The organism is Lentzea cavernae (assembly GCF_014653695.1).
GTDB lineage: Bacteria > Actinomycetota > Actinomycetes > Mycobacteriales > Pseudonocardiaceae > Lentzea > Lentzea cavernae.
This window is the reverse complement of the sequence record NZ_BNAR01000011.1, coordinates 225,492-282,249: the sequence shown is the minus strand read 5'-3', so window position 1 is coordinate 282,249 and position 56,758 is coordinate 225,492. Positions and strand designations below refer to the sequence as shown.

Sequence of the window (56,758 nt, the reverse complement as noted above, 5' to 3'; positions counted from 1 at the left end):
CTACCAGACTTACACCTTCGGCCACAAAGGCCAGGTCTACGACGGCTGGGAGACCCGCCGCCGTCGTGAGGCCGGTGTCGACCAGGCCGTGATCAGGCTCGGCATGCCCGGTGTCGTGCGCGGGATCGTCGTCGACACGGCGTTCTTCAAGGGCAACTACCCGCCGTTCTGCTGGGTCGAGGGCGCGCAGGTCGACGGCTACCCGTCCGCCGGCGAGATCACCGAGTGGTTCCCGCTGGTCGAACGCACCGCGTTGAAGGGCGACGAGAAGCACTTCTTCGACGTGAAGGAGGGGCGCCGCGTCACGCACGTACGCCTCACCATCGATCCGGACGGCGGTGTGGCGAGGCTGCGCGTGCACGGCGAACCGCTCGCCGATCCGCGCCTGCTCGTCGGCGGTGTCGACCTGGCCGCGCTGGAGAACGGCGCCGTCGTCACCGGCTGCAGCAACATGTTCTACAGCTCGCCCAACAACCTCATCGCTCCTGGTCAGGCCACGCTCATGGGCGAGGGCTGGGAGACGGCGCGCCGGCGCGACGACGGCAACGACTGGGTGTCGCTGAGGCTCGCCGCCCCCGGAGTCGTCCGGCTCGTGGAGCTCGACACCAGCCACTTCAAGGGCAACGCACCGGGATGGGCATCGGTCAGGGGCTGCGACGAGCGCACGGACCCGGACACGTGGTTCGACCTCCTGCCGCGCACCCGGCTGCAGCCCGACACGAGGCACCGGTTCGTCGTGGACGCGACCGAGGCGACGGCCGTGCGGCTCGACATCTACCCGGACGGCGGAATGGCACGCCTCCGCATCCTCGGCACCCCTACGAGTGACGGCCTAGCACACCTTCAGGCCATGTGGAACAAAACGACTAACTGACTGTGGTTGTACGACCACAGTCTGATTCGCTCCCCTACCTCAGTTGGTTGTCCACGTCACACGATCGGTGGAAGCGTTCCTCCCGCAAGTTCGGGGATCTAGGGAGGAGTTCCATGCAACCGATGGTGCGCGTCTTCGGTGCCGCGCTCGCGAGTTCTGCATTGGTACTAGGTGCGAGTCAGGTCGCGATCGCGGCTCCGGAAGGGCAGCCGGAGTACAAGGTGGGCGCGGTCGACTGGAAGCCGTGTGAAGAGGTGCCGACGGTCGAGTGCGGCTTCCTCGAACTGCCGGTCGACTACGCGAAGCCGAGAGGCGAGAAGTTCCAGCTGGCCGTGTCGCGCCGCAAGGCGAACGACCCGTCGCAGCGCATCGGCGCGATGGTGATCAACCCCGGCGGACCGGGCGGGTCGGGTGTCGACTTCTCGTTCGGCGCCGACGGCTACTTCAGCAAGGAGATCGTCGACAAGTTCGACATCATCGGGTTCGACCCGCGCGGTGTCGCGCGCAGCGCGCCGATCAAGTGCTCGGCGGAGCTGCTGCAGAAGCAGCCGTCGGTCCACCCGAAGAGCAAGGCCGAGTTCGACGCCCTGGTCACGTACAACAAGGCGCTGCGCGAGGACTGCCGCAAGCAGTCCGGCGCGATCTTCGACAACGCCTCGACCGCGGAGGTGGCGCAGGACATCGACGCCATCCGCCGCGCCCTGGGCGAGAAGAAGATCAACTATTACGGCATCTCGTACGGCACCATCATGGGTCAGCACTACGCGGAGCGCTTCGGCAAGAACATCCGCGCCATGATCATCGACTCCAACATGGACCACAGCCTCGGCACCAAGCAGTTCCTCGACTCCGAGGCGCGCACGGCCGAGGACTCGTTCGACGAGTGGATCAAGTGGAACGACCGCTCGGCCTCGTCGCCGTTCCACGGCCAGGACCTCCGCAAGATCTGGAAGGACCTGCTGGCCAAGGCGGAACGCGGTGAGGTGCCCGCTCCCTGGGACCCGGCCGTCAAGCTGACGCCGGAGGACCTCGGTGGCGGTGTGACCAGCATGGCCTACGGGCCGAACTGGAAGGGCTTCGCCGACCAGATCAAGCAGATCATCGACGGCCTGCAGGCCCCGAAGTCGGCGTTCTCGGCCTTCGCGGCCGAGGAGACGTTCGACAACCCGTTCCCCGGCATCTTCTGCAACGACTACAACCTGCGCGTGAGCTCGTGGGGCGAGTACCAGTCGCTGGTGAAGTCGGAGTACCGGATCGCGCCGAACACCCGCGGCTCCTCGCTCGGCCACGGCGCCATGATGGGCTGCGTCGGGTTCCCGAAGGCCACGAACCCGCAGCGCACGCTGAAGATCAAGAACTCGCCGAAGATCCTGCTCACCAACGCCAAGCACGACCCGGCGACGGCCTACGAGTGGGCGGTCAACGCACACCGCCAGTCCCGTGACACCACCGTCTTCGTGACCTACGAAGGCTGGGGCCACGGCGTCTACGACCGCAGCGAGTGCACGCTGAAGATCAACAACGAGTACCTGGTCTCGCTGAAGCTGCCTCGCAACGGCACGTCCTGCGCCGCTGTCGAGCCGGTGGAGCAGGCCTCGGTCCAGTCGGCGAGGCCGCGGGTCCCGGCGGGCCCGTTCTCGCTCCGCTGACGCAGGTCACCATCTATACCCCCGGTGTATACGCCGGGGGTATAGTGCTGCCCCATGGCTGGCCTGTGGTGGCCTCGCGGGAAGGGTGCGTGGGCGCGGTTCGCGTTCACGGCCTTCGGTGTGGCCGTTGGTGTCACTGTGTTGATGCTCTGCCTCACGGCCCAAAGCGCGCTGCAGGGCCGTTCTGATCGTTCGGCGTGGCAGTACACCCGCGCGGACACGCCCGGTACCGGCTCCGTGCGGTGGCTGGCCGTCACCGACCACTTCCACGGCGAGCAGGTGCTGCGGATCCACGTCGTCGCCGGGCCTGACTCGCCCTCGCCGGGCTTCCCGCTGCCCCGGGCCGGCGAAGTCGTCGCCTCGCCGGCGATGCAGCGGTTGTTCGCGTCCACTCCGGACGATCAGCTCGACGACCGCTTTCCGGGTGAGGTCACCGGGACGATCCCGGTGGACCTGCTGTCGCACCCCGAGCAGCTCATCGCCGTCGTGGGCGGCGAGGTGCCCGGAATGTTCACGGCGGCCGGCATCGCCACCTCGCCCGACCACGCGTTCTTCGCGTTCGCCCGGATCATCGTCGGGATCGCGGCGCTGGTGCTGCTCGTTCCCGTCGCGGTGTTCGTCGTGATGGCGAGCAGGATCGCCGCGGCCCAGCGGGAGCGGCGCCTGGCCGCGTTGAGGTTGGTGGGCGCCACCCGGTCGCAGACGGCGGCGATCGCGGCGGTGGAGTCCGGGATCGCGGCTCTGGCGGGGACGTTCGCGGGCTGGCTCGCCTACGAGGGGCTGCGCCGCGTGCTCGCTTCTTCGGTCACCTACGAAGGCTTTCCGTTCCACGCCGCCGACGTGCGGGCGCCGCTGGCCGCGCTGGTCCTCGTGCCGCTGCTCGCCGTTCTCGTCTCCGTGTTCCCGTTGCGCCGCAACGCCTCCAAGCTGCCCACCGCAGTGCGCGCGTTGCCTCTGGCGGTGGGGATCGGCGGGTTGTTCCTGGTCACGTACACCTCGGCGGCCGGTTTCGACGAGCTGGCCGCGCTGTTCGTGATCTCGACCGTGGTGGGCGCCCTCGTCGTTGGCCCGTGGGTGTGCTTGCAGGTCGGACGGCTGCTGGCGAGGGCTCGCAGCGCCACGACCGCACTGGCGGCACGGCGGATCGAGCACGACCCGAAAGCGTCGTTCCGGGCGGCGAGCGCCCTGGTGTTCGCGGCCTTCGCGGCGACGTACCTGAGCGGCCTGGTCAGCGCGTACGGCGACCTGCCCGGCACCGGCATCCCGCCCGGCGTGGTGACCGTGTTCGACGGCCGCGACCGCGAGATCGTCAGCGACGGCACGATGGCGGACGAGGAACGCATCCGCACGCGCGAGGCGATCGCCTCGCCGAACGCCATCATCAACACCCGCCGCGAGTTCGTGCTGCGCGAGCGGCGGCTGTGGGACGACGTCGAGTCCGCCGTCCACTTCGCCGTCACGATCGTCGTGGTGGTCGCGGGATGCGGCGTGGCGGCGGGCGCGGCCGGCGGAGTGCTCGAACGGCGGCGCTCGTTCGCGCTGCTGAGGGCGAGCGGCACGACGCTCGGTCAGTTGCGGCGGGTCGTGGTGCTGGAGACGGGCGTGCCGCTGGTGGCGATGACCGGGCTCGGCGTGGCGCTGGGCGTGCTCACGCTGGTCGCGACGAAGGGACCGCTGCCGACGCCGGGGTTCGCCGCCGTCGTGGCGTCCGGGCTGGCCGTGGCGTTGCTGGTCGCCGCGACCCCGCTGGCCGTGCTGGAGCGGGCCTCGGGAATCGACGCCATCCGCCCCGGAACGTCCGCGTGATCACCGCATCGGTGGACGGCGCCGGCTACTTCCCGTGACCGTTCCGAGGCCGTGAGGTGCCCGAATCGGTCCCGTGAACGCCGCGAAACGCGGACGTAACAACGTTCACCCCACAGTTCACCTCCGCGAAACGTTCCACGCGGCCCGGTGAAACAGGACATCTCGATGCTCCCTGCAACCGACGTGCAGTGGAGGTCGAAGTGGATACAGGGGACACCGCCTGGGTGCTCACCAGCGCCGCATTGGTGCTGCTGATGACGCCGGGCCTCGCCTTCTTCTACGGGGGCATGGTCCGTTCGAAGAGCGTGCTCAACATGATGATGATGAGCCTGGGCGCCATGGCCGTGGTCGGTGTCCTGTGGGTGCTGTTCGGGTACTCGATGGCATTCGGCGGGGACGTCGGCGGAGGCCTGCTCGGTAAGCCGTTCGAGTTCTTCGGCCTCGACGGGCTGCTGGCCGCCGACTCGTTGTTCGGCAAGATCCCGAGCACGGTGTTCGTGGCGTTCCAGGCGATGTTCGCGATCATCACGGTCGCGCTGATCTCCGGCGCCATCGCCGACCGCGCCCGTTTCGGCCCGTGGCTGCTGTTCGCGGGTCTCTGGGCCACGATCGTCTACTTCCCGGTCGCGCACTGGGTGTTCGACTTCGACGGCAAGGACGAGGCCGGCAACGTCATCGACCCCGGCGGCTGGATCGCCAACAAGCTCCTCGCGATCGACTTCGCGGGCGGCACGGCGGTGCACATCAACGCCGGTGCGGCGGGTCTCGCCCTCGCGATCGTCCTCGGCAAGCGCGTCGGCTGGCCCAAGGAGCCCATGAAGCCGCACAGCCTGCCGCTGGTCGTGCTCGGCGCCGGTCTGCTGTGGTTCGGCTGGTTCGGGTTCAACGCCGGTTCCGCCCTGGGCGCCAACGGCACCGCGGGCGTCACGTTCGTCAACACCATCGTCGCCACCTGCGCCGCGATGCTCGGCTGGCTGCTGACCGAGCGCATCCGCGACGGCAAGGCCACCACGCTCGGCGCCGCGTCGGGCGTCATCGCCGGTCTGGTCGCCATCACGCCCGCCTGTTCGGCCGTCACGCCGATCGGCGCCATCGCGATCGGCGCGATCACCGGTGTCCTGTGCGCCCTGGCCGTGTCGCTCAAGTACCGCTTCGGCTTCGACGACTCGCTCGACGTCGTCGGCGTGCACCTCGTCGGTGGTCTGTCCGGCACGATCCTGATCGGCTTCTTCGCCAGCGAGGCCGCTCCGGCCAAGATCAACGGCCTGTTCTACGGCGGCGGCTTCGACCAGCTGTGGCGCCAGGCGGTCGGCGCGTTCGCGGTGCTCGGCTACTCGTTCGTGCTGAGCCTCGCCCTCGGTTACCTGGTGAAGTTCACCGTCGGCTTCCGCGCCACGGAAGAGGCCGAGGTCGCGAGCATCGACGAGTCCGAGCACGCTGAGCGCGCCTACGAGTACGGCAGCCTCACCAGTGCGCGGGGCACCGGCAAGCCGAGCGTGGCCGCGGGCGCGACCGCGGTCCTCGAGGGGAGCAACAAGAAATGAAGCTGGTCACCGCGATCATCAAGCCGTTCACGCTCGACGACGTGAAGAGCTCCCTGGAACAGCTCGGGGTGCTGGGCATGACCGTCAGCGAGGTGCAGGGCTACGGCCGCCAGAAGGGCCACACCGAGGTCTACCGCGGCGCCGAGTACTCGGTGGACTTCGTGCCCAAGATCAAGATCGAGGTCGTCATCGACGACACCGCCGTCGACAAGGTGCTGGAAGCGGTCGTCGAGGCCGCCCGCACCGGCAAGATCGGCGACGGGAAGGTCTGGGTCACTCCGGTCGAGACGGTCGTGCGCGTGCGCACGGGCGAACGCGGATCGGATGCGCTTTAACCAATAGGAGACGGCCCGTGGAGAACAACGAAACGGCCGTCGTCACGGCTGACGACCTGGTGCGAGCACGCGAAAGGCTGCTCGTGCCAGGTCGTCGTCGCTTGGCCGCCGAACCGCTGCGCGAGGCACTCGTGGACCTGCACGAGTTCTGGCTCACCAAACACGCGGGGGGAGCGGGGGTATCCGGACCGGGTATCGCGCTCGTGGCGGTCGGCGGGCTGGGGCGGCGCGAGCTCGTGCCCTACTCAGACCTCGACCTGGTCCTCGTCCACAACGGCGTCAAGAACGTCGACGAGATCGCAGAAAAGCTCTGGTACCCCCTGTGGAACTCCGGCATCGGGCTCGACCACTCCGTCCGCACGGTCGGGGAGGCGCTCCGGGTCGCCGCCGGTGACCTGCGAACGGCGCTGGGACTGCTGGACGTCCGGCACGTCGCCGGCGACGTGGAGGTCACGCAGAAGCTCGCGGACGGCGCACGGCAGGCGTGGCGCGGCAACGTCCGCAACCGGCTCGACGAGATCGCCGAGTCGTCGCAGAAGCGCTGGGCCCGCAGCGGCGAGATCGCCCACCGCGTCGAACCCGACCTGAAGCACGGCCGCGGCGGACTGCGGGACCTCACGATCCTGGACGCGCTGTCGCTCGCGCAACTGGTGGACCGGCCCTCCGCCGACGTCGGTGAGGCGCGCCGGCTGCTGCTGGACGTGCGCACCGAACTCCGCCGCGTGGCGAGGAAACCCCGGGACGTGCTGCGGGCGCAGGACGGTGACGAGGTGGCCTCCGCGCTGGGGCTGGCCGACCGCTTCGCTTTGGCCCGTTCACTTTCCTCCGCCGCACGGACGGTCGTCTACGCGTTCGACGTGGCCATGCGGGCCGCTCGTGCCGCAGCTCCGAAACGCGGCCTCGGCGCGTTCCTGAGGGGACAGCCGCCGCGCAGGCCGTTGGACGAAGGCGTTGTGCTGCACGGGTCTGAGGTCTCGCTCGCCCGTGACGCGATCCCCAGCCGTGATCCGGCGTTGTTGTTGCGTGTCGCGACGGCGGCGGCACGCAGCAAGCACCCGATCGCGACCGGAACGTTGTCCAGGCTCGCGGACTCGGCGCCGGAGCTGCGCCAGCCGTGGCCGCGCGAGGCCCGCGAGGAGCTGCTGGCGTTGCTGGGCAGCGGAAGCGGGCTCGTGGACGTCGTGGAAGCGTTGGACCGCACGGACTTGTGGGGACGGCTGTTCCCGGAGTGGGGCGCGGTGCGCGATCTGCCGCCGCGCGACGCCGCGCACATGTGGACGGTGGACCGGCATCTGGTGCAGACGGTCGCGCACGCGGCCCGGCTCGCGACCACGGTGTCGCGACCGGACCTGTTGCTGCTGGGCGCGTTGATCCACGACATCGGCAAGGGCCGGCAGCAGGACCACTCCGAGGTGGGCGCCGCGCTCGCGACCCAGATCGGCGAACGGATCGGCTTGTGGCCGCAGGACGTCGAGACGCTGTCCGCGATGGTGCGCCACCACCTCCTGCTGCCGCACACCGCGACCCGGCGCGACGTCGAGGACGAGGCGACCGTGCACCGCGTGGTGGAGACGCTCGGCGGTGACGCGGTCCTGCTGGAACTGCTGCACGCGCTGGCGGAGTCGGACTCCATCGCGACCGGGCCTGGTGTGTGGACGGACTGGAAGGCCGCGCTGATGGCCGACCTGGTCGCCCGCTGCCGCACCGCGATGGCGGGGGAGGCGTTGCCCAAGCCCGAACCGCTCGACCCCGTTCACGTGGCGATGGCGGAACGCGTTGCGGCGTCGGGAAAACCGGACGTGCTGCTGGAGAAGCAGGACCACGTGGCGGTCGTGACCGTGATCGCGCCGGACCGTCCCGGCCTGCTGTCCAAGGCAGCCGGGGTGCTCGCGCTGAACTCGCTGGAGGTCCACGCGGCGACGTTGCGCTCGCACGGTGGCGCGACCGTGGACGCGTTCACGGTCTCGCCGCGGTTCGGCTCGCTGCCGGACGCCTCCCTGCTGCGCGAACAGCTGTCCAGGACGATCGAGGGCTCGTTGCCGCTGGCCGACAAGCTCGCCGCCAAGGAACGCGACTACGGCGGCCCGCCGATCGACCCGCCGCCCGCGCGCGTGCTCTGGTTCGACGACGAGGCGACCGGCGCGGTGGTGCTCGAACTGCGCGCCGCAGACCGGATCGGACTGCTGCACCGCGTGGCCGGAGCGTTGGAGCAGTGCGGTGCCGACGTGCAGTGGGCGCGCGTGTCCACGTTGGGCGCGACGGTCGTCGACTCGTTCAGCATCGCGTGCGCCGACCTCGACCGGCGCCGGATCGAACGGGCGGTGCTGGACGCGGCCAGGTAGAGGTTGAGTAGCACTACGCACAACCTCTCCGGGTGCTCACGCTCCTGCGCGCCTCCGGGAACCGGCAGTCTTCGTGGTGTCCGGAAAGCGTCCTCGAGGGGTGGACCGCTTCCCGGACGGGCAGAAGCGGTGGTGCGAGGTGACGGTGCCGGGGGAGGTTCCGCGCACCCGCACCACCGCCGATTCCTCCTCGCGTGACAACGAGACAGGTTCCTGGACAACCTCCACCGGGCCTGGGCAAGGTCGAGTTCTCGTTGTTCTGACTGGGGAGGAAGAACGTTGAGAACCGCAGTGGTGGCCGCCGTCGTCGCGGCCCTGATCATTCCCGCCACCGCCCAGGCGGCTCCGCTCGCCGTCGAGGACCTCGGCACGTTGCCGGGTGATCTCAGGAGCACCGCCGTCGACGTCAACGACTCCGGCTCGGTCGCCGGTGTCTCCTACGGCACGGGCACCTCGCAGCGCGCCGTGCGGTGGGACCGGTTCGAGGCCATCAGGCAACTCCCGGACCTCGGGTTCGGCTCCGCCGCGACGGCGATCAACCGCGACTACGTCGTCGCCGGATACGCCGTGACCGCCGCCAACCAGACGCAGGCGGTGAAGTGGACGTTCTCCGGTCAGCTGGTGCAGTTGGCGGTGCCGGGCGCGACCAGCTCCGTCGCCTACGACGTCAACGACTCCGGCACGGTCGCCGGCGCCGCCACCATCAACGGCGTGAGCCAGGCCGTGCTGTGGACCTCGTGGGGTGAGGCCACCGTCCTGGGCGCGGGCAGCGCGCAGCACGTGACCGCCGGCGGCACCGTCGTCGGGACGAGCGGCAACGACGTGGTCCGGTGGAACCCGTCGGGCGTGCGGACCGTGCTGGACGCGGGAACGCTCCTCGGCGCCAACGAGCTCGGCGAGGCGACCGGCACCGTCGGCGGCAACGGCGTGCTGTGGCTGCGCAACGGCAAGACGCAGCTGGGCGCCGGCGCGCGCCCGTTCGACATCAGCGACAACGGGTCCGCAGTCGGCGAAATCTCCTCGCAGGCCACCCGGTGGGACGTCTTCACCGGCGGCGTGGAGGCGCTGGCGCCCGCGCCGTCGAGCGCGAACGAGGTCAACAACTCCGGCGTCGTCGCGGGCACCGTCGGCACCGGGGCCGCCAAGTGGGACCAGAGCGGCACGCGGACGTCGTTGCCGTCGCTGTCCGGTGCCGCACGTCACTCCGTGACCGGTCTGAGCGAGGTCGGGCAGGTCATCGGCGTCGCGAGCTTCGCCAACGGCACCTACCGCGCGGTCGTGTGGCGCTGAACCCCGTGCATTCCGGCCGAAATCGGACCAAACTGAACGAGAAGGATGGTCAAGACGTCTTCTAGGACATGACCGCCGTGTTGAACACGCAAATCGCCACCGTCCGAGTGCGGCCGCGCTCGCTCGTCGTCCTCGCCGGAATCCCCGGCGCGGGCAAGACGACGCTGCTCACGCGTCTGGACGCGGACGAACCGGTCATCGTCCTCGACTCCGACCAGGTGCGCTCGTGGCTCGAACCGCGAGTGCCGCTCCCGTACAAGTACTGGCGCGTGTTCGTGCACCTCACGCACCGGATGCGCGTCTTCTGGGCAGCGCTGTTCAGCCGCGGCCTGCTGGTCGTCCACGAGCCGTCCACCAGGCCCGGCACGCGCTTCATGCTGGTGCTCGCCGGCCTGCTGTCGGGGCGTTCCCGCCACTTCCTGTGGCTCGACGCCTCGGCGGCCCAGGCCCTCGACGGCCAGATCGCCCGCAAGCGCGTCGTCCGCACCCACGCCTTCGAACGCCACGTCCGCCGTGGCTCGTCCATGCGCGCCCAGTTCGAGGCGGGCTGGGTCCCGTTCGGATTCAGCGGCGTGACGCTCCTCACCCGTGCGGGGACCTCGGGTGGTCTGCGCATCATGGTGTCGTGATCAAGGCCGTCCTCTTCGACTTCGCCGGCACCCTCTTCGGGCGCCCCACCTACCAATGGTTCCCGCAGCGGCACCTCTCCGTGCTGCGCGCCCCGGCGCCGTTCGTGGCGCGGATGAACGCCGCCGAGCGCGCCGTCTGGGACGCCCGCGACCTCACCGCGCTCGCCGACCGCTCCGCCCACTGGACCCTGTTCCGCCTGGCAGGGCTCACGATGACCGACGACCTCTTCCAGCGCCTGCACAACCCGGCGTTCTGGCTGCCGTATGCCGACACGGCCGCGGCCCTGGCGGCCGCCCGCCCGTTGAAGGTCGGGGTCCTGAGCAACATCTCGTGGGACGTCCGCTCGCTGTTCCAGCGCGAGTCGCTGGCGGTCGACGCCTTCGCGCTGTCCTACGAGATCGGCTTCTCCAAGCCCTCCGCGCGGGCCTTCGACGCCGCCTGCGTGCGGCTGGACGTCGCTCCGTCCGAGTGCTTGTACGTCGGCGCCGACCCGGTGACCGACGGCGCCGCGGTGTCGGCGGGGTTGCGGTTCGAGCAGATCTCGACGGCGCCGGTCGGGCGTCGCGAGCCGGTGCTGCTGGAGGCGTTGGCGCGGCACGGGATCAGCTGATCCGCAGCCGCGCCTCTCTGATGAGGTCGGCCAGGTCACCGCTCATCGCCGTGCCGGACAGCGGATGGGTGTCCCCGTCCGTCGTGTCCCAGAACCGGACCGTGCGGTCGGCCGACCCGGTGACGGCCAGGCCGTCGGAGGACCACAGCGCCGCGGTCACGGCCATGCTGTGCCCGATGAGCGCGGTGCGCTGTCCTCCGGTCTCCGGATCCCAGACGCGTGCGGTCCGGTCGTCGGACGCGGTGAGGAGGTTCTTGCCGTTGGGGGACCACGCGACGGCGTTGATCTGGCCTCGGTGCCCCGACAGCTGCGATCTCTCTTCGAGTTCGTCCGACAGGTGCAACAGGCACACGGTCGCGTCCGTGCACCCCGCTGCCAGCAGCTTGCCGTCCGGATGCCAGGCGAGGCTGGTGAACCGCTTGTTGATGCGCAGGTGACACAACGTGCGGTCCAACGAGTTCACCGTGATCGTGTTGTCGTCATCGGCTATCGCCACGATCTGCTCGTGCGGGTGCCACGAGACCGCATTGAGAAATCCCGAGTGACGACGCCAGCTCCCAGGGGTCACCCGGTTGCCTGCGGCGTCGAAGATCCTGGGAAGCGAGCGTTTGCGGTCTTGGGAAGCGACCGCCAGCAGCGATCCGTCGCAGGACCAGCTCAAGTCCGCCACGCCGTCCGCGTCGTCCGTCGACCTGGTGAGTTCTCGGTGGCCCGTTCCCAGCAGGACCGCACCGCGGGCAGTGCCCGTCGCGAGCACACGGCCGTCCGGTGTCCAGGCGAGTGCTGTCGGTTCCGGGGCGTCGACGAACTTCACGTCCCGCCGGCTCACTTCGAGGGTCCAATGGGCAGGTGTCCTCGTGTCGTCGGACCTGGCTGCTCGGCCCACCGTCAACTCGTGTTCGGCCGAATTCCACGCCAGCGCGCGCACTGGCTCCCGAGTGCCGAACCATCTGTAGTCGGGATCCGAACCCACCTTCCACACCCTGTGCAGGCCGTCGTCGGACACCGTCGAAAGCCTGTCTCCACGACGTGACCAGGCCATGTCGCGCACACCGCGCGGATGGCCGCTCAGTCGCAGGACCTCGTCACCGGTGACCGCGTCCCAGATCCGAGTGGTCCCGTCCTCGGAGGCGGTGGCGAGCCTGGTGCCTTCCGGGGACCAGGCCACCCCGCGCACCTCGCCGGTGTGCCCCATGAGCGCGCGAGTGCGGTCGGAGTGGTGCAGGTGGGCGTCGAAGTCCGAGTCGCCGCTCGCGAAGATCTCCGCGTCCACCGGGTGGAACCGGAACGAGCGGAGAGGTGACTGGGTCGGTACGCGCTTCTCGGGCCGCTGTGCCGGATCACCTGCCGTCAACGAGATGTCGACGCGGCCGTCGGCTCTGGCCGCCGCCGTCCACCGGCCGTCCGAGGAGATGTCGGCGTCGCACAGCAGAACGGGGTTTCCGGTCTTGTCCGACGGCTGGTGCCCGCTGATCGGCTGGACGTCGTCACCCCGGACGTCCAGGACGACGATGCCCCCGGTCGCGCTGGCGACGAGCACGCGCCCGCCCTCCGCGTCGAACCGCACGACCAGGGGTCGAGCCGGTACCTGTGCGGATCGAACCTCCCGGTTCTCCCGCAGCGACCACAGCCGCAGCGCGCCGTCGGCGGCCACCGAGGCGATGATCTCGTCGGCGGGGGACCAGGCCACCGCCTGGACACCGCTGGAACCGTCGCCGTGCTGGAACGCCTGGAGGCATTCGCCGCTGACCGCGTCCCACACGCGGACCACCCCGTCGTCCGAGCCGGTCACCAGCCGCGTGTCGTCGTGAGACCAGTCGACGCCCTGGATGCCGGCGCCGGGGCCGGTGATCGAGCGCAGCAGGTGGGTCGAGGACATCGCCCACAGGAGGCTCTGCCGCCAGTTGGTCAGGTCGGGCGCGCCGAGCAGCCGGAGGGCGAGATCGTCACTGACCATCTCGTTGAGCGCGTCCGCCGGACTGAGCAGCCGCGATCTCCTGGCCTCTTCATCGGCTTTGTGCTGCAAGGACTTCGCCAGCAGACGGCGAGCGCGGTCGGTCAACCGCAGTGCGATCATCGCGTTCTCGAGCCTCGCCCACGAGCTGGCGAACGGCGCGTCTTCGAGTGGCGGCACGAGCATCTCGAGGAGCAGGTTCAGGCGGGACGGCACGATGAGCTGATCGGGGTGGTCCTCCGACTTCGCTGCGCTGTCTTCGACCTCCCGCCGAGCCCGCAACGTCGAACGGTCGCGCTCCAGCTCCTCGCGTAATCGCGGCCAGTGCAGGAACAGGCTCTCGTGCGCCACCTCCACGGTTTCCCGCGTCGCGGTCAGCACGCGATTGGTGATGAACGGGTCGAGCAGCCGCCGGCTCTCCGCCGAGAGGTCGGACGCCGCCACCGAACACCGCGTGTACTTGCCCGACTCGTCCACCGCGACCAGTCGCCGCAGAGTCTGCAGCACCTGGTGTTCGGCCTCGCGGACCGACGGCCACGAGCCGTCGTCGTTGCGCACCAGGTCACGGGCCATCGCAAGGGCCTCGTCAGCCTGGAGTTGCAGGACGTCCATGACCCGGCCCGACGCGATGTACTCAGCCCGCGTGATCGGCCTCGGAGCGCGCTTGCCGTCCGGGTTCACATGACGCCACAGGTTCTCCAGGGCGAAGGCCAGCAGCGGCAGTGACTCGCGGCTCGCGTCCTCCTGGATGAGGCCCAACGCGGCGTCGTCGACACTCCAGCCGAAGGAGCGCAACGGGCCGTTCACGACCACCGGCAGTTCGGCCTTCGTGAGCGGCGTGACGAGGAAGTCGTCGCGCAAGAGAGGTGCGAAGTCCTCTCTTCGCATCAGCTCGTCCAGGAAATCGGCGCGGACCGTGTAAACGACCCACGCACCGCCACGGCTCGCATCGACGAGTTGCTGGATCAGGTCGGAGGACTCGGTCATCAGCAGTTCCTCGGCCTGGTCGAGCACCACCAGCCGGCGTCCGGGGCCCTCGATCGGGGGCAGCACGCCCTGCGACGGGGTCACCGGGCCGATGATCGTCCAGCCCTCGCGGCGCAGCAGCGGGATCAGACCGGCGCGGACCAGTGACGACTTGCCCGCGCCTGACGGGCCGATGACCGCCATCGCGCCGTGCGAGCGGCGGCCGAGCAACGGTTCGGCGAGGCGTTGGACGTCTTCCTCGCGTCCGAAGAAGAGAGAGGCCTGGTGTTCGTCGAACGCCTTCAGGCCGGGGAAGGGTGACGAGAGAGGTGCGGCCTTGCTGACTCCGGCACGTTCGAGCACCTCCAGCATCGTGTCGCGGGCGGCGGCCAACGAGGCTGGAGAGGTGGCATCGACGCGTTGGGCCTGCAGGTCGTTGAGGATCGCACGGTTCTGCGACCGCGCACTGAAGAACTCGATGCACGGCGAATGCGGTTTGCGCTCGCGGAAGACCGACGACTCCCAGATGCACCACTCGGAGAAAGAGCCCGGTGAGGAGACGACGATCAGGGCGTCGGCGCCGAGCAGTTCGCGGCGCAGACTGTCCTTCCACGGCAGCGAGACGTCGGGGCCGGAACCGGGCGCGGTGTAGGCGTGGACGTCCTCGAAGCCCGCGGCCAGAAGGGCGTCACGCAGGTAAAGCGCGATGACGTCACCCTCGTCGTGACCGTGGTAACTGAGGAAGATTCGCCCCATGCGCAGCATCCTGCATCACGCGCCTGGGGAGGCACACCGGGCGCGACGACGTGAACGGCTAGTCTGGGAGGCGTGTTCTCCACGCTTTCCGACCGGCTGACCACGGTTCTCCAGGGCCTTCGCGGCAAGGGCCGGCTCAGCGACGCCGACATCGACGCGACCGCCCGCGAGATCAGGGTCGCCCTGCTCGAGGCCGACGTCGCGCTGCCCGTTGTGCGCAACTTCATCGCCAAGGTGAAGGAGCGCGCCAAGGGCGCAGAGGTCCACCAGGCGCTGAACCCGGCGCAGCAGGTCGTGAAGATCGTCAACGAGGAGCTCGTCAACGTCCTCGGCGGCGAGACGCGGCGGCTGAACCTCGCCAAGAACCCGCCCTCGGTGATCATGCTGGCGGGTCTGCAGGGTGCCGGTAAGACGACGCTCGCGGGCAAGCTGGCCAAGTGGCTCAAGGGCCAGGGCCACACCCCGCTGCTCGTCGCCGCCGACCTGCAGCGCCCGAACGCCGTCACGCAGCTCCAGGTCGTCGGTGAGCGCGCGGGCGTGCCCGTCTTCGCTCCCGAGCCCGGCAACGGCGTGGGCAACCCCGTCGACGTGTCGCGCCGCGGCATCGAAGAGGCCAAGGCCCGGCAGCACGACATCGTCCTCGTCGACACGGCCGGCCGGCTCGGTGTCGACGAAGAGATGATGCAGCAGGCCATCGACATCCGGGCCGCGGTCGACCCGGACGAGATCCTGTTCGTCGTCGACGCCATGGTCGGTCAGGACGCGATCAACACCGCCACGGCGTTCCGCGACGGTGTCGGCTTCACCGGTGTCGTGCTCACGAAGCTCGACGGCGACGCCCGCGGTGGTGCCGCGCTGTCGGTCCGCGAGGTCACCGGCCAGCCGATCCTCTTCGCGTCCAACGGTGAGAAGCTCGAGGACTTCGACGTCTTCCACCCGGACCGGATGGCGTCGCGCATCCTCGGCATGGGCGACGTCCTCACCCTGATCGAGCAGGCCGAGCAGCACTTCGACCAGGACCAGGCCGAGAAGGCCGCGGCGAAGCTGCACTCCGGCCAGTTGACGCTGGAGGACTTCCTCGAGCAGATGCTCGCCATCCGCAAGATGGGTCCCATCGCGAACCTGCTCGGCATGCTGCCGGGCGCCGGTCAGATGAAGGACCAGCTCGGTCAGCTGGACGAGAAGCACCTCGACCGCATCCAGGCGATCATCCGCGGCATGACCCCGGCCGAGCGCGACGACCCCAAGATCATCAACGGCTCCCGCCGGCTGCGCATCGCGAACGGCTCGGGCGTCAAGGTCAGCGACGTCAACGACCTGGTCAACCGCTTCTTCGAGGCCCGCAAGATGATGGCCTCGATGGCCGGCCGGATGGGCTTCGGCGGCGGTGGCGGCAGCAAGACCCGCAAGGGCAAGAAGGGGAAGAAGGGCAAGGGCGGACGCGGCCCCACGCCCCCCAAGATCAAGGGCGGCTTCCCGGGGATGCTCCCCGGCGGCATGCCCGGCGGGTTCCCCGGAATGCCCCCCGGCGGGATGCCCGACCTGTCCAAGCTCGGCGGCAGCATGAACGAGCTCCCGCCCGGCTTCGACCCGACGAAGTTCAAGTTCGACGACGGGGACGACAAGAAGAAGTGACCATGCACCTGCGCGGCGTCGTCCTGCCGGACGGCGAACCGCGAGACCTGTGGGTCGTCAACGGCCGTGTCCGCACCAAGCCGGTGCCGGGCGCGCAGACCGTGGTCGACGGCGGGTTCCTGGTTCCGGGCCTGGTCGACGCGCACTGCCACGTCGGCCTGGGCCCGCAGGGCGGCGTCGAGCTGCCGGAGGCCGTCGAGCAGGCGATCACGGACCGCGACGCGGGCACGTTGCTGATCCGCGACTGCGGCTCGCCGATCGACACCAGGCCGTTGCAGGAGCGCCTCGACCTGCCGCGGATCATCCGCGCGGGCAAGCACATCGCCCGTCCCAAGCGCTACATCTCCGGCATCAGCGTGGAGGTCGAGTCCGACCTGGTGACCGCCGTGGCCGAGCAGGCCGCGTACGGCGACGGCTGGGTCAAGCTCGTCGGCGACTGGATCGACCGCGGCGAGGGCGACCTGGCTCCGCTGTGGACGGACGACGAGCTGGCGCAGGCCATCAAGGTCGCCCACGACGCCGGTGCCAAGGTCACCGCCCACGTCTTCGGCGAGGACGCGCTGCCGGGCCTGATCGGCGCGGGCATCGACTGCATCGAGCACGGCACCGGCCTGACCGACGACACGATCTCGTTGATGGCCGCGAACGGCACCGCGCTGGTGCCCACGCTGATCAACATCGAGACGTTCCCCGGCATCGCCGAGAAGGCCGGCAAGTACCCGAAGTACGCCGACCACATGCGCGCCCTGCACGCCCGCGTGTCCACCACGGTGGCGTCCGCGATCGAGGCCGGCGTGCCGGTCTACGCGGGCACCGACGCGGGCGGTGGCATCCGGCACGGCCGCATCGTCGACGAGATCGTCGCGCTGCACGGCGTGGGGATGAGCGCCGTGGACGCCATCGGCGCCGCGTCGTGGGGTGCCCGCGAGTGGCTCGGCTTCCCGTCGCTGACCGAGGGCGCGGCAGCGGACATCGTCGTCTACGACGAAGATCCGCGGGAGAACCTCGAGGTCCTCCGATCACCGCGCATGGTCATGCTCAGGGGCCGGATCCACTAGGGCCTGTGTCGCAGTCTGATCCGCGACAGCCGGGCCCGGGGCGGCCCCTGGCGGCACGGCCGGACGACCCACGTACAACACCGGTACGCGGGCCATCCGGCCGCACCACCAGGAACCACCCCAAGCGCGACTCTCATCGAACCAGACTTCGACACAGGCCCTAGACGTCCGCCGCGGCCAGCGCGCCGACCTGGTACGAACCACCCTTCTGGCGCGTGATCACGGCCATCCGGTTCGCGGCGTTGATCAGCCCCAGCAGGCAGACCAGCGCCGCGACCTGCTCGTCGTCGAAGTGCTTGCGGACCGCCGCCCAGGTCTCGTCGCTCACGCCGTCGCGCGTGAGCACCGTGCCCTCCTCGGTGAACGCCAGCGCCGCCTGCTCGGCCTCGGTGAACACCGTGGTCTCGCGCCAGCCCGCCACCAGGTGCAGCCGCAGCGGGTCCTCGCCCGCCGCGATGGCCTCCTTGACGTGCATGTCGAGGCAGAAGCCGCAGCCGTTCAACTGGCTCGCGCGCAGGCTGACGAGCTCGGCCGTGGTGGTGGGCAGCGACGTCTGGTGGACGGCCTGGCCGAGTCCCGCGAACCGCTTCGCGATCCTGCTGCCGGTCTCGGTGCCGAAGAGGTTGAAGCGCGGTTCCATGACTGTTCCTCCCTCGTGGACTTGCTGGACGACCACGAGATGCCGGTGCCGCGCTCCTTGTGACTGTGATCCAGCCCACTGTCACAAATCCCGCCCTGCTGGTCTCTTATGGCCATGGAGGCCGCTACCGAGTCGTTCGTCAGCCACCGCAACCTGCTCTTCACGATCGCCTACGAGATGCTCGGCTCCGCCGCCGACGCCGAGGACGTGCTGCAGGAGACGTGGCTGCGCTGGGCCGGAGTGGACCACGGCACCGTCGACAACCACCGCGCCTACCTGGTCAGGATCGTCACCCGCCAGGCCCTCGGCCGGCTGCGCACGCTGGGCCGCCGCAAGGAGTCCTACGTCGGCTCGTGGCTCCCGGAGCCGTTGCTGACCACACCGGACGTCGCCGAGGACGTCGAACTCGCCGACAGCGTCTCGATGGCGGTGATGCTGGTCCTCGAGACCCTCACCCCGACCGAGCGAGCGGTCTTCGTGCTGCGCGAGGTCTTCGACGTCGACTACGACGAGATCGCGACGGCCGTCGGCAAGAACCCGGCCGCGGTCCGCCAGATCGCCCACCGGGCCCGCTCCCACGTCGCCGCCCGCCGCCCGCGCGAGGTCGTCACCCAGGCCGCCTCCCGCGAGGCCCTCGCCGCCTTCCGCCGCGCCACCGAAACGGGTGATCTCCAGGCCCTGCTCGACCTGCTGGCCCCGGACGTCGTGTTCCTCGGCGACGGCGGCGGCGTGAAGCAGGCCGTCCCGCGCCCGGTGGTCGGTGCCTCGAAGGTGGCGCGCATGCTGCTCGGCGGCCTGCTGAAGGTGAGCGGCTGGGAGATGGAACCCGCTCAGGTCAACGGATGTCCGGCGCTGGTCGTGCGGTTCGGCGGCGAGCTCGACACCGTGATCGCGGTGCGCGTCGAGAACGGCCGGATCAGCGGTCTGTACGCGGTGCGCAACCCGGCCAAGCTTTCGCACATGACCGAGGAGACGACCCTGCGCCGCTGATGATCAGCGGTGCGGGGGTTTAGTGCCCGCGTTCGCGCGCCGATCCATTAGGACGTTCGGCGGGAACCCGATCTGACCATCTTTTGGCCAGGTGCTTGGTCCGTTTTGCGCCGATGCCGCACAGTAATCTCGAATCCTGAGGCGGCCGGGTCGATCGCGAGGTGGGCTGATCATGAGTGTGCCAGTGCCTGCTGTTCCGCCGCCGGCAGCCGCCGCGTGACTAGATTGCAGGGCGTGAGCGAGCCGGAATCCCTGAAGCCCAAGCGCGGCTTCATCGAGGCTGTGCGGGACATCAGCCGCAACCCGGAGCCCGAGCGGGTCGGCCAGCGGTGGGGCTTCGGTGCCTTCCTGCTGGTGGAGGCCGTGTTCATCCTGAGCGCCGTGTTCATCACGGCGATCGCGAAGCAGTTCGGCGTGAGCCTGCTCGACTCGGTGCCGCTGGTGCTGGTCGGCTCGATCGTGCCGACGGTCCTCGCGGCCGGCACCGCCGTCGTGATCACGTACGTGCGCGGCAACGGGCCGAAGATCGACCTGCGCCTGAGCATGACCAAGGAGGACGTCGCCACCGGGCTGAAGCTCGGCATCCTCGGCCTCGTCCTCACCTACTCCGCGGCCACGATCTGGGCGAAGGTCGTCGGCGAGGAGAACGCCACGAGCGCGGTCGGCGACCTGCTGTCCGGCTCGAACCTGCCGCTCTCCGCCGCGATCACGATGTTCCTCTACGTCAGCCTCATCGGGCCGATCTGCGAGGAGATCATCTACCGCGGCCTGCTGTGGGGCGCCGTCGAACGCCAGGGCTGGAGCCGCTGGGCCGCGTTCGGGCTCACCACCGTGATCTTCGCGATCGGCCACTTCGAACCGCTGCGCACGTCGTTGCTGCTCGTGATCGCCATCCCGATCGGCATCGCCCGGCTGCTGACCCGCCGGCTCGGGGCGAGCATCGTGGCGCACGTGATGAACAACTTCCTGCCCGGTCTCACGCTCCTGCTCGTCTCCGTCGGGGTCATGTGATGGACCTGAACAGCGACCTCGGCGAGGGCTTCGGCATCTGGAAGCTCGGCGACGACACCGCGTTGCTGGGCGTCATCAGCAGTGCGAACGTCGCGTGCGGCTTCCACGCCGGCGATCCGTCCACGATGCGCAAGGTGTGCGAGGAGGCGGCGAAGAACGGCGTGAAGATCGGCGCCCAGGTGTCCTACCGCGACCTCGCCGGGTTCGGCCGCCGGTTCATCGACGCCGACCCGGTCGAACTCGCCGACGAGGTGCTCTACCAGATCGGTGCGCTCGACGCGTGTGCGCGAGCAGCAGGCACCGAGGTCGTGTACGTGAAGCCGCACGGCGCCCTCTACAACGCGACCGTCCACCACGAGAAGCAGGCCGAGGCGGTCGTGAACGGCGTGAAGGCGTTCAAGGACCTGCCGGTCCTCGGCCTGCCCGGCTCCCAGTTGCTGGAGAAGGCCTCGCGGGCAGGTCTGCGGGGCGTCCAGGAGGCGTTCGCCGACCGCGGCTACACCCCGGAGGGCACGCTGGTCCCGCGCAGTCAGCCGAACGCCCTGCTCACCGACACCGCGCAGATCATCGAACGCGCCACCAGGCTGCTCGAGGGCGAGCTCGTCGCCGTCGACGGCACGGTGATCAAGACGCGGGCGGAGTCGTTGTGCGTGCACGGCGACACGCCTGGAGCCGTGGCGCACGCACGTGCGGTACGGGAAGCGCTCGGCACCGTGACAGCGTTCGCGTAGGACCCGATTCGGATCCGCCGGCCCCCATCTGGCACAATTGCCCGCTGTCCGTCGTGGTCGGCCCCTCTGCCCGGGCCACGGCTGTGCGAACCATCAACACAGAGCTCTCGAGGAGTACCAGGCCAATGGCCGTCAAGATCAAGCTTCAGCGTCTCGGCAAGATCCGCCAGCCGTACTACCGCATCGTGGTCGCCGACGCGCGCACCCGTCGCGACGGCAAGGCCATCGAGACGATCGGCAAGTACCACCCCAAGGAAGAGCCGTCGTTCATCGCGGTCGACTCCGAGCGCGCGCAGTACTGGCTGGGTGTCGGCGCGCAGCCGACCGAGTCGGTCCAGCGCCTGCTGGAGATCACCGGTGACTGGCAGAAGTTCAAGGGCCTGCCGGGCACCGAGGGCACGCTGCGGGTCAAGGAGCCGAAGACCTCCAAGGCCGACCTGTTCGCCGCCGCGCTCGCCGCCGCGAACGAGGAGCCGATGACCGAGGCCACGACGCCGAAGGCGAAGAAGGCCAAGAAGGCCGACGACGCGCCCAAGGCCGACGCCGAGGCGCCCAAGGACGAGGCGTGAGTTTGTTGGCTGACGCCCTCGAACACCTCGTTCGCGGCATCGTCGACCACCCGGACGACGTCCGGGTGAACCTCGTCACGACCCGCCGCGGCCGCACCCTCGAGGTCCACGTCCACCCGGACGACCTCGGCAAGGTGATCGGTCGTGGCGGTCGCACCGCGACGGCTCTGCGCACCGTGATGGCCGGTATCGGCGGTCGTGGTGTGCGGGTCGACGTCGTCGACACCGACCGCTGAGAACGAACTTCAAGGGCAAATGGACGTCGTTGTCGGCCGTGTGGCCAAGGCGCACGGGATCACCGGCGAACTAGCCGTTGACGTGCGCACAGACTCTCCCGAGCTGCGTTTCGTGGTCGGGAAGACGATGCAAGCCAAACTGCGTGACGGCACGTCCCGAAGCCTCACCGTGTCAGCCGCCCGGCCTCATGCCGGGCGGCTGCTCGTGCGTTTCGAGGAAGTTCTCACGCGTGACGTGGCGGAGTCGTTGCGCGGCACGTTGTTGCTGGGCAGCACCGACGACCTCCCGCCGACGGACGACCCCGACGAGTTCTACGACCACGAGCTCGAAGGGCTCGCGGCCGAACTCGTCGACGGCACGAAGATCGGCACGGTCAAGGAGATCCTGCACGGTCCGGGTGGCGAGCTGCTCGTGGTCCTCCGCGACAGCGGCGAGGCGCTGATCCCGTTCGTGCGCGAGATCGTGCCGACCGTGGACGTGCGCGGCGGCCGTGTCGTGATCGACCCGCCCGAGGGCCTGCTCGATGCAGATTGACGTCGTCACGATCTTCCCCGAGTACCTCGCGCCGCTGCGCGCGGCGTTGCTGGGGAAGGCGATCGACAAGGGCCTGATCAGCGTCGGCGTGCACGACCTCCGCGACTGGACCCAGGACGTGCACAAGGCTGTCGACGACAGCCCGTACGGCGGTGGGCCCGGCATGGTCATGAAGGCCGACATCTGGGGTCCTGCCCTGGATGACGTGTGCACGGACGAGACGCGTCTCATCGTGCCGACGCCGGCCGGACGCCCGTTCACGCAGGCGGTCGCGCACGAGTACGCGGAGGAATCGCACCTCGTGTTCGCGTGCGGTCGCTACGAAGGCATCGACCAGCGTGTGGTGGACGACGCCCGGCGGCGCGTGCGCGTCGACGAGGTGTCCATCGGGGACTACGTGCTGGTCGGCGGTGAGGTGGCGGTGCTCGCGATCGTGGAAGCGGTCGCGCGGCTGCTGCCCGGCGTGCTCGGGAACCCCAAGTCGCACGCCGAGGACTCGTTCCAGGACGGGCTGCTCGAAGGGCCGAGCTACACGCGGCCGCTCGTGTGGCGTGATCTGGAGGTGCCGGCCGTGCTGCGGTCGGGCAACCACAAGATGATCGACCGCTGGCGGCGTGACCAGTCACTCGCCCGCACCTTCGAACGGCGTCCCGACCTGCTGGAATCCCTGCCGGCGGACGCGTTCGATAAGCACGACCGCGCTCTGCTCACGCGTCTGCGCGAGGGCGGGGAGTAGCCCGATTTCATTCCGGAGTGCCTGGTCTGGCACACTGGAACAGTTGCCGCAGCCGGTGTCACATCGGCGTGCGCACCAAGCCGAGCCCCCATCATGTCGTGCACAGCCATGGAGCATGCTCTGGGGAGTTCAAGACACGTGAGGAACCACCGATGAACATCCTGGACGCACTCGACGCCCAGTCGCTGCGCACCGACATCCCGGCGTTCCGCGCCGGTGACACGCTGAAGGTCCACGTCCGCGTCATCGAGGGCTCGCGCGAGCGCGTCCAGGTGTTCCAGGGCGTTGTGATCCGTCGCCAGAACGGTGGCATCCGCGAGACCTTCACCGTCCGCAAGGTCTCCTTCGGCGTCGGCGTCGAGCGCACCTTCCCGGTGCACTCCCCGAACATCGCCGAGATCGAGGTCGCCGTCCGCGGTGACGTGCGTCGCGCCAAGCTGTACTACCTGCGCGACCTGCGCGGCAAGGCCGCCAAGATCAAGGAGAAGCGCGAGGCCCGTCCGGTCTCCTGATCGGTGGCTTCGAGCCAAGAAGACGCAGAGGACGCCTCCGCACCGGATGAACCGGAGCGGGGGCGTACTCCTGTTTGGCGTGAAGTTCTCTACGTCGCACTGACGGCCGTCGTGCTGACGGTCCTGATCCAGGCGTTCGTGGCGCGGGTCTACGTGATCCCCTCGGCGTCGATGGAGAACACGCTGCACGGCTGCACGGGCTGCGAGAACGACCGGGTGCTGGTCGACAAGGTCACCTACCGCTTCGGCGACGTCGAGCCGGGTGAGGTGGTCGTGTTCCGCGGCCCCGAGGCGTGGACCTCGAACGAGTTCCGCGGCACCAAGTCGACGAATCCCGTCGCGGGCTTCGTGCAGAACATCGGTTCGCTGCTGGGCATCGCGCCCGCGAACGAGCGCGACTTCGTCAAGCGCGTGATCGCGTTGCCCGGCCAGACGGTGATGTGCTGCGACGAGCAGCACCGTGTCGTCGTGGACGGCAAACCGCTCGACGAGCCCTATGTGCATTGGCAGACCGGCACTTCACCGGCCGACCACGAACCGTTCGCCCCCGTGCGCGTGCCGGACGGCCGGTTGTTCGTCATGGGGGACAACCGGATGAACTCCACCGACTCGCGCAAACAGGGCGGCGGGGGCGTAGCGGGCACCGTGCCGCTCGAGAACGTCATCGGCAAGGCCCGGTACGTCGTTTTCCCGAAAGATCGGTGGAGTGTTGTGTCGGATCACAACCCCCAGCCCCTAGGCTGATCTCGTGGTCGACGACGCTCCAGAGCAGAACCCGCCCGGTGACGAGCCCAGTTCGGACGCTTCGGACAAGCCCGCGAAGCAGAAGAAAAAGGGCAACTTCTGGAAGGAACTGCCTGTCCTCATCCTGGTCGCGTTCGGCCTCGCGATCGGCATCCAGATCTTCCTCGGCCGGGTCTACATGATCCCGTCCGAGTCGATGGAGACGACGCTGCACGGGTGCACCGACTGCTACGGCGACCGGGTGCTCGTCGACAAGGTCACCTTCCGCTTCACCGACCCGGCGCCGGGCGACGTGATCGTGTTCCGCGGGCCGCCGTCGTGGCAGAACGACTTCATCTCCGCGGAGCCGGACAACCCGGTCTCGCAGGGGTTGTCGTGGCTCGGATCGCTCGTCGGCCTGCCGTCGGCGAACGAGGAGGACTTCGTCAAGCGCGTGATCGCCGTCGGCGGGCAGACCGTGAAGTGCTGCGACGAGCAGAACCGCGTGACGGTGGACGGCAAACCGCTCGACGAGCCGTACAAGCACTTCGACGAGGGCACGCCGGCCGAGCAGGAGTCGTTCGAGGAGCTCAAGATCCCGGACGGGATGCTGTTCGTGCTCGGCGACAACCGCAACCACTCGTGCGACTCGCGCTGCCAGGGCCAGGGCGGGCTCAACGGCCTCGTGCCGGTGTCCGACGTGATCGGCAAGGCGCGCGTGATCGTGCTGCCCCCGTCGAGGTGGGGCGGGGTGTCCGACCACGACCCGCAGACCGTGTCGATGGGAGCGCCGGGCTGGCAGGAGAACGTGCCACTGGGCCTGGGTATCGTCGGCGCGTGGCCGCTTCTGCTGCTCGGACGTCGAGTGCGAGACCGATTCCGCCGATGACCATGCTGATGCCGCCTCGCGCGGTCGTGCGGGGCTCTTCGGGGAACTGGGCGCTGCAGAGCACGCTGGAGCGTCGTGGGCTGGGGCCCGTCGCCGGCGTGGACGAAGCCGGGCGCGGACCGTGCGCCGGCCCGTTGGTGATCGCGGCGTGCGTCCTCCGACCGGGTGATGCTTCGCGGTTCGAAGGGCTGAACGACTCGAAGCTGATGACGGCGGCGGCCCGCGATCGGATGTACGACCTGGTGCTCAAGCGTGCGCTGGATCACTCGGTGGTGGTCGTTTCGCCCGCCGACATCGACTGGCTGGGCATCCACGTCATGAACATCGAGGGCATGCGACGTGCGGTGGCGCAGATGGCGACGCACCCTGGATACGTGCTGACGGACGGCTTCAAGGTGCCGGGGATGCCCGCGCCGAACGTGGCGGTGCTCAAGGGGGACCAGGCCGCGGCGTGCGTGGCGGCGGCATCGGTGCTGGCCAAGGTCACGCGTGACCGGATCATGGCGGATCTGCATGATCGTCATCCGGAGTACGGGTTCAACGTGCACAAGGGGTACTGCACGCCCGACCACACGGCGGCGTTGATGGAGCACGGCCCGTGTGCCGAGCATCGCTGGTCGTATGTAAATGTGGCAGCAGCGGCTGCCAAGCACGGTCTCGCCGCGCCGCACAGGGTGGCGCGCGCCACGACCGCGGCGGCCGTGGTCCAGAATGATGCAGCCCCGGCTGATGCCGGGGAGCTCGCGACGAGGGAGGGCGCGGAGCAGATGACCCGCGCGGAGGCGTAATGAGTGCAGAGGATCTCGAGAAGTACGAGACCGAGATGGAATTGTCGCTGTACAAGGAGTACCGCGACATAGTCAGCCAGTTCTCGTTCGTCGTGGAGACCGAACGGCGGTTCTACCTGGCCAACTCGGTGGACGTGCAGGTGCGCAACGCCGACGGCGAGGTGTACTTCGAGGTGCGCATGTCGGACTCGTGGGTCTGGGACATGTACCGCCCCGCGAGGTTCGTCAAGAACGTTCGTGTCATCACGTTCAAGGACGTGAACGTGGAGGAGCTGGACAAGCCCGACCTGCGCTTGCCGGAAAGCGGTCCGTTCCCCACCTGAGGTTTCACCGCACCGCCCCCGTCTCCTGGCCGCACCGGGAGGCGGGGGGCGGCTGCCGTTCACCCGCGCCTAGCACACCCCACCGACAACTCCGGCGTTCCAAGATCCACAACGGCCGACCTGTCCACAGCCGCCGAGTTGTCCACAGATCCCCCTCACCCCGGCCACCCACCCCGCCCCGCCCTGCAAGGTCGTACCCAACGACCCGCAGGGAGGCGAGGGCAGTGGTGGCACAGGCACTGGTCGAGACCAGGCAGCAGGAGAAGGGCCGTCAGGGCGAGGACCTGGCGTGCAGGTACCTGGAGGGGCAGGGCCTGGTCGTCCTGTCGCGGAACTGGACGTGCCGCGACGGTGAACTGGACGTCGTGGCGGTGGAGGGCGATCGCCTGGTCGTCGTCGAGGTCAAGACCAGGTCCGGCCCGGTCTGGGGCCGCCCGGACGAGGCGGTCGACCAGCGCAAGCTCTCCCGCCTGCGCCGGACGGCGCTGCGCTGGCTCGCGTCGCACGGCGTCGGCTGGTGCAACGTCCGCGTGGACCTGATCTCGGTCACCTGGCCCCCGTCCGGCGAGGCGCGCCTGCAACACCTGCGGGGAGCCTGAGATGGGCCTGGCGCAGGCGTGGTCCGTCGCCCTCTACGGCGTCGACGGGCTGGCGGTCGAGATCGAGGCCGACGTGGGCGTGGGCCAGCCCCGCACCCACCTCCTCGGCCTGCCGGACGCGTCCTTGCACGAGTCGAAGGAACGCGTGAAGGCCGCCGTCCGCAACAGCGACGAGGAGTGGCCGAAGCAGCGCATCGTCCTGGGCCTGTCCCCGGCGAACCTGCCCAAGGGCGGCAGCGGCTACGACCTCGCCATCGCCTGCGCCACCCTCGCCGCGGCCGGCTCGGTCCCGAGCGACCGCCTGGCCACCACCGTCCTGCTGGGCGAACTGGCCCTCGACGGCCGCGTCCGCCCGATCCGCGGTGTTCTCCCGGCCTTGCTCGCCGCCCGCAGGGCAGGCCTCAAGGCGGCCGTAGTCCCGGTGGACGCCCTCCCGGAAGCAGCCCTGGTGGCCGGCATAGAACTCCACGGCGCCGTCACCCTCTCCGAAGCCCTCGCGTGGCTGCGCGGCGAAGACGTGACCCTGCAACGCCCTCCGCCCTCAGCCGACCCACCACTGCCGAAGGCCCCCGACCTGGCCGACGTGGTGGGCCAGCCAGAAGCCCGCTGGGCCCTGGAGGTAGCCGCGGCAGGCGCCCACCACCTCTTCCTGACCGGCCCGCCGGGCACAGGCAAGACCATGCTCGCCGAACGCCTACCGGGCCTCCTCCCACCGCTGACACGAGAAGAGTCCCTGGCGGTGACAGCAGTCCACTCCGTGGCAGGCGTCCTCTCCTCCGACTACCCCTTGGTCGCCACCCCACCGTTCGTCAACGTCCACCACACAACATCGATAGCCGCCCTCATCGGCGGCGGCGCCGGCATGGCGAAACCAGGCGCAGCCTCCCGAGCCCACAGGGGAGTCCTCTTCCTGGACGAGGCCTGCGAGTTCGGCCAGAAAACCATCGACACCCTCCGCACAGCCCTTGAGGAGGGCGAGGTCCGCATCCCCCGCCGCGACGGCGTGGCCCGCTACCCGGCCCGCTTCCAACTCATCCTCGCCACCAACCCCTGCCCCTGCGCCCCACCGAAGGAAACGGACTGCATCTGCACCGCAACAGTCCGCCGCCGCTACCAGTCCCGCCTATCAGGCCCACTGCTCGACCGCGTAGACCTCCGCGTCCGCATGCGGTCGACAACAGCCATGTCCAACGCCGACGCCACCCCACCAGAACCAACAGCGGTAGTCCGAGCCCGCGTCCTCAAAGCCAGAACCAGAGCCGCCACCCGCTGGTCCTCCCACGGCCACACCTGGCCCGCCAACGCCCTCGTCCCAGGCCCAGCCCTACGCCGCGAGTTCGCCCTCCCACGGCCCACCACAGCCCTCCTGGACCGAGCCCTGGCAGTAGGCGCCCTCACAGGCCGAGGAGCCGACCGTTGCCTACGAGTCGCTTGGACCTTGGCGGACCTGGCCGAAGCCGACCGCCCAACCCCAGACCACGTGGCAGCCGCCCTCCACTTCCGCGAACGCCGCGCCCCCTGACCGCCCCCGCCACCACCCACCCCAGCTCGCCCAGCAGCGGTTACACAACTCCGGCGGCCCGACCACCGATCCCAGCCGCCAACGCGCCCAACCTGCCCGCCTTAGCCCGCCCTGCAGCGGGCGTGATCTGCCCCGATCAACTCACCCCGAGCAGCCGGTCGCGGAGCTCCAACGCCCCGACTCCGCGCCCGGCCCCATCCGAGCGGGCGCTCGTCCCCTGCGAGCGCCCGCTCACCCCCCGATCCGGCGTGAGCCGCCAGAACTCCGGCCCGCTCCGCCCAGGTCGCCGGGCGCGAAGACCCACTCCCACTTCGTGCCCGGCCCAGAGCGGGCCGCCCGCCTTCCCCAACGGGCGGCCCGCTCACCCACCTGAAGAACCTCCGAAAGTGTCTCGAACGAAGGAGCCCGACCATGGCCCCACTCCTCATTCCCGCAGCGATTTCGATCGCGACCCCAGCGGTCACCACACCGGCACTCCTGCAACTGCACTGCACGATCCGAAGGCGCACCTCAGGCGCCAGCCCTCCAAGTCCGTGGCGCCCCGACCCCTGGCACCGCTGGCTGCCCTGGTGGTGGTTCCGGTGACCACTCAGGCCACGAACCCGCCCACCGTTCTACCCACGAACCCGCCGACCGTTCCGCCCATCAACCCGTCCGACAGCCCACCCGCCAACCCGTCGGTCGCACCGCTCACCACCTCGGTCAACTCAACTGCCACCCCGCCGACCTCCCCACTCGGCATTTCGGTGACCAACTCGCCTGCGAGTCCGCCCGTCAACCCGGCCGCGAACCCGGCGGTCGCCGCGCCTCGCGCCCCGGCCGTCGATGCCGTTCGCCTGGCCAGGGCTTATCTGTCGCGTGTCGCCGAGCCCTACCCGGCGGCGCTCGCGGCGTTGATCGCCGAGGTCGGGCCGGTCGAGGCAGCGGAGCTCGTGAGGTCTGGCGAGGTCTCGTCGTCCGTGGCCAGTCAGACGTCCGCTCGGCGGTCGGAGGAGCGTGCTCGTGCCGACCTCGCCGCGATCGCCAGGGTCGGAGGGCGGCTGGTCATCCCCGAGGACGAGGAGTGGCCGCGGTGGCCGTTGCTCGGGCTGGAGAACGTGGCTGCTCGGCGGTGTGGAGGCGAGCCGATCGCGCTCTGGGTGCGCGGGGCGCCCTTCCTGGCTGACGCGGTGGACAAGGCGGTGGCCGTGGTCGGGTCGCGGGCTGCCAGCGGGTATGGCGAGCAGGTTGCCGGCGAGTTCTCGTATGGGCTGGCGTTGGCGGGTCTGACCGTTGTCTCCGGTGCCGCGTACGGGATCGACGGTGCTGCTCACCGCGGTGCGCTCGCCGCCCCCGGGCTGACGATCGCCGTGCTGGCGTGTGGTGTGGACACCGCCTATCCCGCCGGACACCAGGGGCTGCTCGCCAGGATCTCGCGGGAGGGGCTGATCGTCAGCGAGTACCCGCCTGGTGTCATGCCTGCTCGGCATCGGTTCCTCACCCGCAACCGGCTCATCGCCGCGTTGGCCGGTGGCACGGTTGTCGTCGAGGCCGGGCGGCGCAGCGGGGCCAAGAACACGGCGGCGATCACGCAGGCGCTGGGGCGGCCGTTGATGGTGGTGCCGGGGCCGGTCACGTCTGCCAGCTCGGTCGGTTGTCACGAGCTGTTGCGGGACGGACGGGCCGTCTCGGTGAGTTCGGTGGCCGAGATCGTCGAGTCGGTGGGGCGGTTCGGTGACGACCTCGCCACGGAGCCCGCCGAGAAGGAGAGCGACCTCGGGGTTCCTCAGGGTGAGGCGATGCGGGTGTACGAGGCCCTCGGGAAGCGGAACGGGGTGAGCGACGAAGCCGTGTCGGTCGAGTCCGGTGTGCCTTTGGAGCGGGTGCGGGCGCTGTTGCCCGAGCTGGAACTCGCTGGTCTGGCGCTGCACGTCGACCGGGGCTGGCAGAAGCTGGAGATGAGGTGAGGACTGTCCATTGTGGATTGGACGTGGCTGGTGCCCGGCGGTGATCGCCGGGGATCGGCTGGCGCTGGGCCTGGCGGGATCGTCGGCTGTTCGGAGGGTGGTGGCGGCCGCTGTCACTACTCCGAAAGGTGATCTGCACGGGCTGTTGAACCCCTGGTCGTCACAGGGAGTTGAAACGTTAGCGTCTTCTCGATCATGAGAGCGCTCTCAAATGGCGCGGGGGTGTGGCGATACTTGACCAAACGCCCCGACTGGCGCAGCGTCTTGGCCTATGTCCCCGCCGCCGCATGGTCGGACACGTCGTGTCGATCTCGTTCGCCTGCGCGAAAAACTGCCGGCGACCGTGGCAGACGTGCTGCGGCAGTTCGAGCGCTACCTGATGTTGGAGCGTGATCTGTCGCCGCACACGGTCCGCGCCTACATCGGTGATGTGGTGGCGTTGCTCGGCCACGTCGCGGGGAATATCCCGGAAAACGCGGATGTCGGGCACATCGACCTGACCAATCTGCGGTCATGGCTCGCCGCTCAACGCAGTTCAGGCGCTAGTCGCACGACCCTCGCGCGGCGGGCCGCTGCCGCGCGCGCGTTCACCGCGTGGGCGCACCGAGCAGGGCATTTGGACTCGGATCCGGGGCCTCGGCTCGCTGCTCCGCGGCCGCACCGGACGTTGCCGGCGGTGCTGCGCGAGGACCAGGCGAAGGACGCCATGAGGGCCGTATCCTCTGGCGCGTCCCAAGGTGATCCGGTTGCGCTGCGTGATCAGGCCGTGGTGGAGTTGCTGTACGCCACGGGTATCCGCGTTGCCGAACTCTGTGGTCTTGATCTCGACGACGTGGACTACTCCCTGAGGGTGATTCGAGTTCTTGGCAAAGGTGGACGCGAGCGCACCACGCCGTTCGGCGTGCCTGCCGAGCGAGCGCTGCGGCGGTGGGTGGACGAGGGGCGAAACGCCCTGGTAGCACCGGATTCGCCACCCGCGCTGTTCCTCGGTGCCCGTGGGGGCCGGCTGAACCAGCGGGCTGTTCGCACCCTGGTGCACGAGGTCGTCGCCGTGGTACCGGGCGCGCCGGACATCGGGCCGCACGGGTTGCGCCACTCCGCCGCGACCCATCTGCTGGAAGGAGGAGCGGACCTGCGCACCGTCCAAGAACTGCTTGGTCACGCTACGCTCGCAACGACTCAGCTTTACACACACGTCACTGTCGAACGGCTGAAGGCGATCCATGACCGAACCCACCCCCGTTCCTGACGCCGCAGGGGGAGGATCGCGTACGGCGACCGTGCCCCCTGAACCCGTCCTGCCCGCACCAGTGTCGAAGCAGGCGAGCAACGGGCACCGTCAGAACGGCGCGCCACGCACCGAGGCGACCCCCGAGCCCGGTGCCAACACGCATGTCAACGGCACGCCCGCGGCCGTTCCGACTGCGGTGACGCGCGCGGACGTCCGGTCCGGTGACGACGTAGAGGCCGGCATCGTCGCCCTGTGGCGCAGCTACGGCGAGTCCCGCGATCAGAGCCAGCGCGACCGCCTGGTGCTGCACTACGCGCCGCTGGTCAAGTACGTCGCCGGCCGCGTCGGCACGGGCCTGCCCGCCCACGTGGACGTGGCCGACCTGATCCAGTCCGGCATCTTCGGCCTGGTCGACGCGATCGAGAAGTTCGAGCCGGAGCGCGGCCTCAAGTTCGAGACCTACGCCATGCAGCGCATCCGCGGCGCCATCCTCGACGACCTGCGCTCCCAGGACTGGGTGCCGCGCTCGGTCCGCAGCCGCGCCCGTGACGTCGAACGAGCCCTCGAACGCCTCGGCGCCAAGCTGCAGCGCACGCCCACCGACCGCGAACTCGCCGCAGAGCTCAAGATCGGCCTGGCCGAACTGCGCGAGCTCTACGGCCAGCTCCAGCTCACCAGCGTCGTGGCCCTCGACGAGCTGATCGCCCCGAACAAGGGCGGCTCCTCCCTGGCCGAGTCGCTGCCCGACGACGCCGCGGAAGACCCGGTGGCGAGCCTCGTCGACCAGGACAGCCGCCGTCAGCTGGCCGACGCGATCGCCCAGCTGGCAGAACGCGACCGCGTGGTCGTGACCCTCTACTACTTCGAGAACCTGACCCTCGCCGAGATCGGCAAGGTCCTCGGCGTGACCGAGTCCAGGGTCTGCCAGCTGCACACCCGCGCTGTCCTGCGCCTGCGCACCAAGCTCAACGAGCAGTCCGAGGCCTGACCGCACCCCGACCACCCCAGCAGCCTGGCCAACGCCGGGCTGCCGAACACCGTACCGGGAAGCCGCGAGGGCCTCGCAAAGGCGGTTCACACCCCTCTCCGCCCCGCGTCAGGGCTAATTCACTCGAACGGGTGGGCCTTGGGTTGGCTCCAAACACGCCGCGTGCCCGCTCGGGCATTCGACGAACTCCTGAACCCGCAAGCCGGGCCGGTCGCTGACCGCGACGCCGAGTGCCGCGCGGACGTTGGGCAGCCGGATTCGTCGCCGCGTAGCCGAGGAACCGCTGCGTCCAGTCCCGACAGATCGCACACGGGATCAGCTGCGGTCGTGCCGGTAGCCGACAGTCGCGCCGAGAAGCGGGCAACTGGCGAACAGCCATGTCCAGAGACGGGCAGTCGGAGAACAGCCGGCCAGGAGCTCGCGATTGGAGAACTGCTGGCTGAGAGGCCGGCGCCGGTTTGGTCGATTGGCGGCGGGCGACCGGTTCGGACGGCCGGGAACGCCTGGGTCGGCTGGTCAGTGCTGTAAGAGCGCGGCGGAGCGATGGTGCAGGACCGCAGCCTGAGGTGTTGGACGCCCACCTCGTGGGGGCTGGAAGTGGACATGTGGATGTTGGCTGGATCGAAGGCGTGGCGCGCGCTCATGCTGCTTCGCGGCGGGTCGGCGGGTCGGCGGGTCGGCGGGTCGGCGGGTCGGCGGGTCGGCGGGTCGGCGGGTCGGCGGGTCGGCGGGTCGGCGGGTCGGTGGGTCGGTGGGTCGGCGGGTCGGTGGGTCGGCGGGCGGTGGCGGGTGGCGACCCGCTGGCTCGTCGGTGGGAGTGCGGCGCCGGTCGGCTGGCGAAGTGAGCGGTGAGCCCGCGGTGCGCGCGAGGTCGCGAAGTGAGTGGTGCGACCCCGGTGGCGCGCGAGGCTGGCGAAGTGAGCGGTGTGGCCCCGGTGGCACGCGAGGCAGGCAGGCGGTGAGTGGCCCAGGTGGGCCGGGAGGCGGCTGGTGAGCGGGGTGCCGCCTCCCGGCACCTGGAGGGCGCTTGCGGCGGGTGAGGGGTGCGCCGCTGGTCGACCCGCCGAGGATGCGGGGAGCGCCCTGCCGGAGCGCCGCGCGGGGGCCTGCGCGCGGCGGAGGTCGTCAGCCGCCCCGGGGCGGGGTGGGCAGGGGGAGCAGGCGTACGCGGGCCGTGGTCACCAGGCGGAGCGGGTCGAGGTAGGCGTGGCCCTTGCGGGCTCCCCAGTGCAGGCAGGGGGAATGGCAGTGGCCTGGCTGGAGGTGGCCGATGACCTCGCCTCGGCGGACCGGGTGGCCCGCTGTGACGGTGGGGGCGATGGGCTCGTAGGTGGTGCGCAGGCCGTTGCGGTGGTCCAGGGAGACCAGGGTTCTGGCTGCCACCGCGCCTGCGAAGACCACCGTGGCGTCGGCCGCGGCGAGGACCGGGGCGCCGGCGGGGGCGGCCAGGTCGGCGCCCCGGTGGCCGGGGCCGAACGGGGTGACCGGGGCCTCGAAGGCGCGGACCACCTGGTGCGGCGGGGGCAGGGGCCAGGTGAAGCGGTCCGGCGACGGGGTCAGGAGGGCCGTGAGGAGCAGGGCGGTGGGGAGGAGGGGCATGGGTCAACAGTGGGCCGGGTGGGGCTCGGGGGACCAGGGGTGATCGGGGAGCTGTGGATTACTCGCCGGTTGTGGACAACTGCCCTGGGTGGGATGGGGGCGATTCGAGTTTTGTCGGGGGTGGGGAGTAGACTTTTGGGCGCGTCCCGTCTGTGCGCGGGACGACTTCGCGTGCCAACGCAGATCCGACCGGCTGATCCCAGCAGGGTCGAGTCACGACGTCCGACGGTCCTGAGGGTGCAGAGATGCTCCGCGGGTGCGGGCGGCGGCGAAGGCACCAGGGCTGACGGCCTACCCCGGCCAGAGGCGACAACCGGAATGACGCGCAAAGGCGAGACCTCGCGTGTCCTACAGATGAGGTGCGAACCGGCCATGGCCGTCGTAACCATGAAGCAGCTGCTTGACAGCGGCGTGCACTTCGGGCACCAGACCCGGCGCTGGAACCCGAAGATGAAGCGCTACATCTTCACCGAGCGCAACGGCATCTACATCATCGACCTGCAGCAGACGCTGACCTACATCGACCGGGCTTTCGAGTTCGTGAAGGAAACGGTCGCGCACGGCGGGTCGATCCTGTTCATCGGCACGAAGAAGCAGGCGCAGGAGGCCATCGCCAACGAGGCGCTCCGCGTCGGCATGCCCTACGTGAACCAGCGCTGGCTGGGCGGCATGCTCACCAACTTCTCGACGGTCCACAAGAGGCTTCAGCGCCTCAAGGAGCTCGAGTCGATGGAGCAGACCGGCGGTTTCCAGGGTTTCACCAAGAAGGAAATCCTGATGATGAACCGCGAGAAGGACAAGCTGGAGCGCACGCTCGGCGGTATCCGCGACATGTCCAAGGTGCCCAGCGCCGTGTGGATCGTGGACACCAAGAAGGAGCACATCGCGGTCGGTGAGGCTCGCAAGCTGAACATCCCGATCGTCGCGATCCTCGACACGAACTGCGACCCGGACGAGGTCGACTACCCGATTCCGGGCAACGACGACGCGATCCGTTCCGCCGCCCTGCTGACCAAGGTCGTGGCCGAGGCCGCCGCCGCCGGTCTCATGCAGCGCTCCGGTGGTCGCCGCGACGCCGCTGACGGCCAGGACAAGCCCCAGGCCGCCGACGAGCCGCTGGCGGAGTGGGAGCAGGAGCTCCTGACCACCAACGCCGCCGTCGCGACCGAGGCACCGGCCGAGGCCGCTGCCGAGGCTCCGGCCGAGCAGCCCGTCCAGTCCTGATCTCCCCCACGAGGTGCCCGCACACAAGCGGGCACCTCGTGACCTAAGCGCGTACATCGCAGAAGGAAAACGATGGCGAACTACACCACCGCGGACGTCAAGAAGCTCCGCGAGCTGACCGCCGCCGGCATGATGGACTGCAAGAAGGCGCTGGACGAGGCGGACGGCGACTTCGACAAGGCCGTCGAGATCCTGCGCATCAAGGGCGCCAAGGACGTCGGCAAGCGCGCCGAGCGCACCACGTCCAACGGCCTCGTCGCGGTCAAGGACGGCGCGATGGTCGAGCTGCGCTGCGAGACCGACTTCGTCGCCAAGAACGCCGACTTCATCGCCCTGGCCGACGACATCGTCGCGCTCGCCAAGGCGAACAAGGTCGCGGACGTCGACGCCCTCAAGGCCGTCGAGGTCGACGGCAAGACCGTGGACGCGCTGGTCCAGGAGTTCTCCGCCAAGATCGGCGAGAAGCTCGAGCTGGCCAAGGCCGTCGACTACGACGGCACCGTCTCGGTCTACCTGCACAAGCGCGCCGCCGACCTGCCGCCCGCCGTGGGCGTGCTCGTCGAGTACACCGGTGACAACGCCGAGGTCGCCAAGGGCGCCGCGATGCAGATCGCCGCCATGCGTCCGAAGTACGTCACCCGTGAGGACGTCCCGGAGGAGCTGGTCGCCAACGAGCGCCGCATCGCCGAGGAGACCGCTCGCGAGGAGGGCAAGCCCGAGGGCGCGCTCCCCAAGATCGTCGAGGGTCGCGTCAACGGCTTCTTCAAGGACGTCGTGCTCCTCGAGCAGGCTTCCGTGACGGACAGCAAGAAGACGGTCAAGGCTCTTCTGGACGAGGCCGGCGTGACGGTGACCCGTTTCGCTCGGTTCGAGGTCGGCCAGAGCTGATTCGCATGAGGGCGGGGTTGCAAGCACCAGCGACCCCGCCCTTGGCGTGTCCGAAGCTTTGGTGACGTGCGTTCGCGGAAAGCGCGGACCCAGTCGCTTCGGGTGTTTTGCGGGGGCCGTGCCCCCGCGCCCCAGCCGGGGGCCAGCCCCCGGACCCACAACGGCCACACATCCGACGGCGCGAGGAGAGGACCTGTGAGCGAAGAAGGTAGCCACGGCTACAACCGGGTGATGCTCAAGCTCGGTGGCGAGATGTTCGGCGGCGGTGGCGTCGGCGTTGATCCCGACGTCGTCCAGACAGTCGCCCGGCAGATCGCGGCCGTCCACAAGTCCGGCGTGCAGGTGGCCGTCGTGATCGGTGGTGGCAACTTCTTCCGCGGGTCCGAACTCCAGCAGCGCGGCATGGACCGCTCGCGCGCCGACTACATGGGCATGCTCGGCACGGTCATGAACTGCCTGGCGCTGCAGGACTTCCTCGAGCGCGAACACGGCATCGACACGCGCGTGCAGACCTCCATCCAGATGACGCAGGTCGCCGAGTCCTACATCCCCCGCCGCGCGATGCGCCACCTCGAGAAGAAGCGCGTCGTGATCTTCGGTGGCGGCGCGGGTCTGCCGTACTTCTCCACCGACACCACCGCCGCCCAGCGCGCGCTGGAGATCGGCTGCGAGATCGTCCTGATGGCCAAGGCCGTCGACGGCGTCTACACGGCCGACCCCAAGATCGACCCGGACGCGTTGATGTTCGACAACATCACCCACCGCGAGGTGCTGGAGCGCGGCCTCAACGTCGCCGACGCGACGGCGTTCAGCCTCTGCATGGACAACAACATGCCGATCCTCGTCTTCAACCTCCTCACCGAGGGGAACATCGCGCGAGCGGTGCGTGGTGAGAAGATCGGCACCCTGGTCAGCACCCCCGGTGGCCGCCCGGCCTTCTAGACCTGGTGGGATCTCTCCAGGACCGGGATTCAGGCACGAACACGCAGAGCAAGGAGCAGTCGTGATCGACGAGACCCTCCTCGACGCCGAGGAGAAGATGGAAAAGGCGGTTTCGGTCGCGAAGGAGAACCTCTCCTCCGTCCGAACCGGTCGTGCGACTCCCTCGATGTTCAACCGCATCCACATCGACTACTACGGCTCGATGACGCCGCTGAACCAGATGGCCAGCATCACGGTCCCCGAGGCGCGCATGGCCGTCGTCAAGCCGTACGACGCGGGTCAGCTCAACGCCATCGAGAAGGCGATCCGGGACTCCGACCTGGGCGTCAACCCGAGCAACGACGGCTCGATCATCCGCATCGTCATCCCGCAGCTCTCCGAGGAGCGCCGCCGGGACATGGTGAAGGTCGCCAAGTCGAAGGGCGAGGACGCGAAGGTCTCCCTGCGGGGCGTCCGTCGCAAGGCGAAGGAAGAGATCGACAAGCTCGTCAAGGACGGCGAGGTCGGCGAGGACGACGGCTCGCGCGGTGAGAAGGAGCTCGAAGCTCTCACCCACAAGTACGTCGCCCAGGTCGAAGAGCTCGTGAAGCACAAGGAAGCCGAACTCCTCGAAGTCTGATGTTCCTGATGGTTTCGCCCGGCCGAGTCGCCGCAGGCGTGTAGCAGCCCTGGCCGGGCGGAGGTCGTGATGGGAGCACCACAGGTGGCAGGCGGTCCCGCGGAGGTGCCCGCGTCGAAACCGTCGCGCGCGGGTCGTGACCTGCGCGCGGCGATCCTGGTCGGCGTCGGTCTCGGCGCGATGATCATCGTGTCGTTGCTGACGGTCAAGGAGACCTTCATCGCCATCGTCGCGGCCGCCGCGGCGGTGTCGACGTGGGAGATCGCGGGCGCCTTCAAGAAGGCCGGCATCAACGTCGCCCTGTGGCCGGCGTTGATCGGCGGGCAGGCGATCCTCTGGCTGTCGTGGCCGCTGGAGCGCTCCGGCATGATGACCGCGTTCGTGGTCACCGTGCTGGTGTGCATGATCTGGCGGTTCCGCGGCGGCTCGGACGGTTACCTGCGCGACCTCAGCGCGTCGGTGTTCACCGTCGCGTACGTGCCGTTGTTCGCCGCCTTCGCGGCCATGCTCGTCGTGCCCGAGGACGGCGCGGGCCGTGCGTTCGCGTTCATCATCGGTGTCGTGCTGTCGGACGTCGGCGGCTACGCGGCGGGCGTCTTCCTCGGCAAGCACCCGATGGCGCCGACGATCAGCCCGAAGAAGTCCTGGGAGGGCTTCGCCGGCTCGCTGACCGCCGGTGTGGTCGGTGGCGCGATCACGGTGACGACGCTGCTCGACGGCCAGTGGTGGCAGGGTGCGCTCTTCGGTGCCGCGCTCGTCGTCACGGCGACCGCGGGCGACCTGGTCGAGTCGCTGATCAAGCGCGACCTCGGCATCAAGGACATGGGCACGCTGCTGCCCGGCCACGGCGGCCTGATGGACCGGATGGACTCGCTCCTCCCGTCCGCCGTCGCCTCCTGGCTGCTGCTGCACCTCTTCATCCCGTAGGCCCTAGTCGTCGAACGGGTCGTCCACCGCGGCGAGCGGCTCGGCCTCGATCACGCGGGACGGGTCGATCACCGAGAACGCCATTCCCGCGTGATCCTCGACCACGGTGATGCGCCCGAACGGGGTGTCGTAGGGCTCGACGGTCACCCGGCCGCCGAGCTCCAGCACCCGGTACGCCACCGAGTCGATACCGATCTCGGGCGCGGCGTTGAAGTACACCATCCAGTGGGAGCGCTCTCCGTACGGGAACTCGCGTCCCATCTTCTGCCGGCCGATCACCTCGGTGCCCTCGACGGACCAGGACGCGTAGTCCAGCCGGTGCCCGTCGCCGATCTGCGTGATGTCGTAGTGGCACAGCTCGCCGAAGAACTCGTCGGCCGCCGCGCCGTCACGCGTGTTCAGCTCGGCCCACGCGTACGAGCCGTGGCCTCCCATGCCGAACCGCCACTCCGGCGGCACGTGCCGGAACCCGACGACGGCGCCGGTCGGATCGGCGATCACCGTGCTCTGCGTGTGGTCGGCGGCGTCCTCGGGGTTGCGCAGCACCGACCCGCCGAGGTGGAAGGCCTTCTCCGCGGTGGCGCGCGCGTGCGGCGTGACCAGGTACAACCGCCACGCTTCCGGATCACCCTGCGGCAGGCCTGCGACGGGGATGCCGTCCACCATGGCCACGGTGTAGCCGGCGTCGTCGGCGTAGTGCCATCCGAACAGGCCGGTGTAGAACTCGATGGCGCCCTTCAGGTCGTCGACGGATCGCTCGACCCAGCACGGACTTCCGGATAACAACGGCGCGAGCTTGGGAGTGTTGGGCGCGATCGACACTGCCGGCCTCCTGCAGGAAAGAGATGACAACACGCTACGCCGTGATTGGACGAATTCGTACGGTCACTGGTAAACGGAGGCCCTACAGTGGCTTCGTGAGGGGATTCGTGCGGGCGGCGCTGAACGCGGTGCGTCCGGCAGACGTCGTGCCCAGCCCGAACATCTGGCACTGGCCCGAGGTGTACGAGGTCGAGAACCGGGCGCAGGACGTCCACGGCGCGATTTGGACGGCGATAAGCGAAGAATGTCCGTTTGAGGGCCGGGACGTGGTGGACGTCGGCTGTGGCGACGGATTCCATTTGCCGTTGTTCGCGCGGACGGCGAAGTCCGTCACCGGTGTCGAACCGCACCCGCCTTTGGTCGCGCGGGCCAAGCACCGAATTGCTTCGACGTCCAATGCACGTGTCGTTTCGGGTCCTGCGCAAGGGCTTCCACTGGACGACGCCTCCGCTGATCTGGTGCACGCTCGGACCGCGTACTTCTTCGGGCCGGGGTGTGAGCCGGGGCTGCGGGAGGCGGACAGGGTGCTGCGGCCCGGGGGTGCGCTGGCGATCGTCGATCTGGACGGTTCGGCGGATCCGTACGGGCCTTGGCTTCGGGCCGACGAACCGCGTTATGACCCGGCTGTGGTCGAGAAGTTCTTCGCGGACAACGGGTTCTCGCTTCGTCGTGTCACCGCGGAGTGGCGGTTCGAGCGGCGGGAGGATCTGGAGGCCGTGTTGCGGATCGAGTTCTCCGCGAAGGTGGCCGAACGGGCGATCGCTTCGGTGACCGGGCTGAGCTTTCCGGTCGGATATCGGCTGCACGTGCGGCGCAAGCCGAGCGGCTTGATCCTGTGAGCGTGCCGCCGAACCCGTACAGAGAGCTTGCTGCTGCGATCGAGGTCCCTGAGGGAGTTGGGGCGGACACGCGATGCAGGCGCAGTTCTGCGCGCGCTCGCGGCGTCCGAACTGGTGCTTCGAGCGAATTTGAACGTCGATCGTGCATCGCTCCGGGACTGGTCTGACGCCTGCTCGAGCATCGCCACTGACATCGCGCAGCACCTGGACACCATGGAGCTGCCGACCTCACGGGAGCACAGGGCGTTGACCGACTGGGAGATCGCGACGCAGTTGGAGGTCATCCGACTGGCGGAGGGCCAGGACGCCGATGCGCTGACCCGGATCGCGGACCTGTCCGGCGCACTGCGTGACGCACTCCTGGTCGTCGCCGCTCAAGCGGTCGGGCGGGCCTGACCGGACTAGGCTTCGGTTCGTGGAGAAGCGAAACGCAGGCAGGTTGAACCGCCAGGTCGGCGTCGTGGGGCTGGGGTGCTGGCAGCTCGGCGCCGACTGGGGCGACGTGGACGAGAGCGAAGCGCTGGCCCTGCTGCACGCCGCCGCCGACACGGGTGTCGACTTCTTCGACACCGCCGACGTGTACGGCGACGGGCGCAGCGAGACTCTCGTCGGGCGGTTCCTCAAGGAGCGCAAGGACGACGGCGTTTTCGTCGCGACGAAGATGGGGCGGCGGTTGCCGGCTCAGGTCTCGGAGGGGTACAGCCGGGAGAACTTCCTCGCGTGGAACGACCGGAGTCGCCGCAACCTGGGTGTCGACACGTTGGACCTCGTGCAGCTGCACTGCCCGCCCACGGCGGTGTACAGCCGGGACGAGGTGTACGACGCGTTGGACGAAATGGTTGCGCAGCAGCGGATTGCTGCGTATGGCGTCTCGGTGGAGAAGGTCGAGGAGGCGCTGGAGGCGATCAAGCGCCCGAACGTCGCCAGCGTGCAGATCATCCTGAACGCGTTCCGGCTCAAGCCCCTCGAGGAGGTGCTGCCGAAGGCGGCCGAGGCCGGTGTCGCGATCATCGCGCGGGTGCCGCTCGCGTCCGGGTTGCTGAGCGGGAAGTACGACAAGGCGACGACGTTCGGGTCGGACGATCACCGCAACTACAACCGCAACGGTGAGGCGTTCGACGTCGGCGAGACGTTCGCCGGGGTGCCGTTCGAGGTGGGTCTGGAGGCCGTTGAGCGGCTCCGGCCGTTGGTGCCGGAAGGTGCCACGATGGCGCAGTTCGCGCTTCGGTGGATCGTGGACCAGTCCGGCGTGACGGTGGTGATTCCCGGTGCCCGCAACGTGGAGCAGGCTCGGGGCAATGCCCAGGCGGCGGATCTGCGACCGGTGGACGGGAAGGCCGTCGCAGAGGTGTACGACGAGTTGATCCGGCCGCACGTGCACGACCGGTGGTAGGTCACTCCTCGGCGAGGATGGCGTAGAGCTTGCGGCGCAGGTCGTTGTAGAGCTCGGCCGCGCGGGCCTTCTGCTCCGGGGCGCCCGCGTGGGAGATCTGTTCCATCGCGGCGCCCAGCAGGCGGACCGCGGTGCGCAGCTCGCCGTCGACCGGGTCCAGCTGGCTCTCGATGTCGTGCCAGGGCGGGGCCGTGTGCTCCGTCCTGCCGCGCTCGGTGAGGTTGAACAACTTCTTGCCTCCTTCCTCCTCCGCGGAGACGAGGCCCTCGTCGGCGAGCATCTGCAGCGTCGGGTAGACCGAGCCGGGGCTCGGGCTCCACACGCCGCCGGTGCGCCGGGCGATCTCCTGGATGATCTCGTAGCCGTGCATCGGCCGGTCTGCCAGCAGGGACAGAACGGCCGCCCGGACGTTGCCGCGCCTTTGGCGGCCGCCCCTGCCGCCGCCCCCGAAGGGTCCGCGGCGGTGCCTGTGGTGGTGCTCTCGGTGGTGTGGTTTCATCATCATGTCGTTAACGATATATCGGAACCTATCGCGATGCAACGGTCTTGTGTTGTCGAAGTTCGTGGGACACTAGATGTGCTATGACCTCGCTTCCCCTTGTCTTCGACGCGCCCAAGCGCGGCCTGCCGCCGCGCCACCTGGTCGACCTCTCGCCCGCGCAACGTGCGGAAGCCGTTGCGGCGCTGGGTGAGAAGCCCTTCCGGGCGAAGCAGCTGTCGAACCACTACTTCAGCCGTCTGACCGTCGATCCCGCCGAGATGACCGACATCCCGGCGACCACGCGCGACAAGCTCGTGGCCGACCTGATGCCGCCGTTGTTCACGGTCGTGCGCAAGGTCACCGCCGATGAGGGCACGACGGCGAAAACGCTGCTGCGCGCGCACGACGGCACGCTCATCGAGTCGGTGCTCATGCGCTACCCGGACCGCGCGACGCTGTGCATCTCGTCGCAGGCCGGTTGCGGCATGGCGTGCCCATTCTGCGCGACCGGCCAGGGCGGCCTGCAGCGCAACCTGTCGACCGCGGAGATCGTGGACCAGGTGCGCCTCGGCGCCGCCGCCATGCGCGACGGTGAGCTGCCCGGTGGTCCCGGCCGGCTGTCGAACATCGTCTTCATGGGCATGGGCGAGCCACTCGCGAACTACAAGCGCATCCTCGAGGCCGTCCACCGCATCTGCGACCCCGCGCCGGACGGCCTGGGCATCTCGCAGCGCCACGTGACGGTGTCGACGGTCGGCCTCGTGCCCGCGATCAAGAAGCTGACCGAGGAGAACCTCCAGGTCCGCCTCGCCGTGTCGCTGCACACTCCGGACGACGAGCTGCGCGACACGCTCGTGCCCGTCAACACGAAGTGGAACGTCGCCGAGGTCCTGGAGGCCGCCCGCGGCTACGCGGACAAGACCGGTCGCCGCGTGAGCATCGAGTACGCGCTGATCCGCGACATCAACGACCAGGGCTGGCGTGCCGACATGCTCGGCAAGAAGCTGCGCAAGCACCTCGGGCAGCTCGTGCACGTCAACCTGATCCCGCTGAACCCGACGCCGGGAAGCAAGTGGGACGCGTCGCCGAAGCCGGTGGAGCGGGAGTTCGTGCGGCGGGTCCGCGAGCAGGGTGTCGAGTGCACCGTGCGGGACACGCGTGGCCAGGAGATCGCGGCTGCCTGCGGTCAGCTCGCGGCCGAGGGCTGAAACCAGTCGCTGAGAAGCCTGCGGGCTTCTACCGTTCCCCCTGATGAAACTCGAGGGGGAACGCTGGCGCACGCTCGTCAGCACGGTGCGGCTGGGCAAGGACGAGTACCGCGTGGTGCGGCCTGCCCAGCCGGTGAGCCACGCGCCGTTGTTCGAGGGGTTCGAGGGCGTTGAGTCCTGTGTGGACAAGAACGCCGCACGCACCATCGCCATGGCCTGGGTGTTCGCGATGCGGTCGCCGCGCACGCTGGTGTACCTGCCGTTGCGGCAGAGCGGGAACACGGAGTGCGTCTGGAGCGACGGGCCGTTCCTCGACCTGGTGCTGATGCACCACAGCCTGGGTTTCCGGCTGTCGCGGTGGAAGGAAGTGCGCGCCAGGCTCGGTGACGGGCGGCCGCACACCGTTGTCTGCCGGGGTTTCGGGGCGGAGCCCGACCACGAGCGCCGCTACCACCGGGAGAACAGGGACCTGCTGCGCGGGGAGGTCGTGGGCGAGACCGTGTTCGTCGTCGGCAGCGCGCCCGCGTTCCACTCCGCTGGGCCCGAGTTCCAGAGGCTGGTCGAGGACGGACCCCAGTTCATGCACGAGAATCCCGGCGAACACTGCTGCGCGGAGATCACCGAGGACTTGCGCCACTGGAAGTGGCTGCACGTGTTCTACTGCGACGACCATCGCGTGCACGCCTGAAGGGGCCTCAGAATGGGCGTCTTGTACGACTACTTCGCCGCACCGTCGGACGACGCGGCCGCCACGACGGTCATCGGTGGGCCGAAGCGCCGGTTCCCGACGGTGCAGACCAAGTCACTCGATCCCGAGGTGGTGATGGGACAGCTCGAGGAGTTGCTCACCGGGCGCGCCTACGACGACGTGGCCGAGGACCCGAGGTGGGGCGACGGCATCGCGATCGAGCACGAGGGCGACGTGCTGGTCCTCACGGTCACCGACGGCCTGCGGGACGGGCTCGCGGCCGCCGATGACCTGGACGAGGTCGCGGTGAGGTGGGCCGAGGTCGAGGAACTGGACGGGTTCGACCCTGCTGTGCTCGCGGACATCCTGCACGACCTCAAAGCCCTGGCCGCCGAGGCGAAGCGCAACGGCGAACGGCTTTACTGCTGGGCGTCCGTCTAGGGCTTGACCTCGGTCAGGGCGCCGGTCGCCACGTCGAACACGAAGCCGCGCACCGAGTCCTTCACCGGCACGAACGGGTTGCCGGCGATCCGGCCGATCGACTGCCGCACGTCCTCCTCCAGGTCGTTGAACGCCTCGGCGGACCAGGAGGGCTTCACGCCGACCTCGTCCTGGATCGAGCGCTTGAAGTCGTCGTCGGTGAACGTCAGCATGCCGCAGTCGGTGTGGTGGATGAGGATGATCTCGCGGGTGCCGAGCAGGCGCTGGCTGATGGCGAGCGAACGGATCTCGTCCTCCGTCACGACGCCGCCGGCGTTGCGGATGACGTGCGCCTCGCCCTCCTGGAGCCCGAGGACGCGGTACACGTCGATGCGGGCGTCCATGCACGCCACGACGGCCACGTGCTTGGCCGGCGGCAGGGGGAGCGGACCTGAGAACTGGGCTGCGTACGAGGCGTTGTTGGCGAGCAGTTCGTCGGTCACCGACATGATTTGTGTCCTCTCACCGGAATGTATAGGTGAGCAAACTGTCGTATGCGCATACCTGCAACAGCGCCCGAAAGGTGGGAAAGGCCCCCACTCAGACACAAGCGGGGGCCGATGCAACTAGAGCTGCCAGTTCTGGTTCGCACCGCCCGTGCACGTCCAGATGTGCAGCTTCGTACCGTCAGCGGACGAGTTGCCCGCCGCGTCGAGGCACTTGCCGGACTGCGGGTTGCGCAAGGTGTTGCCGACGCGCGTCCACACCTGCGCCCCACTGCCGTTGCACGTCCAGAGGTGCACGACCGTGCCGTCGGCAACACCGGAACCGTTGACGTCCATGCACTTCCCCAAGGCGCGCAACGTGTCCCCGGCGCGTGACCACTGCTGGGCGCCGGTGCCGTTGCAGCCCCACAGCTGGATCGCCGTGCCGTCCGCGGTGCCGGAGTTGCTGATGTCGACGCACTTCCCGCCGATGCCCACGATCGCTCCGGAGCCCGACGAGGTCAGGAACTGGCTGCGCGCCACGTTCCAGCGCGTCGCCAGGTAGGAGCCCGAGGCGGGGTTGGTGTGGAAGTAGTCGTTGCCCCCGCAGTCGATCTGGTTCTCGGGTGCGCCGGGGCAGACGTTCACCAGGCCGCCGGGCGGGTTCGGGATGCCGCCGTCGTCGTAACACATGATGTCCTGGTCGTCCCAGCAGTGGCCGAACGCCGTGGAGTTCGGTGCTGAACGCTGCACGGCGCCAAGGGTGTGCAGCAGTTCGTGGGCGCTGGCCTGCCACGTCCAGCAGCCCGTTCCCACTGCGGCGTAGGAAGGTCCTGAGTTGTAGCCGTTGTCGGCGCCGGGGCGGTCGTCGCCCGGCGCGCCCCACGCCACGCCGCAGCCGCCGGAGTCGTGCCAGAACAGGTACTTGCGGTCGGTGCGGTTGTAGCCGCGTGCGGCCAGCTGGTCGGCGACGGCCGAAGGGGACGACATCGCCGACTGCGGGACGACAACGTTGTCCACCTTCGCGCGGCAGTCGGCCTGCGTCACGAAGCGCACGTGCCGGACGCCGCCGCCCAGACGTGCGGCAGCTTCGACGAAGGCGTTGTCGATCTGGTCCGCGAACGACTGGAACTGGCCCACGAGCTGTGGGTACCGGTCCGCGGACTGGTCGCCGCGCACGTACACGGCCTGAACGCGCTTGCCGCTCACACCGTCGCCGTCACACACGACGGACTGGACGGACAGGGCGGGGGAGGGCTGCCGGAACTCGTCCGGCAGGTCGTCCACGATCGGACTGAGCAGGGTCAACGCCGCCAACAACACGCTTAAAGACATGAGCAGACCGCCTTCAACGCGATGACAGGGAAGCGGTCTAGACCATCTCGAACGGTAGCGAACCCGGCACGCACTGTCAGCGGACAGAACCGGACAGGAAACCGGCCGATACGACCGTGCGGCTACCATGCGGCCTCGTGGGGGACGAAACGAGGCTGGTCGCGGGCAGATACGCGACGATCAGGGAGCTGGGCCGGGGCGGCATGGGGGTCGTCTGGCTCGCCGAGGACAGGGTCATCGGCCGGCAGGTCGCGCTCAAGGAGCTGCGGACCACCGAGACCGAGCGGGTGCTGCGGGAAGCGCGCACGGCCGGACGCCTGAACAGCCCGAACGTCGTCGGCATCTACGACGTCATCGTCGAGCACGGCGCCACGTACCTGGTCATGGAGCTCGTCGAGGCGCCCACGCTCTCCGAGGTCATGACCCGCAGGCAGCTCTCCGAGGACGAGGTCGCGGACATCGGCCTGCAGACGCTCAACGCACTCGAGGCGGCGCACGCGGCGGGCATCGTGCACCGGGACGTCAAGCCCAGCAACATCATGGTGCTGCCCGACGGACGCGTGAAGCTCGCCGACTTCGGCATCGCCCGCGCCATGGACGACCCCGGGCTGACGGCGACCGGCGGCATCATGGGCTCGCCCGGCTACATGGCACCGGAGCTGTTCGCGGGCAAGCAGCCGTCACCGGCGAGCGACCTGTGGGCGTTGGGCGCCACCATGTTCCACGCCGTCGAGGGCCGTTCGCCGTTCCAGCGCGACACGACCGCGGCCACGATGCACGCGATCATGTACGACGAGCCCGTCCTGCACCGGACCAGGGGCCCGCTCGCCGACACGATCATGGCGCTGCTGACCCAGGACGACACCCGCCGGCTCACCGCTGACCAGTTGAGGGAACGGCTGAGCGGCGCCACCACCACGGTCAAGCCTCTGGCGCCGTCCGAGCAGACCGTCGTCATCGAACCGGTCACGAGCTACGTCGCGCCGAGCACGACCCACGCGGACTGGGACGACAAACCCAAGTCGCGCAAGAAGATCGGGCTGTTCGCCGGTGCGGCGGCGGTGGTCGTGGTGATCGCGCTCGCCGCGGTCTTCCTGATCAAGCCGGAGACGCGGCAGGGTGAGGCGGCGGCCGCGCAACAGGGCCCGGCTTCCGAACAGCCGTCCTCCACGGCGGGCAGCGCGCCGTCCAGCACGGCGGCGAGCAGCAGCAGTGCCGCCCCGAGCAGCAGCGCGGCGCCGTCGTCCACCCAGGCCTCGAAATCCGCCCAGACCACGCAGCCCGCCCAGCCCCCGCAGCAGACGACGCAGCCGAAACCGCCGCGCGAGACGGTCGCGTTCTCCCGCTACCGCAACGGAAAGGGCTGGCACTACAGCGGAACGCCGAACATCGGCGTCCCGGCCGGCTTCACGGTCGAGAACACCGGCGGCCTCGGCAAGCTCCTCGCGAAGCAGGAGCCGAACACCAAACCGCTCTACAGCTGCGTCATCAACAACTCGGAAGACCGCATGACGTCGGCTTCTTCCACGTGCGAGGGGCAGCAGCGCTACGGCGGTGTGCTCGGCTACGTCTTCACCGCCAAGCCCAGCGACGTGAACACCTTGGTGCTGCACCGGTGCAACATGGGCGGGCACCACTTCGACTCGGTGGCGGGCTGCGAGGGGTACGCGCAGGAGTTCGTGCAGGGGTGGGTCCTGGCGTGATCAGCGCGCCGCGGCGGGCTCCAGCCCGATCGGATCGGCGCTGTCGAACGTCTCACGCGCCTCGGCCACGGACTCGTAGTTCTTCTGCGCCCACAACCGCAGCGCGGCCAGTGGCTCGGTGACGCTGCGCCCCAGCTCCGTCAGCTCGTACTCGACGCGCAACGGCACCGAGGGGTACACCGTGCGCGTGACGAGCCCGTCGCGTTCGAGAGTGCGCAACGTCTGGGTGAGCATCTTCTGGCTGACGCCTTCCAATCGGCGCTTCAGCTCACCGAACCGCTTGGGCCCGTCTTCGAGGTCGCCGATCACCAGCGCCGTCCACTTCGACGCGACCATGTCCAGCAGGTCGCGGCACGGACACATCTTGAGATAAACGTCCCTGATCACGCCTAGTTTCTATCAGGTACCTAGTGCACAAGATAGTGCCTGATTGCGAAAAGTGACCAGCTCTCCCATGCTGGAGGTATGCGAGCGATCACCCAGAACGAGTTCGGCGGCCCCCTCACCCTCACCGACGTCCCCAAGCCTGCGCCACTTCCGACGGAGGTGCTGGTCAGGGTGCACGCGGCAGGCGTGAACCCCGTCGACTGGAAGACGCGCGCCGGCGGCGGCATGGCGGGGCTGCAGACCTTCCCGTTCATCAACGGCTGGGACGTCTCCGGTGTGGTCGAGGAGGTCGGCTTCGGCGTCACGACCCTCAAGGCCGGCGACGAGGTCTACGGCATGCCGTGGTTCCCGCGGGCCGCGAGCGCCTACGCCGAGTACGTCACGGCGCCGTCCCGCCACTTCGCGAAGAAGCCGAAGGGCCTCACCCACGTGGAGGCCGCCGCGCTGCCGTTGGCTGCCCTCACCGCCTACCAGGTCCTGGTCGACACGGCTGACGTGCAGAAGGGGCAGAAGGTGCTGATCTCGGCCGCGGCGGGCGGTGTCGGGCACCTCGCGGTGCAGATCGCGAAGGCGCACGGCGCGTACGTCATCGGCACCGCGCGTGAGGCCAAGCACGCGTTCCTCAAGGACCTCGGCGCGGACGAGGTGGTCGACTACACGAAGAGCAACTACGAGGGCACCGACGTCGACCTGTTCGTCGACCTGGTCGGTGGCGCGTCACCGGCGCCGGTGCGGCCCGGCGGGTTGTTCGTCGGTGTGCCGTCCGGAGTGGACAGGCCGGTCCGCGACGACATCAGGACCAGCCCGGTCCTGGTCGAGCCCGACCGCGCGGGGCTGCAGGCCATCGCCGCGCTGGTCGAGTCGGGTGAGCTCAGGGTGCACGTCGACGCGACGTTCCCCCTGCAAGAGGCCGGACAAGCACATGCCCTGGGCGAGACGGGCCGCACCCAGGGCAAGATCGTGCTGGAGACCCTCTAGCGGCGCCAGGGCTTCTTGCTGCGCGCGGCGTCCCACACCAGGAAGGCGATGATCGAGACGCCGGTGGCGACGAGGAAGATGTTCTCGGTCTGACCGTGGTGGTTGCCGATCAGCATGAGGAAGCAGAAGATCGCCGAGAGCCAGCCCGCGATGCGAGTGCCCTTCGGGAACGTGCCGTGCCAGCCCCACTCGTGCGACGGCTCCTCGTGCGGGTCGACGGCAGGACGCTTGTCCAGTTCCGAGGACGTGGCCACGGTTTCCTCCACTGCTCATCCGGATTACAAGGCCATCGTCGCACATGTGGGAGAGCACGGATGTGTGAGGTCGCGCGCGCACGACTGACGGGCGGGGCCGGGCGGGTTTAGGCTCACCGCGGCCCACCCGTCCGATCCTGCGAAGGCGCCTCGACTTGACCGGCTTCTCCCCCGCCGAGGGCTCCACCCCGGACGCGTTCGCCCCCGTCGAGATCGGTCTGCACGGAGTGCGCAAGCGCTTCTCCGACCAGGTGGCGGTCGACGGCGTCTCGCTGAACGTCCACGAGGGCGAGTTCTTCTCGGTGCTCGGCCCGTCGGGCTGCGGCAAGACCACGGTGCTGCGCATGATCGCCGGGTTCCTCGACCCCGACGAGGGCCGCATCGAGCTCGACGGCAACGACATGGTGGGCGTCCCTCCCCACAAGAGGGACGTCAACACCGTCTTCCAGTCGTACGCGCTGTTCCCGCACATGTCGGTGTGGGACAACGTCGCGTATGGCCTCAAGCGCAAGAAGATCCGCGGCGACGAGCTCAAGAAGCGCGTCGGTGAGCACCTCGAGCTGGTGAGGCTGTCGCAGTTCGCCAAACGCAGGCCCGCGCAGCTCTCCGGTGGTCAGCAGCAGCGCGTGGCCATCGCCCGTGCGCTCGCCGCCGGCCCGCGGCTGCTCCTGCTGGACGAACCGCTCGGCGCGCTCGACGCCAAGCTGCGCAAGGAACTGCAGATCGAGCTGATGCGCATCCAGCGCGAGGTCGGCACGACGTTCCTCTACGTCACGCACGACCAGGAGGAGGCGCTGGTCCTCTCGCACCGCATCGCCGTGATGAACGCGGGCAGGATCGAGCAGGTCGGCTACCCGGAGGACGTCTACGAACGTCCCGCCACCCGGTTCGTCGCCGGGTTCATCGGCACGTCCAACGTCTTGCGCGCCGAGGTGTCCGGTGTGGACGGTGGGCTGGTCTCGCTGACGGCTCCCGGCGCCACGAACCTGCGCGCCAAGTTCTCCGGCAGCGTCAGTCACGGCAAGAAGGTCGCCGCGACCGTGCGGCCCGAGAAGGTGCACCTGTTCAACGAGAGCGCCGAGCCGCCCATGGGCTGGTGCGTGCTGCAGGGCGTCGTGCAGGACGTCGTCTACACGGGCGTCTCCACGCAGTTCGTGGTCGAGACGCCTAGTGGCGTGCTGACGGCGTTCGTGCAGAACGCCCAGCGCATCGACGACGCGGGCGCGCCCGGCCAGACCGTGCGGATGGCCTGGGACCCCGAGTTCACCGTGCTGCTGGAGCCGGGGGATGACTGAGCACGTCCGGATCGCCCGGCTGTGGGACGTCGGCAGCCCGCGGGTGACCCGGCGCACGATGCTGGGCTCCATGGCGTTCTTCGCGCTCGCCGCGTGCGCGGTCGGCCCGGCGCCGGAGAACACCGGCGGTCCCGGTGCGGCCGAGGCCGCGAACCTGACCGACGAGCCGAAGCTCAACTTCTACAACTGGACCGACTACATCGCGCCGGAGACGTTGCCGGGCTTCACGGCCGTCAGCGGCATCGAGGTCACGTACGACAACTTCTCCACCAACGACGAGATGGAAGCCAAGATCGCGTCCGGCCAGGCGGGCTACGACCTGGTGGTGCCGTCGGACAACTTCCTCCGCCGCTTCCTGCGGTCCGGCCTGCTGCAGCCCCTCGACCACGACGCGATCCCGAACCTGCGCAACCTCGAACCGCGGTTCGCCGAGGCCGAGTACGACCCGGGCAACCAGTACTCCGTGCCGTGGGCATGGGGCACAACGGGTCTGGCGTACTCGAAGTCGGGGATCGGCGGTGACGTCACCGGTTTCGACGCCTTCGACCTGCCGAACGCCCTGGGCCGCAGCTCGATCCTCGACGAGGCTCGCGACGGCATGGCGATCGGCCTGCTGAAGCTCGGCCACGACCCGAACACCACCGACGCGGGGCAGATCGACGACGCGGCGAACTTCCTGCTGTCGTTGAAGAAGAAGCTCGGCCAGATCACCTCGGACGTGATCGAACCGCTGACCTCCGGCCAGGTGCGGCTCGCCCAGTCGTACTCCGGCGACGCGTTCCAGGCGCGCGAGACCAACGACGACATCGGGTACGCCATTCCGGCGGAAGGCGGACTGTCCTACGTGGACCTGCTCGTCATCCCGAAGGACGCGCCGCACGCCGCGAACGCGCACCGGTTCATCGACCACGTCCTGGGCGCGGAGGCGGGGGCGGCGCTGTCCAACGCCGTCCGGTACGGCAGCCCCAACGCCGCCGCGAAGCCGTTGATCGACAAGCAGCTCCTGAACGACCCGGTCGTGTACCCGCCGGCCGACCAGCTCGCGAAGCTGCCGTTCATCAAGGACCTCGGCGGCGACGCCGAAGCGCTCTACGCCGACGCCTGGACGAAGGTCAAGACCGGCTGACCGGCATCGACTTCATCCCCCGGATCACCACCGACTCGCGGAACGTCACAGGACCGGCTTGCCTCAGCCCGGGCATGCGGCGTGCCAGCGCGCGCAACGCCACGTCGCCCTCCATGCGCGCGAGCGTCGCGCCCAGGCAGTAGTGGATGCCGCTGGAGAACGCCAGGTGCTCCGGCTTGTGCACGCGCATCACGTCGAACTTGTGCGCCTCCGGGTACACCTCGGGGTCGCGGTTGGCGGCGCCGATCAGCAGGGTCACCATCTCGTCCTTGCCGATCGCGTCGACCTGTTCGTGCGCGATCCGGCTGGTCAGCTGCACCGGCGGCGCCCACCGCAGCGTCTCCTCGACGACCGCGGGCGCGAGTTCGGGGTGGGCCTTGAAGAGCTCCCACTGGGCGGGGTGGCCGAGCAACGCCCGCGTGGCGTTGCCGATCAGGTTCACCGTGGTCTCGAAGCCCGCGACCAGCAGCAGCACCAGGGTGCCGACCATCTCCTGCGGGGTGAGCCTCTGCTCGGCCTCCGCGGCGACCAGCGAGCTGATCACGTCGTCGCCGGGTGTGCGGCGGCGTTGCGCGATGAGCCGGTCGAACAGTGCGAGCACCTGGTCGTTGGCGTTGGTGAGCTCCGGGGTGACGCCCGAGTCGAACGACGCGGCGACGAGCGCGCCGTAGTCGGCGAACTCGGCGGTGTCGGCGTCGGGGATGCCGAGCAGGTCGCTGATGACCGAGATCGGCAACGGCGCCGCGAAGTCCGCGATCAGGTCGAACTCGTCGCGGTCGAGCAACGCGTCGGCGACCTTCTCCACGCGGGCCCGGTACTCGTCGATCTTCTTCGGGCTGAACGCCGGCGTCGCGAGTCTGCGCAGCCGGGTGTGGTCCGGCGGGTCGAGCTCGAGGAACGACTCGGGCAGCAGGCTCGCGTTGGCCGGATAGCTGCCGTCGGCGAACCGGACGCCGAACCGCCGGTCGCGCAGGATCTTGTTCGCCAGCGGGTGGCTGGTCGTGACCAGCACGCCGTTGTCGCGCGTCAGCGGCCCCTGCGCGCGCAGCCGTTCGTAGATCGGATGCGGGTCTTCATGCCCGGTCAGCTGATCCAGCACTGCCTACCCCCTCGAACACCGTGGTGAGCACGAACCGGGGAGCGTCCAGCGGCGCGAGACGGCCGTCGCTGATCGCCTCCCAGGCGTTGAAGAGCCCGGCGTAGGCGGTCTGGAGGATCCACCACGCGGGCAGGTCGCGGCGCAGCTTCGTGCCCTGCAGCCGGGTGATCATGTCGAGCACGGGCCGGTCCATCTCGCGGATGCGGGCGGCCAGTTCCTCGTCCCGTTCGAGGCCGGGGAAGCGGAGCAGGAACTCCACGCGCGGGCCGAGTGCGACCAGGCGCGTGATCAGGTCCTCGAGTCCGTCCTCGCCGTCGAAGTCGACCTGGCTCGCCACCGAGTGGATCAGGTCGAGCGCCTCGTTCGCGACCGCGCGGACCAGGTCCGTCCTGGTCGGGAAGCGCTTGTGGAGTGTGGTCCTGCCGACACCGGCCGCCCGTGCGACGTCGCCGAGGGACGCCGTCGGGTCCTTGAGCAGCACGGACGTCGCCGTCTGCAGCAGGTGAACACTCATGTTCACAACGGTACATGAATGTTCAGGCTCTAGCATGTCGCTTCGTGCTCCGACGCTGGCTGAAGGCCAACGCCCTCCTCGCTCCGACCGGGCTCTGGCTGGGGTTCTTCCTGATCGCGCCGCTCGTCGTGGTCGTCGAGTTCAGCTTCGCGACGCGGCACACCGGTGTCGCCCGCGCGGTGCTGCCGTGGACGACCCGGGCCTACCTGACGGCGCTGGACCCGGCGTTCCTGCCGATCTTCGGGCGGACCCTGCTCTACGCCGGCGCCACGACCGTCGCGTGTCTGCTGCTCGGCTTCCCGCTGGCGTGGTTCATCGCGCGGTACGGCGGGCGTTACCGGACGGCGCTGCTCGCCGCGGTGCTGATCCCGTTCTGGTCGAGCTACCTCGCGCGGATCTACGCCTGGAAGGCGCTGCTCGACGGCGAGGGGCTCGTGAACACCGTGCTCGGGTGGGCCGGACTGGACCGCGACGGCGGGTTCCTGCTGACCAACGGCGCTGTCGTGCTCGGCCTGACCTACGGCTTCCTGCCGTTCATGGTGCTGCCTCTTTACGTGGCGTGCGAACGGTTCGACGTGCGGTTGATGGAGGCGTCGTACGACCTCGGGCACGGGCGTGTGTCGACGTTCTTCCGCGTGGTGCTGCCGGGGGTGATGAGCGGGGTGCTGGCCGGGTCGTTGCTCGTGCTGGTGCCCGCGGCCGGTGACTTCGTGACGCCGAAGCTGCTCGGTGGCGTCGACCAGTCGACGTTCGGGTCGGTGATCGACGACCAGTTCCGGGGTGGCAACAACTGGCCGCTGGGGTCGGCGATGGCCGTGTTGCTGCTCGTGCTGGTGGTGTTCGTGCTCGCGCTGCGCGGACGGCGTGGGGAGGACGTGCTGTGAACCGTCGTCCGTGGGCGCTCGGCGCCGTCGTGGCCCTGGTGTTCCTGTTCTTGTACGCACCGATCGCGTGGCTCGCCATCGCGTCGTTCAACTCGTCGCGGTCGTTGTCGCGCATCAGCGGGTTCTCGCTGCAGTGGTACTCGGAGCTTGCCGACGACACGCGCGTGTTCGCTTCTCTGCAACTGTCCGTGCAACTGGCGTTGGCGTCGGCGGTGATCTCGACGGTCATCGGGACGTTGGCGGCGTTCGGGCTGCGGCGGGCGTTCCCCGGACGTGGGCTGTGGACGGTGCTGCTGTCGTTGCCGCTCGTGGTGCCCGAGGTCGTCATGGGCGTCGCGATGCTGGGGTTCTTCATGAAGCTCGCCGGTGTGCCACTGGGGTTCGGGGCGCTGCTGTGCGCGCACGTGGCGTTCTCGCTGAGCTTCGTGGTCGTGGTGGTGCGGTCGCGGGTCTCCGGGATGGACGTGCGGATGGAGGAGGCCGCCGCCGACCTCGGGGCGTCGCCCTTCGTGGCGTTCCGGACGGTGACGCTGCCGCTGGTGGCGCCCGCGGTGGCGGCGGGTGCGGCGTTCGCGTTCCTGCTGTCGTTCGACGACGTGGTGATCTCGTCGTACCTGACCGGGGTCGGCTCGACGACGCTGCCGGTGTTCGTCTACGCGCAGGCTTCCAAGCGCGGGATCTCACCGGAGGTCGTGGCCTTGTCGACCTTGATGGTGACGGCGACCGCGCTGCTGCTGATCATCGGCGTGGTCATCGCGTCCTGGCGGGCCCGTCGTGCTGGATCAGCCGCGAAGCTGGCTGTGTAGTCAACTTTCGTCGCTGGAATTCGATACTCCAGCGTGCCGCGCGGACATGGGACGTCTCGTAGCTTGAAAGCGTGATTACTGCTGTGCGGACCAGGGCCGAGGCGTTCCGCGCCGACACCCTGGCCCGGCTCCGTGGGCTGACCGTGGTGCGGCTGGTCGGTGACCTGATCGTCATGCTCGCCGCGGTCCTGCTGGACGTCTGGCCCGGACCGTGGGCCGAGAGCAGGGCGTCGGGCTGGGCGCTCGTGGGCGTCTTCGCCGTGTACGTGGTGCTGCTGCCGTTGCGGCACCTGCTGCCGGCGACGGTCATGATCGGCGGTGCGGCGATCCCGTTCCTCGGGCCCGCGATGATGGTCGTGCTGAGCTACACGGCGGGCCGCCGGATCGAGTCGTGGGTCAAGGCGGTGGCGTCGACGACGCTCACGTTCGTCGTCGTGGCGCTGCTGTGGGACTGGGAGGCGCGCCCGCTCGAGATCGAGCCCGTCTACGGGATGCTCATCCTGATCACGATCTTCGGCGTGGGCGTGGCGCTGCCGTTCCTCGTCGGCCGGTACCTGGCGCAGCGCGAGGCGCTGGTGCAGGCCATGCAGGACCGCGAGACGCGCATGCGCGGTGAGCACAAGCTGTTGTCGCGGCAGGTCCGGTTGCGCGAGCGCAGCCGCATCGCCCAGGACATGCACGACAGCCTCGGCCACCGGCTGTCGCTGATCTCCGTGCACGCCGGCGCGCTGGCCCTGGACCCGTCGCTGGGGGACAAGCAGCGCGAGGCGATCGGGGTGCTGCGCTCGGCGGCGTTGACCGGCATGGGGGAGCTGCGGGCGATCATCGGCGTTCTGCGGGCCGAGGACGGTCCCGACGACGACCCGGCGACACGCACCGCGGAGTCCATCGACTCGTTGGTCGCCGACGCGCGCAAGGCCGGTGTTCTGGTCAGTCTCGTGCGCGGCGGACAAGCACACCCGTTGCCGTCACGTGTCTCTCACGCCGCCTATCGCGTCGCACAGGAGGGCCTGACCAACGCCGCCAAGCACGCGCCGGGCGCCGCCGTGCAGGTGACGGTGAAGTACGAGCCGGATGCCCTGGTCGTGGAGGTGCGCAACAACCCGTCGCGCAACGGCTCGACCGCCGGCGCTCCGGGAGTGGGGTTGATCGGCCTCACCGAACGCGTGCGCGTGGCCGGCGGGATCCTGCACGTCGGCGCGCTGCCGTCCGGTGGGTTCCGGATCGCCGCCGTCCTGCCCTACGAGGAGACCCCGCTCCCGGACGAGCCCGAGGACGAGCACGAGGAGGCGGAGTCCCCGCGCGGCATCCGCAAGTGGGCGGGCGTCGGTTCCATCGCGGGCGCGTCCCTGGTGCTGACGATCATCATCGGCGGCTTCACCTACCTCGGCTCGCAGCCGGTGACCGAGGTCGTGTCGCAGGAG

General features: G+C 69.4%; 57 protein-coding genes (2 of these 57 only partly in view). 46 read left to right on the top strand and 11 right to left on the bottom strand.

Features of this window, described 5'->3' with window-relative positions; all coding sequences use genetic code 11:
* The 9 genes from alc to IE307_RS31785 all read left to right on the top strand — a co-directional run.
* Window positions 1-874, top strand: partial view of an allantoicase gene (alc, locus tag IE307_RS31825; RefSeq protein WP_191303070.1) — the 3' portion only. 119 nt of this gene lie to the left of the window's left edge; the window shows 874 of its 993 coding nt (coding positions 120-993); its start codon lies off the left edge, out of view; its stop codon occupies window positions 872-874.
* A 113-nt stretch (window positions 875-987) separates the two neighbouring features.
* A complete protein-coding gene (locus IE307_RS31820) occupies window positions 988-2,523 on the top strand; it encodes an alpha/beta fold hydrolase (protein ID WP_191303069.1) in 1,536 nt (511 codons plus the stop codon).
* A 54-nt stretch (window positions 2,524-2,577) separates the two neighbouring features.
* Window positions 2,578-4,329 carry an FtsX-like permease family protein gene (locus tag IE307_RS31815; protein ID WP_191303068.1) on the top strand — a complete coding sequence of 584 codons (1,752 nt, stop codon included), beginning with the start codon at window positions 2,578-2,580 and terminating at the stop codon, window positions 4,327-4,329.
* Window positions 4,330-4,529: 200 nt separating this feature from the next.
* Entirely contained in the window at window positions 4,530-5,873 is a 1,344-nt protein-coding gene (locus IE307_RS31810) for an ammonium transporter (protein ID WP_191303067.1), read from the top strand.
* Window positions 5,870-6,208: a P-II family nitrogen regulator gene (locus tag IE307_RS31805; protein WP_090095448.1), complete on the top strand. Its 339-nt coding sequence runs from the start codon at window positions 5,870-5,872 to the stop codon at window positions 6,206-6,208. Before IE307_RS31810 ends, IE307_RS31805 begins: the two co-directional genes overlap by 4 nt.
* Window positions 6,209-6,225: 17 nt before the next feature.
* A complete protein-coding gene (locus IE307_RS31800) occupies window positions 6,226-8,550 on the top strand; it encodes a [protein-PII] uridylyltransferase (RefSeq protein WP_191303066.1) in 2,325 nt (774 codons plus the stop codon).
* Between the two features lie 279 nt (window positions 8,551-8,829).
* Window positions 8,830-9,840, top strand: coding sequence for a hypothetical protein (locus tag IE307_RS31795; protein ID WP_191303065.1), 1,011 nt, complete (start codon window positions 8,830-8,832; stop codon window positions 9,838-9,840).
* Between the two features lie 77 nt (window positions 9,841-9,917).
* Window positions 9,918-10,469: an AAA family ATPase gene (locus IE307_RS31790; RefSeq protein WP_229905254.1), complete on the top strand. Its 552-nt coding sequence runs from the start codon at window positions 9,918-9,920 to the stop codon at window positions 10,467-10,469.
* Window positions 10,466-11,080 (top strand): HAD family hydrolase, encoded by a 615-nt coding sequence (locus IE307_RS31785; RefSeq protein WP_191303063.1) that lies wholly within the window; start codon window positions 10,466-10,468, stop codon window positions 11,078-11,080. The genes IE307_RS31790 and IE307_RS31785 overlap by 4 nt, the downstream gene beginning before the upstream one ends.
* Here the strand turns inward: IE307_RS31785 and IE307_RS31780 are convergent.
* Window positions 11,073-14,756, bottom strand: coding sequence for an nSTAND1 domain-containing NTPase (locus IE307_RS31780; RefSeq protein ID WP_191303062.1), 3,684 nt, complete (start codon window positions 14,754-14,756; stop codon window positions 11,073-11,075). The two genes, IE307_RS31785 and IE307_RS31780, sit on opposite strands and share 8 nt — an antisense overlap.
* A gap of 72 nt (window positions 14,757-14,828) precedes the next feature.
* On the opposite strand from IE307_RS31780, the gene ffh reads away from it, so the two are divergent.
* Window positions 14,829-16,391, top strand: a complete 1,563-nt coding sequence (gene ffh, locus IE307_RS31775) for a signal recognition particle protein (RefSeq protein ID WP_191303061.1) — start codon at window positions 14,829-14,831, stop codon at window positions 16,389-16,391.
* A 2-nt stretch (window positions 16,392-16,393) separates the two neighbouring features.
* Window positions 16,394-17,449 (top strand): amidohydrolase family protein, encoded by a 1,056-nt coding sequence (locus tag IE307_RS31770; protein ID WP_191303060.1) that lies wholly within the window; start codon window positions 16,394-16,396, stop codon window positions 17,447-17,449.
* A 160-nt stretch (window positions 17,450-17,609) separates the two neighbouring features.
* Here the strand turns inward: IE307_RS31770 and IE307_RS31765 are convergent, their stop codons facing one another.
* On the bottom strand, window positions 17,610-18,089 hold the full coding sequence (locus IE307_RS31765) for a carboxymuconolactone decarboxylase family protein (protein WP_191303059.1): 480 nt from the start codon (window positions 18,087-18,089) through the stop codon (window positions 17,610-17,612).
* A 114-nt stretch (window positions 18,090-18,203) separates the two neighbouring features.
* Between IE307_RS31765 and IE307_RS31760 the strand changes: the two genes are divergently transcribed.
* The 17 genes from IE307_RS31760 (at window position 18,204) to IE307_RS31680 (ending at window position 32,418) form a co-directional block, all read left to right on the top strand.
* Complete coding sequence (locus IE307_RS31760; RefSeq protein ID WP_229905253.1) at window positions 18,204-19,079, top strand: RNA polymerase sigma-70 factor; 876 nt, start codon at window positions 18,204-18,206, stop codon at window positions 19,077-19,079.
* Window positions 19,080-19,313: 234 nt separating this feature from the next.
* On the top strand, window positions 19,314-20,090 hold the full coding sequence (locus tag IE307_RS31755) for a CPBP family intramembrane glutamic endopeptidase (RefSeq protein ID WP_191303057.1): 777 nt from the start codon (window positions 19,314-19,316) through the stop codon (window positions 20,088-20,090).
* Window positions 20,090-20,821 carry a LamB/YcsF family protein gene (locus IE307_RS31750; RefSeq protein ID WP_191303056.1) on the top strand — a complete coding sequence of 244 codons (732 nt, stop codon included), beginning with the start codon at window positions 20,090-20,092 and terminating at the stop codon, window positions 20,819-20,821. Before IE307_RS31755 ends, IE307_RS31750 begins: the two co-directional genes overlap by 1 nt.
* Window positions 20,822-20,946: 125 nt before the next feature.
* Window positions 20,947-21,390: a 30S ribosomal protein S16 gene (rpsP, locus tag IE307_RS31745; RefSeq protein WP_191303055.1), complete on the top strand. Its 444-nt coding sequence runs from the start codon at window positions 20,947-20,949 to the stop codon at window positions 21,388-21,390.
* The gene (locus IE307_RS31740; protein ID WP_030468017.1) at window positions 21,387-21,626 is read left to right on the top strand and encodes an RNA-binding protein; all 240 of its coding nucleotides are present in this window, start codon (window positions 21,387-21,389) and stop codon (window positions 21,624-21,626) included. Before rpsP ends, IE307_RS31740 begins: the two co-directional genes overlap by 4 nt.
* Before the next feature lie 19 nt (window positions 21,627-21,645).
* Window positions 21,646-22,161: a ribosome maturation factor RimM gene (rimM, locus tag IE307_RS31735; protein WP_191303054.1), complete on the top strand. Its 516-nt coding sequence runs from the start codon at window positions 21,646-21,648 to the stop codon at window positions 22,159-22,161.
* Window positions 22,151-22,897, top strand: coding sequence for a tRNA (guanosine(37)-N1)-methyltransferase TrmD (trmD, locus tag IE307_RS31730; protein ID WP_191303053.1), 747 nt, complete (start codon window positions 22,151-22,153; stop codon window positions 22,895-22,897). The genes rimM and trmD overlap by 11 nt, the downstream gene beginning before the upstream one ends.
* A 152-nt stretch (window positions 22,898-23,049) precedes the next feature.
* Complete coding sequence (rplS, locus tag IE307_RS31725; RefSeq protein ID WP_090066397.1) at window positions 23,050-23,409, top strand: 50S ribosomal protein L19; 360 nt, start codon at window positions 23,050-23,052, stop codon at window positions 23,407-23,409.
* Between the two features lie 3 nt (window positions 23,410-23,412).
* The gene (lepB, locus tag IE307_RS31720; protein WP_191303052.1) at window positions 23,413-24,153 is read left to right on the top strand and encodes a signal peptidase I; all 741 of its coding nucleotides are present in this window, start codon (window positions 23,413-23,415) and stop codon (window positions 24,151-24,153) included.
* Window positions 24,154-24,157: 4 nt separating this feature from the next.
* Entirely contained in the window at window positions 24,158-25,021 is an 864-nt protein-coding gene (lepB, locus tag IE307_RS31715; RefSeq protein ID WP_191303051.1) for a signal peptidase I, read from the top strand.
* Window positions 25,018-25,809, top strand: a complete 792-nt coding sequence (locus IE307_RS31710; RefSeq protein ID WP_191303050.1) for a ribonuclease HII — start codon at window positions 25,018-25,020, stop codon at window positions 25,807-25,809. The genes lepB (IE307_RS31715) and IE307_RS31710 overlap by 4 nt, the downstream gene beginning before the upstream one ends.
* The gene (locus tag IE307_RS31705) at window positions 25,809-26,132 is read left to right on the top strand and encodes a DUF2469 domain-containing protein (protein ID WP_191303049.1); all 324 of its coding nucleotides are present in this window, start codon (window positions 25,809-25,811) and stop codon (window positions 26,130-26,132) included. The genes IE307_RS31710 and IE307_RS31705 overlap by 1 nt, the downstream gene beginning before the upstream one ends.
* A 227-nt stretch (window positions 26,133-26,359) precedes the next feature.
* Window positions 26,360-26,731 (top strand): YraN family protein, encoded by a 372-nt coding sequence (locus IE307_RS31700; RefSeq protein ID WP_229905252.1) that lies wholly within the window; start codon window positions 26,360-26,362, stop codon window positions 26,729-26,731.
* 1 nt (window position 26,732) lies between these two features.
* Entirely contained in the window at window positions 26,733-28,253 is a 1,521-nt protein-coding gene (locus IE307_RS31695; RefSeq protein WP_191303048.1) for a YifB family Mg chelatase-like AAA ATPase, read from the top strand.
* Between the two features lie 836 nt (window positions 28,254-29,089).
* Window positions 29,090-30,199: a DNA-processing protein DprA gene (dprA, locus tag IE307_RS31690; protein ID WP_229905268.1), complete on the top strand. Its 1,110-nt coding sequence runs from the start codon at window positions 29,090-29,092 to the stop codon at window positions 30,197-30,199.
* A gap of 271 nt (window positions 30,200-30,470) precedes the next feature.
* Complete coding sequence (locus IE307_RS31685; RefSeq protein WP_191303047.1) at window positions 30,471-31,448, top strand: tyrosine recombinase XerC; 978 nt, start codon at window positions 30,471-30,473, stop codon at window positions 31,446-31,448.
* Complete coding sequence (locus IE307_RS31680; RefSeq protein ID WP_191303046.1) at window positions 31,423-32,418, top strand: FliA/WhiG family RNA polymerase sigma factor; 996 nt, start codon at window positions 31,423-31,425, stop codon at window positions 32,416-32,418. The genes IE307_RS31685 and IE307_RS31680 overlap by 26 nt, the downstream gene beginning before the upstream one ends.
* Before the next feature lie 1,125 nt (window positions 32,419-33,543).
* Here IE307_RS31680 and IE307_RS31675 read toward each other — a convergent pair.
* Window positions 33,544-34,017, bottom strand: a complete 474-nt coding sequence (locus IE307_RS31675; RefSeq protein ID WP_191303045.1) for a M23 family metallopeptidase — start codon at window positions 34,015-34,017, stop codon at window positions 33,544-33,546.
* 372 nt (window positions 34,018-34,389) lie between these two features.
* On the opposite strand from IE307_RS31675, the gene rpsB reads away from it, so the two are divergent.
* From rpsB to IE307_RS31650, 5 genes are all read left to right on the top strand, one after another.
* Window positions 34,390-35,241 carry a 30S ribosomal protein S2 gene (rpsB, locus tag IE307_RS31670; protein WP_191303044.1) on the top strand — a complete coding sequence of 284 codons (852 nt, stop codon included), beginning with the start codon at window positions 34,390-34,392 and terminating at the stop codon, window positions 35,239-35,241.
* 72 nt (window positions 35,242-35,313) lie between these two features.
* Window positions 35,314-36,129 carry a translation elongation factor Ts gene (gene tsf, locus IE307_RS31665; RefSeq protein WP_191303043.1) on the top strand — a complete coding sequence of 272 codons (816 nt, stop codon included), beginning with the start codon at window positions 35,314-35,316 and terminating at the stop codon, window positions 36,127-36,129.
* A gap of 231 nt (window positions 36,130-36,360) precedes the next feature.
* Window positions 36,361-37,071: a UMP kinase gene (gene pyrH / locus IE307_RS31660; protein WP_301325822.1), complete on the top strand. Its 711-nt coding sequence runs from the start codon at window positions 36,361-36,363 to the stop codon at window positions 37,069-37,071.
* A gap of 61 nt (window positions 37,072-37,132) precedes the next feature.
* On the top strand, window positions 37,133-37,690 hold the full coding sequence (gene frr, locus IE307_RS31655) for a ribosome recycling factor (protein WP_191303042.1): 558 nt from the start codon (window positions 37,133-37,135) through the stop codon (window positions 37,688-37,690).
* Window positions 37,691-37,759: 69 nt separating this feature from the next.
* On the top strand, window positions 37,760-38,617 hold the full coding sequence (locus IE307_RS31650; RefSeq protein WP_191303041.1) for a phosphatidate cytidylyltransferase: 858 nt from the start codon (window positions 37,760-37,762) through the stop codon (window positions 38,615-38,617).
* Window positions 38,618-38,620: 3 nt separating this feature from the next.
* Here IE307_RS31650 and IE307_RS31645 read toward each other — a convergent pair whose 3' ends face one another.
* Window positions 38,621-39,439: a VOC family protein gene (locus IE307_RS31645; protein WP_191303040.1), complete on the bottom strand. Its 819-nt coding sequence runs from the start codon at window positions 39,437-39,439 to the stop codon at window positions 38,621-38,623.
* Between the two features lie 107 nt (window positions 39,440-39,546).
* On the opposite strand from IE307_RS31645, the gene IE307_RS31640 reads away from it, so the two are divergent.
* The 3 genes from IE307_RS31640 to IE307_RS31630 all read left to right on the top strand — a co-directional run bounded on the left by IE307_RS31640 (window position 39,547) and on the right by IE307_RS31630 (window position 41,671).
* Window positions 39,547-40,278: a class I SAM-dependent methyltransferase gene (locus tag IE307_RS31640; RefSeq protein ID WP_373306059.1), complete on the top strand. Its 732-nt coding sequence runs from the start codon at window positions 39,547-39,549 to the stop codon at window positions 40,276-40,278.
* A gap of 213 nt (window positions 40,279-40,491) precedes the next feature.
* Window positions 40,492-40,674 (top strand): hypothetical protein, encoded by a 183-nt coding sequence (locus IE307_RS31635; RefSeq protein WP_191303038.1) that lies wholly within the window; start codon window positions 40,492-40,494, stop codon window positions 40,672-40,674.
* A gap of 19 nt (window positions 40,675-40,693) precedes the next feature.
* Complete coding sequence (locus IE307_RS31630; protein WP_191303037.1) at window positions 40,694-41,671, top strand: aldo/keto reductase; 978 nt, start codon at window positions 40,694-40,696, stop codon at window positions 41,669-41,671.
* Window position 41,672: 1 nt separating this feature from the next.
* Here the strand turns inward: IE307_RS31630 and IE307_RS31625 are convergent, their stop codons facing one another.
* Entirely contained in the window at window positions 41,673-42,176 is a 504-nt protein-coding gene (locus IE307_RS31625) for a PadR family transcriptional regulator (protein WP_191303036.1), read from the bottom strand.
* 77 nt (window positions 42,177-42,253) lie between these two features.
* On the opposite strand from IE307_RS31625, the gene rlmN reads away from it, so the two are divergent.
* The 3 genes from rlmN to IE307_RS31610 are packed head-to-tail and all read left to right on the top strand — an operon-like array spanning window position 42,254 to window position 44,489.
* Entirely contained in the window at window positions 42,254-43,360 is a 1,107-nt protein-coding gene (rlmN, locus tag IE307_RS31620) for a dual-specificity RNA methyltransferase RlmN (protein ID WP_191303035.1), read from the top strand.
* 43 nt (window positions 43,361-43,403) lie between these two features.
* Window positions 43,404-44,048 carry a hypothetical protein gene (locus IE307_RS31615; RefSeq protein ID WP_191303034.1) on the top strand — a complete coding sequence of 215 codons (645 nt, stop codon included), beginning with the start codon at window positions 43,404-43,406 and terminating at the stop codon, window positions 44,046-44,048.
* 12 nt (window positions 44,049-44,060) lie between these two features.
* On the top strand, window positions 44,061-44,489 hold the full coding sequence (locus IE307_RS31610; protein WP_191303033.1) for a hypothetical protein: 429 nt from the start codon (window positions 44,061-44,063) through the stop codon (window positions 44,487-44,489).
* Here the strand turns inward: IE307_RS31610 and IE307_RS31605 are convergent.
* Both IE307_RS31605 and IE307_RS31600 read right to left on the bottom strand, forming a co-directional pair.
* The gene (locus tag IE307_RS31605) at window positions 44,486-44,977 is read right to left on the bottom strand and encodes a beta-class carbonic anhydrase (protein ID WP_191303032.1); all 492 of its coding nucleotides are present in this window, start codon (window positions 44,975-44,977) and stop codon (window positions 44,486-44,488) included. The genes IE307_RS31610 and IE307_RS31605 overlap by 4 nt on opposite strands.
* A 117-nt stretch (window positions 44,978-45,094) precedes the next feature.
* The gene (locus IE307_RS31600; protein ID WP_191303031.1) at window positions 45,095-46,288 is read right to left on the bottom strand and encodes an RICIN domain-containing protein; all 1,194 of its coding nucleotides are present in this window, start codon (window positions 46,286-46,288) and stop codon (window positions 45,095-45,097) included.
* Between the two features lie 137 nt (window positions 46,289-46,425).
* Between IE307_RS31600 and IE307_RS31595 the strand changes: the two genes are divergently transcribed.
* Window positions 46,426-47,991 (top strand): serine/threonine-protein kinase, encoded by a 1,566-nt coding sequence (locus IE307_RS31595; protein WP_229905251.1) that lies wholly within the window; start codon window positions 46,426-46,428, stop codon window positions 47,989-47,991.
* On the opposite strand, the gene IE307_RS31590 is transcribed toward IE307_RS31595, so the two are convergent.
* Window positions 47,992-48,354 (bottom strand): winged helix-turn-helix transcriptional regulator, encoded by a 363-nt coding sequence (locus IE307_RS31590; protein WP_191303113.1) that lies wholly within the window; start codon window positions 48,352-48,354, stop codon window positions 47,992-47,994.
* 102 nt (window positions 48,355-48,456) lie between these two features.
* Here IE307_RS31590 and IE307_RS31585 point away from each other — a divergent pair, with 102 nt between their 5' ends.
* Window positions 48,457-49,356: an NADP-dependent oxidoreductase gene (locus IE307_RS31585; protein ID WP_191303030.1), complete on the top strand. Its 900-nt coding sequence runs from the start codon at window positions 48,457-48,459 to the stop codon at window positions 49,354-49,356.
* Here IE307_RS31585 and IE307_RS31580 read toward each other — a convergent pair.
* Window positions 49,353-49,610, bottom strand: a complete 258-nt coding sequence (locus IE307_RS31580; protein ID WP_191303029.1) for a DUF2631 domain-containing protein — start codon at window positions 49,608-49,610, stop codon at window positions 49,353-49,355. The two genes, IE307_RS31585 and IE307_RS31580, sit on opposite strands and share 4 nt — an antisense overlap.
* 155 nt (window positions 49,611-49,765) lie before the next feature.
* On the opposite strand from IE307_RS31580, the gene IE307_RS31575 reads away from it, so the two are divergent.
* Together IE307_RS31575 and IE307_RS31570 are read left to right on the top strand one after the other, a co-directional pair.
* Window positions 49,766-50,905, top strand: coding sequence for an ABC transporter ATP-binding protein (locus IE307_RS31575; RefSeq protein WP_191303028.1), 1,140 nt, complete (start codon window positions 49,766-49,768; stop codon window positions 50,903-50,905).
* Window positions 50,898-52,031 (top strand): polyamine ABC transporter substrate-binding protein, encoded by a 1,134-nt coding sequence (locus tag IE307_RS31570; protein WP_191303027.1) that lies wholly within the window; start codon window positions 50,898-50,900, stop codon window positions 52,029-52,031. The genes IE307_RS31575 and IE307_RS31570 overlap by 8 nt, the downstream gene beginning before the upstream one ends.
* Here the strand turns inward: IE307_RS31570 and IE307_RS31565 are convergent.
* A complete protein-coding gene (locus IE307_RS31565) occupies window positions 52,018-53,130 on the bottom strand; it encodes a cytochrome P450 (protein WP_191303026.1) in 1,113 nt (370 codons plus the stop codon). The genes IE307_RS31570 and IE307_RS31565 overlap by 14 nt on opposite strands.
* Window positions 53,105-53,644: a TetR/AcrR family transcriptional regulator gene (locus IE307_RS31560; protein WP_191303025.1), complete on the bottom strand. Its 540-nt coding sequence runs from the start codon at window positions 53,642-53,644 to the stop codon at window positions 53,105-53,107. Before IE307_RS31560 ends, IE307_RS31565 begins: the two co-directional genes overlap by 26 nt.
* 44 nt (window positions 53,645-53,688) lie before the next feature.
* Between IE307_RS31560 and IE307_RS31555 the strand changes: the two genes are divergently transcribed.
* The 3 genes from IE307_RS31555 to IE307_RS31545 all read left to right on the top strand — a co-directional run.
* Window positions 53,689-54,528 carry an ABC transporter permease gene (locus IE307_RS31555; protein WP_229905250.1) on the top strand — a complete coding sequence of 280 codons (840 nt, stop codon included), beginning with the start codon at window positions 53,689-53,691 and terminating at the stop codon, window positions 54,526-54,528.
* Window positions 54,525-55,334 carry an ABC transporter permease gene (locus IE307_RS31550; protein WP_191303023.1) on the top strand — a complete coding sequence of 270 codons (810 nt, stop codon included), beginning with the start codon at window positions 54,525-54,527 and terminating at the stop codon, window positions 55,332-55,334. Before IE307_RS31555 ends, IE307_RS31550 begins: the two co-directional genes overlap by 4 nt.
* Window positions 55,335-55,405: 71 nt before the next feature.
* Window positions 55,406-56,758, top strand: the 5' portion of a protein-coding gene (locus IE307_RS31545) for a sensor histidine kinase (RefSeq protein ID WP_191303022.1). The gene runs 252 nt beyond the window's last position; 1,353 of the gene's 1,605 nt are visible here — the first part of the coding sequence; its start codon is at window positions 55,406-55,408; its stop codon lies beyond the right edge, outside the window.

Coding starts and splice junctions, on each gene's coding strand:
- IE307_RS31780 (WP_191303062.1), bottom strand. CDS start 14,756: ATGGGGCGAATCTTCCTCAGTTACCACGGTCACGACGAGGGTGACGTC.
- IE307_RS31770 (WP_191303060.1), top strand. CDS start 16,394: ATGCACCTGCGCGGCGTCGTCCTGCCGGACGGCGAACCGCGAGACCTG.
- IE307_RS31650 (WP_191303041.1), top strand. CDS start 37,760: ATGGGAGCACCACAGGTGGCAGGCGGTCCCGCGGAGGTGCCCGCGTCG.
- IE307_RS31805 (WP_090095448.1), top strand. CDS start 5,870: ATGAAGCTGGTCACCGCGATCATCAAGCCGTTCACGCTCGACGACGTG.
- IE307_RS31570 (WP_191303027.1), top strand. CDS start 50,898: ATGACTGAGCACGTCCGGATCGCCCGGCTGTGGGACGTCGGCAGCCCG.
- rpsB (WP_191303044.1), top strand. CDS start 34,390: ATGGCCGTCGTAACCATGAAGCAGCTGCTTGACAGCGGCGTGCACTTC.
- IE307_RS31635 (WP_191303038.1), top strand. CDS start 40,492: ATGGAGCTGCCGACCTCACGGGAGCACAGGGCGTTGACCGACTGGGAG.
- tsf (WP_191303043.1), top strand. CDS start 35,314: ATGGCGAACTACACCACCGCGGACGTCAAGAAGCTCCGCGAGCTGACC.
- IE307_RS31560 (WP_191303025.1), bottom strand. CDS start 53,644: ATGAGTGTTCACCTGCTGCAGACGGCGACGTCCGTGCTGCTCAAGGAC.
- IE307_RS31605 (WP_191303032.1), bottom strand. CDS start 44,977: ATGTCGGTGACCGACGAACTGCTCGCCAACAACGCCTCGTACGCAGCC.
- IE307_RS31750 (WP_191303056.1), top strand. CDS start 20,090: ATGGACCTGAACAGCGACCTCGGCGAGGGCTTCGGCATCTGGAAGCTC.
- IE307_RS31625 (WP_191303036.1), bottom strand. CDS start 42,176: ATGATGATGAAACCACACCACCGAGAGCACCACCACAGGCACCGCCGC.
- IE307_RS31590 (WP_191303113.1), bottom strand. CDS start 48,354: ATGTGTCCGTGCCGCGACCTGCTGGACATGGTCGCGTCGAAGTGGACG.
- IE307_RS31585 (WP_191303030.1), top strand. CDS start 48,457: ATGCGAGCGATCACCCAGAACGAGTTCGGCGGCCCCCTCACCCTCACC.
- rlmN (WP_191303035.1), top strand. CDS start 42,254: ATGACCTCGCTTCCCCTTGTCTTCGACGCGCCCAAGCGCGGCCTGCCG.
- trmD (WP_191303053.1), top strand. CDS start 22,151: ATGCAGATTGACGTCGTCACGATCTTCCCCGAGTACCTCGCGCCGCTG.
- IE307_RS31685 (WP_191303047.1), top strand. CDS start 30,471: ATGTCCCCGCCGCCGCATGGTCGGACACGTCGTGTCGATCTCGTTCGC.
- IE307_RS31820 (WP_191303069.1), top strand. CDS start 988: ATGCAACCGATGGTGCGCGTCTTCGGTGCCGCGCTCGCGAGTTCTGCA.
- IE307_RS31815 (WP_191303068.1), top strand. CDS start 2,578: ATGGCTGGCCTGTGGTGGCCTCGCGGGAAGGGTGCGTGGGCGCGGTTC.
- pyrH (WP_301325822.1), top strand. CDS start 36,361: ATGCTCAAGCTCGGTGGCGAGATGTTCGGCGGCGGTGGCGTCGGCGTT.
- IE307_RS31705 (WP_191303049.1), top strand. CDS start 25,809: ATGAGTGCAGAGGATCTCGAGAAGTACGAGACCGAGATGGAATTGTCG.
- rpsP (WP_191303055.1), top strand. CDS start 20,947: ATGGCCGTCAAGATCAAGCTTCAGCGTCTCGGCAAGATCCGCCAGCCG.
- IE307_RS31600 (WP_191303031.1), bottom strand. CDS start 46,288: ATGTCTTTAAGCGTGTTGTTGGCGGCGTTGACCCTGCTCAGTCCGATC.
- IE307_RS31710 (WP_191303050.1), top strand. CDS start 25,018: ATGACCATGCTGATGCCGCCTCGCGCGGTCGTGCGGGGCTCTTCGGGG.
- rplS (WP_090066397.1), top strand. CDS start 23,050: ATGAACATCCTGGACGCACTCGACGCCCAGTCGCTGCGCACCGACATC.
- IE307_RS31675 (WP_191303045.1), bottom strand. CDS start 34,017: ATGCCCCTCCTCCCCACCGCCCTGCTCCTCACGGCCCTCCTGACCCCG.
- IE307_RS31615 (WP_191303034.1), top strand. CDS start 43,404: ATGAAACTCGAGGGGGAACGCTGGCGCACGCTCGTCAGCACGGTGCGG.
- IE307_RS31760 (WP_229905253.1), top strand. CDS start 18,204: ATGGAGGCCGCTACCGAGTCGTTCGTCAGCCACCGCAACCTGCTCTTC.
- IE307_RS31610 (WP_191303033.1), top strand. CDS start 44,061: ATGGGCGTCTTGTACGACTACTTCGCCGCACCGTCGGACGACGCGGCC.
- rimM (WP_191303054.1), top strand. CDS start 21,646: ATGGACGTCGTTGTCGGCCGTGTGGCCAAGGCGCACGGGATCACCGGC.
- IE307_RS31695 (WP_191303048.1), top strand. CDS start 26,733: ATGGGCCTGGCGCAGGCGTGGTCCGTCGCCCTCTACGGCGTCGACGGG.
- IE307_RS31680 (WP_191303046.1), top strand. CDS start 31,423: ATGACCGAACCCACCCCCGTTCCTGACGCCGCAGGGGGAGGATCGCGT.
- IE307_RS31765 (WP_191303059.1), bottom strand. CDS start 18,089: ATGGAACCGCGCTTCAACCTCTTCGGCACCGAGACCGGCAGCAGGATC.